General features: G+C 71.0%; 58 protein-coding genes, 3 tRNA genes and 1 pseudogene (1 of these 62 cut by a window edge). 33 read left to right on the forward strand and 29 right to left on the reverse strand.

The features are described 5' to 3' along the window. The first annotated feature begins 237 nt into the window (after window positions 1–237). The 12 genes and pseudogenes from dnaA to C0R66_RS00055 all read left to right on the forward strand — a co-directional run bounded on the left by dnaA (window position 238) and on the right by C0R66_RS00055 (window position 13,042). Window positions 238–1,683: a chromosomal replication initiator protein DnaA gene (gene dnaA / locus C0R66_RS00005; protein WP_101522946.1), complete on the forward strand. Its 1,446-nt coding sequence runs from the start codon at window positions 238–240 to the stop codon at window positions 1,681–1,683. 418 nt (window positions 1,684–2,101) lie between these two features. Then, window positions 2,102–3,225, forward strand: a pseudogene (gene dnaN / locus C0R66_RS00010) (DNA polymerase III subunit beta). Between the two features lie 41 nt (window positions 3,226–3,266). Then, entirely contained in the window at window positions 3,267–4,241 is a 975-nt protein-coding gene (gnd, locus tag C0R66_RS00015; protein ID WP_101522947.1) for a phosphogluconate dehydrogenase (NAD(+)-dependent, decarboxylating), read from the forward strand. A gap of 12 nt (window positions 4,242–4,253) precedes the next feature. Next, window positions 4,254–5,414 carry a DNA replication/repair protein RecF gene (gene recF / locus C0R66_RS00020; RefSeq protein ID WP_101522948.1) on the forward strand — a complete coding sequence of 387 codons (1,161 nt, stop codon included), beginning with the start codon at window positions 4,254–4,256 and terminating at the stop codon, window positions 5,412–5,414. Beyond that, window positions 5,407–5,967, forward strand: coding sequence for a DciA family protein (locus C0R66_RS00025; protein WP_240311753.1), 561 nt, complete (start codon window positions 5,407–5,409; stop codon window positions 5,965–5,967). The genes recF and C0R66_RS00025 overlap by 8 nt, the downstream gene beginning before the upstream one ends. A 336-nt stretch (window positions 5,968–6,303) precedes the next feature. Next, on the forward strand, window positions 6,304–8,376 hold the full coding sequence (gyrB, locus tag C0R66_RS00030) for a DNA topoisomerase (ATP-hydrolyzing) subunit B (RefSeq protein ID WP_101525942.1): 2,073 nt from the start codon (window positions 6,304–6,306) through the stop codon (window positions 8,374–8,376). A gap of 57 nt (window positions 8,377–8,433) precedes the next feature. Next, entirely contained in the window at window positions 8,434–11,214 is a 2,781-nt protein-coding gene (gene gyrA, locus C0R66_RS00035) for a DNA gyrase subunit A (RefSeq protein WP_101522950.1), read from the forward strand. Next, window positions 11,214–11,738: a DUF3566 domain-containing protein gene (locus C0R66_RS00040; protein ID WP_101522951.1), complete on the forward strand. Its 525-nt coding sequence runs from the start codon at window positions 11,214–11,216 to the stop codon at window positions 11,736–11,738. Before gyrA ends, C0R66_RS00040 begins: the two co-directional genes overlap by 1 nt. Before the next feature lie 84 nt (window positions 11,739–11,822). Further along, window positions 11,823–11,899: transfer RNA gene (locus tag C0R66_RS00045), tRNA-Ile, on the forward strand. Between the two features lie 34 nt (window positions 11,900–11,933). Then, window positions 11,934–12,059 carry a DLW-39 family protein gene (locus C0R66_RS19180; protein ID WP_240181612.1) on the forward strand — a complete coding sequence of 42 codons (126 nt, stop codon included), beginning with the start codon at window positions 11,934–11,936 and terminating at the stop codon, window positions 12,057–12,059. A 24-nt stretch (window positions 12,060–12,083) separates the two neighbouring features. Then, window positions 12,084–12,156: transfer RNA gene (locus C0R66_RS00050), tRNA-Ala, on the forward strand. Window positions 12,157–12,277: 121 nt separating this feature from the next. Further along, a complete protein-coding gene (locus C0R66_RS00055) occupies window positions 12,278–13,042 on the forward strand; it encodes a hypothetical protein (RefSeq protein ID WP_101522952.1) in 765 nt (254 codons plus the stop codon). Here C0R66_RS00055 and C0R66_RS00060 read toward each other — a convergent pair. Then, window positions 12,968–13,915 (reverse strand): NAD-dependent epimerase/dehydratase family protein, encoded by a 948-nt coding sequence (locus C0R66_RS00060; protein ID WP_101522953.1) that lies wholly within the window; start codon window positions 13,913–13,915, stop codon window positions 12,968–12,970. The genes C0R66_RS00055 and C0R66_RS00060 overlap by 75 nt on opposite strands. A gap of 101 nt (window positions 13,916–14,016) precedes the next feature. Between C0R66_RS00060 and C0R66_RS00065 the strand changes: the two genes are divergently transcribed. Genes C0R66_RS00065 through C0R66_RS00080 form a run of 4 tightly spaced genes read left to right on the forward strand, consistent with a single transcriptional unit; the run spans window position 14,017 to window position 17,121 of the window. Then, window positions 14,017–14,832 (forward strand): SURF1 family protein, encoded by an 816-nt coding sequence (locus tag C0R66_RS00065; RefSeq protein ID WP_101522954.1) that lies wholly within the window; start codon window positions 14,017–14,019, stop codon window positions 14,830–14,832. Then, a complete protein-coding gene (locus C0R66_RS00070; protein WP_101522955.1) occupies window positions 14,829–15,263 on the forward strand; it encodes a DUF3817 domain-containing protein in 435 nt (144 codons plus the stop codon). The genes C0R66_RS00065 and C0R66_RS00070 overlap by 4 nt, the downstream gene beginning before the upstream one ends. Continuing rightward, window positions 15,260–16,081, forward strand: a complete 822-nt coding sequence (locus C0R66_RS00075; protein ID WP_101522956.1) for a patatin-like phospholipase family protein — start codon at window positions 15,260–15,262, stop codon at window positions 16,079–16,081. The genes C0R66_RS00070 and C0R66_RS00075 overlap by 4 nt, the downstream gene beginning before the upstream one ends. Beyond that, on the forward strand, window positions 16,078–17,121 hold the full coding sequence (locus tag C0R66_RS00080) for a lysophospholipid acyltransferase family protein (protein ID WP_240311754.1): 1,044 nt from the start codon (window positions 16,078–16,080) through the stop codon (window positions 17,119–17,121). The genes C0R66_RS00075 and C0R66_RS00080 overlap by 4 nt, the downstream gene beginning before the upstream one ends. Before the next feature lie 43 nt (window positions 17,122–17,164). Here C0R66_RS00080 and C0R66_RS00085 read toward each other — a convergent pair whose 3' ends face one another. Further along, window positions 17,165–17,824, reverse strand: coding sequence for a hypothetical protein (locus tag C0R66_RS00085; protein WP_101522957.1), 660 nt, complete (start codon window positions 17,822–17,824; stop codon window positions 17,165–17,167). Window positions 17,825–17,973: 149 nt separating this feature from the next. On the opposite strand from C0R66_RS00085, the gene C0R66_RS00090 reads away from it, so the two are divergent. Together C0R66_RS00090 and C0R66_RS00095 are read left to right on the forward strand one after the other, a co-directional pair. After that, window positions 17,974–18,486 carry a peptidylprolyl isomerase gene (locus C0R66_RS00090; protein ID WP_101522958.1) on the forward strand — a complete coding sequence of 171 codons (513 nt, stop codon included), beginning with the start codon at window positions 17,974–17,976 and terminating at the stop codon, window positions 18,484–18,486. 16 nt (window positions 18,487–18,502) lie between these two features. Further along, complete coding sequence (locus C0R66_RS00095; protein ID WP_101522959.1) at window positions 18,503–19,441, forward strand: rhomboid family intramembrane serine protease; 939 nt, start codon at window positions 18,503–18,505, stop codon at window positions 19,439–19,441. A gap of 117 nt (window positions 19,442–19,558) precedes the next feature. Here C0R66_RS00095 and C0R66_RS00100 read toward each other — a convergent pair whose 3' ends face one another. After that, window positions 19,559–20,026, reverse strand: coding sequence for a cell division protein CrgA (locus tag C0R66_RS00100; RefSeq protein ID WP_241901516.1), 468 nt, complete (start codon window positions 20,024–20,026; stop codon window positions 19,559–19,561). A gap of 48 nt (window positions 20,027–20,074) precedes the next feature. On the opposite strand from C0R66_RS00100, the gene C0R66_RS00105 reads away from it, so the two are divergent. Next, on the forward strand, window positions 20,075–20,824 hold the full coding sequence (locus C0R66_RS00105; protein ID WP_101522961.1) for a DUF881 domain-containing protein: 750 nt from the start codon (window positions 20,075–20,077) through the stop codon (window positions 20,822–20,824). A 48-nt stretch (window positions 20,825–20,872) separates the two neighbouring features. Here C0R66_RS00105 and pknB read toward each other — a convergent pair whose 3' ends face one another. Genes pknB through C0R66_RS00140 form a run of 7 tightly spaced genes read right to left on the reverse strand, consistent with a single transcriptional unit; the run spans window position 20,873 to window position 29,708 of the window. Further along, the gene (gene pknB / locus C0R66_RS00110) at window positions 20,873–22,693 is read right to left on the reverse strand and encodes a Stk1 family PASTA domain-containing Ser/Thr kinase (protein ID WP_101522962.1); all 1,821 of its coding nucleotides are present in this window, start codon (window positions 22,691–22,693) and stop codon (window positions 20,873–20,875) included. A gap of 10 nt (window positions 22,694–22,703) precedes the next feature. Then, window positions 22,704–24,260: a protein kinase domain-containing protein gene (locus C0R66_RS00115; protein ID WP_101522963.1), complete on the reverse strand. Its 1,557-nt coding sequence runs from the start codon at window positions 24,258–24,260 to the stop codon at window positions 22,704–22,706. Then, complete coding sequence (locus C0R66_RS00120) at window positions 24,257–25,723, reverse strand: peptidoglycan D,D-transpeptidase FtsI family protein (protein WP_101522964.1); 1,467 nt, start codon at window positions 25,721–25,723, stop codon at window positions 24,257–24,259. The genes C0R66_RS00115 and C0R66_RS00120 overlap by 4 nt, the downstream gene beginning before the upstream one ends. Further along, window positions 25,720–27,126, reverse strand: coding sequence for an FtsW/RodA/SpoVE family cell cycle protein (locus C0R66_RS00125; protein WP_101522965.1), 1,407 nt, complete (start codon window positions 27,124–27,126; stop codon window positions 25,720–25,722). The genes C0R66_RS00120 and C0R66_RS00125 overlap by 4 nt, the downstream gene beginning before the upstream one ends. After that, a complete protein-coding gene (locus tag C0R66_RS00130) occupies window positions 27,126–28,499 on the reverse strand; it encodes a PP2C family protein-serine/threonine phosphatase (protein ID WP_241901517.1) in 1,374 nt (457 codons plus the stop codon). Before C0R66_RS00130 ends, C0R66_RS00125 begins: the two co-directional genes overlap by 1 nt. Window positions 28,500–28,509: 10 nt before the next feature. Beyond that, window positions 28,510–28,983: an FHA domain-containing protein FhaB/FipA gene (locus C0R66_RS00135; protein ID WP_101522966.1), complete on the reverse strand. Its 474-nt coding sequence runs from the start codon at window positions 28,981–28,983 to the stop codon at window positions 28,510–28,512. A gap of 5 nt (window positions 28,984–28,988) precedes the next feature. Further along, window positions 28,989–29,708 carry an FhaA domain-containing protein gene (locus C0R66_RS00140; RefSeq protein ID WP_101522967.1) on the reverse strand — a complete coding sequence of 240 codons (720 nt, stop codon included), beginning with the start codon at window positions 29,706–29,708 and terminating at the stop codon, window positions 28,989–28,991. 162 nt (window positions 29,709–29,870) lie between these two features. Here C0R66_RS00140 and C0R66_RS00145 point away from each other — a divergent pair. Next, window positions 29,871–29,957, forward strand: a tRNA-Leu gene (locus tag C0R66_RS00145). A gap of 56 nt (window positions 29,958–30,013) precedes the next feature. On the opposite strand, the gene C0R66_RS00150 is transcribed toward C0R66_RS00145, so the two are convergent. Next, window positions 30,014–30,625: a TetR/AcrR family transcriptional regulator gene (locus C0R66_RS00150; RefSeq protein WP_158647795.1), complete on the reverse strand. Its 612-nt coding sequence runs from the start codon at window positions 30,623–30,625 to the stop codon at window positions 30,014–30,016. A 124-nt stretch (window positions 30,626–30,749) separates the two neighbouring features. Between C0R66_RS00150 and C0R66_RS00155 the strand changes: the two genes are divergently transcribed. From C0R66_RS00155 to C0R66_RS00170, 4 genes are all read left to right on the forward strand, one after another. After that, window positions 30,750–31,481: a DUF981 family protein gene (locus tag C0R66_RS00155; protein ID WP_101522969.1), complete on the forward strand. Its 732-nt coding sequence runs from the start codon at window positions 30,750–30,752 to the stop codon at window positions 31,479–31,481. Window positions 31,482–31,613: 132 nt separating this feature from the next. Next, the gene (locus C0R66_RS00160; protein ID WP_101522970.1) at window positions 31,614–32,627 is read left to right on the forward strand and encodes a M48 family metallopeptidase; all 1,014 of its coding nucleotides are present in this window, start codon (window positions 31,614–31,616) and stop codon (window positions 32,625–32,627) included. Window positions 32,628–32,770: 143 nt separating this feature from the next. Next, window positions 32,771–33,922: an ice-binding family protein gene (locus tag C0R66_RS00165; RefSeq protein WP_101522971.1), complete on the forward strand. Its 1,152-nt coding sequence runs from the start codon at window positions 32,771–32,773 to the stop codon at window positions 33,920–33,922. A 10-nt stretch (window positions 33,923–33,932) separates the two neighbouring features. Beyond that, a complete protein-coding gene (locus C0R66_RS00170) occupies window positions 33,933–34,619 on the forward strand; it encodes a class F sortase (RefSeq protein ID WP_158647796.1) in 687 nt (228 codons plus the stop codon). 51 nt (window positions 34,620–34,670) lie between these two features. On the opposite strand, the gene C0R66_RS00175 is transcribed toward C0R66_RS00170, so the two are convergent. The 3 genes from C0R66_RS00175 to C0R66_RS00185 form a co-directional block, all read right to left on the reverse strand. Then, a complete protein-coding gene (locus tag C0R66_RS00175; protein WP_101522972.1) occupies window positions 34,671–35,396 on the reverse strand; it encodes a phosphatase PAP2 family protein in 726 nt (241 codons plus the stop codon). 256 nt (window positions 35,397–35,652) lie between these two features. Then, entirely contained in the window at window positions 35,653–36,021 is a 369-nt protein-coding gene (locus C0R66_RS19185) for a DUF2071 domain-containing protein (RefSeq protein ID WP_101522973.1), read from the reverse strand. A gap of 60 nt (window positions 36,022–36,081) precedes the next feature. Next, complete coding sequence (locus C0R66_RS00185) at window positions 36,082–36,993, reverse strand: glycosyltransferase family 87 protein (protein WP_101522974.1); 912 nt, start codon at window positions 36,991–36,993, stop codon at window positions 36,082–36,084. Between the two features lie 205 nt (window positions 36,994–37,198). Between C0R66_RS00185 and C0R66_RS00190 the strand changes: the two genes are divergently transcribed. Together C0R66_RS00190 and C0R66_RS00195 are read left to right on the forward strand one after the other, a co-directional pair. Continuing rightward, complete coding sequence (locus C0R66_RS00190; protein WP_101522975.1) at window positions 37,199–37,609, forward strand: nuclear transport factor 2 family protein; 411 nt, start codon at window positions 37,199–37,201, stop codon at window positions 37,607–37,609. Further along, window positions 37,606–38,097, forward strand: coding sequence for a glutathione peroxidase (locus tag C0R66_RS00195; protein ID WP_101522976.1), 492 nt, complete (start codon window positions 37,606–37,608; stop codon window positions 38,095–38,097). Before C0R66_RS00190 ends, C0R66_RS00195 begins: the two co-directional genes overlap by 4 nt. Before the next feature lie 24 nt (window positions 38,098–38,121). Here the strand turns inward: C0R66_RS00195 and C0R66_RS00200 are convergent, their stop codons facing one another. The 3 genes from C0R66_RS00200 to C0R66_RS00210 are packed head-to-tail and all read right to left on the reverse strand — an operon-like array spanning window position 38,122 to window position 40,044. After that, window positions 38,122–38,892, reverse strand: coding sequence for a YqjF family protein (locus C0R66_RS00200; protein ID WP_241901519.1), 771 nt, complete (start codon window positions 38,890–38,892; stop codon window positions 38,122–38,124). A gap of 9 nt (window positions 38,893–38,901) precedes the next feature. Then, window positions 38,902–39,588, reverse strand: coding sequence for a sulfotransferase family protein (locus tag C0R66_RS00205; protein ID WP_101522977.1), 687 nt, complete (start codon window positions 39,586–39,588; stop codon window positions 38,902–38,904). Window positions 39,589–39,624: 36 nt separating this feature from the next. Then, window positions 39,625–40,044 (reverse strand): BLUF domain-containing protein, encoded by a 420-nt coding sequence (locus C0R66_RS00210; RefSeq protein WP_101522978.1) that lies wholly within the window; start codon window positions 40,042–40,044, stop codon window positions 39,625–39,627. A gap of 147 nt (window positions 40,045–40,191) precedes the next feature. Between C0R66_RS00210 and C0R66_RS00215 the strand changes: the two genes are divergently transcribed. Then, entirely contained in the window at window positions 40,192–40,473 is a 282-nt protein-coding gene (locus tag C0R66_RS00215; protein ID WP_101522979.1) for a hypothetical protein, read from the forward strand. Here the strand turns inward: C0R66_RS00215 and C0R66_RS18475 are convergent. From C0R66_RS18475 to C0R66_RS18845, 3 genes are read right to left on the reverse strand one after another with little or no spacing between them, the layout of a single operon-like run. After that, entirely contained in the window at window positions 40,433–40,579 is a 147-nt protein-coding gene (locus C0R66_RS18475) for a hypothetical protein (RefSeq protein WP_158647798.1), read from the reverse strand. The genes C0R66_RS00215 and C0R66_RS18475 overlap by 41 nt on opposite strands. Beyond that, window positions 40,576–42,252 carry a bifunctional 3'-5' exonuclease/DNA polymerase gene (locus C0R66_RS00220; RefSeq protein ID WP_101522980.1) on the reverse strand — a complete coding sequence of 559 codons (1,677 nt, stop codon included), beginning with the start codon at window positions 42,250–42,252 and terminating at the stop codon, window positions 40,576–40,578. The genes C0R66_RS18475 and C0R66_RS00220 overlap by 4 nt, the downstream gene beginning before the upstream one ends. A 49-nt stretch (window positions 42,253–42,301) precedes the next feature. Then, window positions 42,302–43,384, reverse strand: a complete 1,083-nt coding sequence (locus tag C0R66_RS18845) for a GNAT family N-acetyltransferase (protein WP_199286745.1) — start codon at window positions 43,382–43,384, stop codon at window positions 42,302–42,304. Window positions 43,385–43,497: 113 nt separating this feature from the next. On the opposite strand from C0R66_RS18845, the gene C0R66_RS00230 reads away from it, so the two are divergent. The 3 genes from C0R66_RS00230 to C0R66_RS00240 are packed head-to-tail and all read left to right on the forward strand — an operon-like array spanning window position 43,498 to window position 46,096. Beyond that, a complete protein-coding gene (locus tag C0R66_RS00230) occupies window positions 43,498–43,857 on the forward strand; it encodes a YciI family protein (protein ID WP_199286746.1) in 360 nt (119 codons plus the stop codon). 32 nt (window positions 43,858–43,889) lie between these two features. Beyond that, window positions 43,890–45,230, forward strand: coding sequence for an RNA polymerase sigma factor (locus tag C0R66_RS00235; protein ID WP_101522982.1), 1,341 nt, complete (start codon window positions 43,890–43,892; stop codon window positions 45,228–45,230). Beyond that, window positions 45,227–46,096 carry an alpha/beta fold hydrolase gene (locus C0R66_RS00240; protein WP_241901520.1) on the forward strand — a complete coding sequence of 290 codons (870 nt, stop codon included), beginning with the start codon at window positions 45,227–45,229 and terminating at the stop codon, window positions 46,094–46,096. The genes C0R66_RS00235 and C0R66_RS00240 overlap by 4 nt, the downstream gene beginning before the upstream one ends. Before the next feature lies 1 nt (window position 46,097). On the opposite strand, the gene C0R66_RS00245 is transcribed toward C0R66_RS00240, so the two are convergent. From C0R66_RS00245 to C0R66_RS00260, 4 genes are all read right to left on the reverse strand, one after another. Next, window positions 46,098–46,439 (reverse strand): DUF2200 domain-containing protein, encoded by a 342-nt coding sequence (locus C0R66_RS00245; protein WP_101522983.1) that lies wholly within the window; start codon window positions 46,437–46,439, stop codon window positions 46,098–46,100. A 40-nt stretch (window positions 46,440–46,479) separates the two neighbouring features. Next, entirely contained in the window at window positions 46,480–47,445 is a 966-nt protein-coding gene (locus C0R66_RS00250; protein WP_199286747.1) for a zinc-binding dehydrogenase, read from the reverse strand. Between the two features lie 110 nt (window positions 47,446–47,555). Next, entirely contained in the window at window positions 47,556–48,245 is a 690-nt protein-coding gene (locus C0R66_RS00255; protein ID WP_101522984.1) for an NADPH-dependent F420 reductase, read from the reverse strand. 67 nt (window positions 48,246–48,312) lie between these two features. After that, on the reverse strand, window positions 48,313–49,236 hold the full coding sequence (locus tag C0R66_RS00260; protein WP_101522985.1) for a cation diffusion facilitator family transporter: 924 nt from the start codon (window positions 49,234–49,236) through the stop codon (window positions 48,313–48,315). Window positions 49,237–49,358: 122 nt separating this feature from the next. Here C0R66_RS00260 and C0R66_RS00265 point away from each other — a divergent pair, with 122 nt between their 5' ends. After that, on the forward strand, window positions 49,359–49,955 hold the full coding sequence (locus C0R66_RS00265) for a malonic semialdehyde reductase (protein WP_101522986.1): 597 nt from the start codon (window positions 49,359–49,361) through the stop codon (window positions 49,953–49,955). Between the two features lie 9 nt (window positions 49,956–49,964). Here the strand turns inward: C0R66_RS00265 and C0R66_RS00270 are convergent, their stop codons facing one another. Continuing rightward, complete coding sequence (locus C0R66_RS00270; RefSeq protein ID WP_101522987.1) at window positions 49,965–50,312, reverse strand: hypothetical protein; 348 nt, start codon at window positions 50,310–50,312, stop codon at window positions 49,965–49,967. Between the two features lie 10 nt (window positions 50,313–50,322). Next, a complete protein-coding gene (locus C0R66_RS00275; protein ID WP_101522988.1) occupies window positions 50,323–50,949 on the reverse strand; it encodes an FMN-binding negative transcriptional regulator in 627 nt (208 codons plus the stop codon). Window positions 50,950–50,978: 29 nt separating this feature from the next. Here C0R66_RS00275 and C0R66_RS00280 point away from each other — a divergent pair, with 29 nt between their 5' ends. Further along, window positions 50,979–51,509, forward strand: coding sequence for a metallophosphoesterase family protein (locus tag C0R66_RS00280; RefSeq protein ID WP_101522989.1), 531 nt, complete (start codon window positions 50,979–50,981; stop codon window positions 51,507–51,509). Here the strand turns inward: C0R66_RS00280 and C0R66_RS00285 are convergent. After that, window positions 51,506–51,991 (reverse strand): GNAT family N-acetyltransferase, encoded by a 486-nt coding sequence (locus C0R66_RS00285; protein ID WP_158647799.1) that lies wholly within the window; start codon window positions 51,989–51,991, stop codon window positions 51,506–51,508. The genes C0R66_RS00280 and C0R66_RS00285 overlap by 4 nt on opposite strands. A 31-nt stretch (window positions 51,992–52,022) precedes the next feature. Beyond that, window positions 52,023–52,346: a GNAT family N-acetyltransferase gene (locus C0R66_RS00290; RefSeq protein ID WP_101522991.1), complete on the reverse strand. Its 324-nt coding sequence runs from the start codon at window positions 52,344–52,346 to the stop codon at window positions 52,023–52,025. Window positions 52,347–52,399: 53 nt separating this feature from the next. Between C0R66_RS00290 and C0R66_RS00295 the strand changes: the two genes are divergently transcribed. Beyond that, window positions 52,400–53,779 carry an NAD-dependent malic enzyme gene (locus tag C0R66_RS00295; protein WP_101522992.1) on the forward strand — a complete coding sequence of 460 codons (1,380 nt, stop codon included), beginning with the start codon at window positions 52,400–52,402 and terminating at the stop codon, window positions 53,777–53,779. Between the two features lie 19 nt (window positions 53,780–53,798). On the opposite strand, the gene C0R66_RS00300 is transcribed toward C0R66_RS00295, so the two are convergent. Then, window positions 53,799–55,447, reverse strand: the 3' portion of a protein-coding gene (locus C0R66_RS00300; protein WP_101522993.1) for an MMPL family transporter. It continues 511 nt past the right edge of the window; 1,649 of the gene's 2,160 nt are visible here — the last part of the coding sequence; its start codon lies off the right edge, out of view; its stop codon occupies window positions 53,799–53,801.

Below are 55,447 nucleotides of genomic sequence, written 5' to 3' on the forward strand. Positions count from 1 at the left end.
TGTTACCTTGCGACGGCCAGAGGGTGTCGCGACCACCTCCACACGCGATGCCCAGACTCCCCCGGAGCCTGGGTGCGGACCCCGCGAAACCGGCTCTGACCAGCGGAAACAGTGCGGTGAGAGAAGTCGGGCCCCCTGGCCAGCACGAAGACCTCCCCAATAAGGGGCAAGATGCACAACCTGTGGATAAAGTTGTGGACTGACACTCGGCCACGACCGCCATGACGAGGGGAACACGTGGAGAACGACCCGGTCGACCTCAGCACGGTCTGGCGCAGCGTCGTCGACCAGCTCCAGCCCAACCAACGGGCCTGGCTGCGCGCGAGTGAGCCCGTCACCCTGCACGAGAGCACCGCGATCATCGCCGTGCCCAACGACTTCACCCGGGGTCAGCTCGAGGGACGCCTGCGCGCCCAGCTGGAGGACTCCCTCAGCGACCGCTTCCGCCGCGAGATCCGGATCGCCGTCACCGTGAACCCGGCGCTCGACGACCAGGTGGGGCCGCCGGTGCACACCCCGCCGGACGAGTCCATCAGGCCACAAACCGATATGTCGACAAATCGGTGGGACATCTCCAACGTCGTCGAGCTCCCGCAGCAGCACTTCGACTCCGACCGGCGGGACCACCCCAGCGGCACCAGCGCCATGGAGACGCGGCTCAACCCCAAGTACACCTTCGAGACCTTCGTCATCGGCTCGTCCAACCGGTTCCCCCACGCCGCGGCGGTGGCGGTGGCCGAAGCGCCGGGCAAGGCGTACAACCCGCTGCTGGTCTACGGGGAGTCCGGGCTGGGCAAGACGCACCTGCTGCACGCGATCGGCCACTACGTCCGCAGCCTCTACAGCGGCGCCAAGGTGCGCTACGTCTCCAGCGAGGAGTTCACCAACGAGTTCATCAACGCGATCCGCGACGACCGGCAGGACCGGTTCAAGCGGCGGTACCGCGACGTGGACGTGCTGCTGATCGACGACATCCAGTTCCTCGAGGGCAAGACGCAGACGCAGGAGGAGTTCTTCCACACCTTCAACACGCTGCACAACGCAAACAAGCAGATCGTGCTGACCTCCGACCGTCCCCCCAAGCTGCTCGAGGCGCTCGAGGACCGGCTCCGCAACCGGTTCGAGTGGGGCCTGATCACCGACGTCCAGGCTCCCGACCTCGAGACCCGCATCGCGATCCTGCGCAAGAAGGCCGCGATGGACCGGCTCACCGCACCGCCGGACGTGCTGGAGTTCATCGCCTCCAAGATCCAGACCAACATCCGCGAGCTCGAGGGTGCCCTCATCCGGGTGACGGCCTTCGCCAACCTCAACCGCCAGGAGGTCGACATGACCCTGGCCGAGATCGTGCTCAAGGACCTCATCCCCGAGGGCGGCGAGCCGGAGATCACCTCACCGCTGATCATCGCCCAGACCGCGGCGTACTTCGGGGTCAGCATCGACGACCTCACCGGCCCCAGCCGCGGACGGCACCTGGTGCTCGCCCGTCAGATCTCCATGTACCTGTGCCGCGAGCTCACCAGCATGTCGCTGCCGCAGATCGGCAAGGAGTTCGGCCGGGACCACACCACGGTGATGTACGCGGATCGCAAGATCAACCAGCTCCTCGCCGAGCGTCGGGCGGTCTTCAACCAGGTCAGCGAGCTCACCAACCGCATCAAGATGCAGGCCCGGGCGAGCTGAACGAGTGCGGATTCTTGTGGTTCGCACCCTGTTGAACCACCTGTGGTCAAAGGCCACGATTCCTCCACAGGCCTGTGCACTCACGGGGTGAGTGACCGAGAGTCCAACGCCGGCCCCACAGCCCGCACCAGTGCCTGCACACTCCCTCCACAGGCCAGAATTGCGAACAAATCCGCGCTGACCTGCGGAAACCTCAGTTATCCACAGTTTCCACAACCCCTATGACAACCACTCACCTATCCATGTCATCGATTCCTCACAACCATCACTTCGCCGCCAACCTGGGGATGACGCCCGAAATCCCGGCTCCGAGGTGCTACTGGCGGAGGGTCGTGCCGGACACCTCGGGGACACCGGGACCGGCGGCATGGCAGGATTCGGCTCCACGCAGTCGAATAACAAGATCCGGAGGAACGAAGTGAAGTTCCGCGTCGAACGCGACGTCTTCGCCGACGCCGTCGCCTGGGCTGCACGCAGCCTCCCTGTGCGCCCCAGTGCTCCCGTGCTCGCGGGCCTCCTGATCGAGGCGAGCGACGACGGCCTGGTCCTGTCGTCCTTCGACTACGAGACCTCCGCCCGGGCCGAGCTGCGTGCCGAGGTCTCCGACGACGGCCGGGTCCTGGTCAGCGGACGGCTGCTGGCCGACATCTGCCGCAGCCTCCCCCACAAGCCGGTCGACTGCGAGGTCACCGGCAACAAGCTGGAGATCAAGTGCGGCTCCGGTCGCTTCAGCCTCCAGACCATGCCCGTCGAGGACTACCCCACCCTGCCGGTGGTGCCCCGGCCAGCGGCGTGGTCAAGGGCGACGAGTTCGCCCGGGCGGTCTCCCAGGCCGTGACCGCCGCCGGCCGCGACGACATGCTCCCGGTCCTGACCGGCGTCCGGATCGAGATCGAGGGCGACTCGATGTCGCTGCTCGCCACCGACCGGTTCCGGCTCTCGCACCGTGAGCTGACCTGGCGCCCCAACGCCACCGACGCCTCGCTCGCCGCGCTGGTGCCGGCCAAGGTGCTCAGCGACACCGCCAAGACGCTGAGCGGGGACGTCACCATCTCGATCTCCGCAGCCGGCGGCGACGGCATCATCGGCTTCGAGGGCTCCGGCAGCGACGGCGTACGCCGCACCACGACCCGGCTGCTGGACGGGGAGTTCCCCAAGGTCCGCAGCCTGTTCCCCGCCGAGCACCTGACCGTGGCGACGGTCAACCGCCAGGAGCTGATCGACACCGTCAAGCGGGTCGCGCTGGTGGCCGAGCGCAACACCGCGGTGCAGATGAAGTTCTCCGACGGCGAGGTCGTGCTCGACTCCCAGTCCGGCGACGAGGCCCAGGCCACCGAGGCGATCGAGGCGGAGATCACCGGTGAGGAGGTCGTCACCGGCTTCAACCCGACGTACCTGCTCGACGGGCTCACCGCGCTGGACGGCGAGAAGGTCAACCTGTCCTTCACCCAGGCCACCAAGCCGGTGGTCATCTCCAGCACCGACGCCGGCAACGACAGCGCCTTCCGTTACCTGCTGATGCCGAGGAGACTCCTGTCGTAGGGGTCGACGGCGACCACCACCCACGAAGAGGAGCAGCGCGCATGGAGATCGGACTCGTCGGCCTCGGCAAGATGGGCGGCAACATGCGGGAGCGGCTCCGTCGTGGGGGCCACACCGTGATCGGCTACGACCGGGACCCGGGAGTCAGCGACGTGGCGTCGCTGGCCGAGCTGGTCGAGAAGCTGCCCTCCCCCAAGGTCGTGTGGGTGATGGTGCCCGCGGGCGGCCCCACCCGGGAGACCGTCGGGCAGCTGCGGGACCTCCTGGGCGCCGGCGACGTGGTCGTCGACGGCGGCAACTCGCGCTGGACCGACGACCTCGAGCACGCCGCCTCCCTGGCCGAGTGCGAGATCGGCTACGTCGACTGCGGCGTCTCCGGGGGCGTGTGGGGCCTGGAGAACGGCTACGCCCTGATGTACGGCGGATCTCCGGAGGACGTCGCCAAGGTGCAGCCGGCCTTCGACGCCCTCAAGCCCGAGGGCGAGTTCGGCGCGGTGCACGCGGGCAAGGTCGGTGCCGGCCACTTCTCCAAGATGGTCCACAACGGCATCGAGTACGCGATCATGCAGAGCTACGCCGAGGGCTGGGAGCTGCTGGAGAAGGTCGACATGGTCGACAACGTGACCGAGGTCTTCCGCTCCTGGCGCGAGGGCACCGTGATCCGCTCCTGGCTGCTCGACCTGCTGGTGGCCGCCCTCGACGAGCAGCCCGGCCTGGAGGGGATCCGCGGCTACGCCGAGGACTCCGGCGAGGGCCGCTGGACCGTCGAGGCCGGCATCGAGCACGCGGTGGCGACCCCCGCGATCACCGCCGCGCTCTACGCCCGGTTCGTCTCCCGCCAGGACGACAGCCCCGCGATGAAGGCGATCGCCGCGATGCGCAACCAGTTCGGTGGCCACGCCATGCAGACCGAGGCGCCCAAGGGCGGCGACGTCGAGGGCAAGCACGACCCCGAGGTCAGCGAGACCTCCGAGCAGGCCGGTGCCGGCAGCGCGACCGAGACCGGCGAGAGCTAGACAAGAGGTTTCGTGCACGTCTCGCACCTCGCGCTCCACGACTTCCGCTCGTACGCCGACATCGACGTCGAGCTGGCTCCGGGCGCCACGGCCTTCATCGGTCGCAACGGCCAGGGCAAGACCAACCTGGTGGAGGCCATCGACTACCTGTCCCGGCTCGGGTCCCACCGGGTGGCCAGCGACGCTCCCCTGGTCCGCTCCGGCAGCGACCAGGCGCTGGTGCGCGCCATCGTGGTCAAGGACGGGCGTGCCGCCACCCTCGAGGTCGAGCTCAACCCCGGGCGCGCCAACCGGGCCCGGATCAACAGGTCGCCCCTCCCCCGGCCGCGCGAGATCCTGGGCCTGGTGCGGACGGTGGTCTTCTCCCCCGACGACCTGACCCTGGTCAAGGGCGACCCGAGCGACCGGCGGCGCTTCCTCGACGACCTGCTGGTGCTGCGTACCCCGCGGCTGGCCGGGACCAGGGCGGAGTACGACCGGATCCTGCGTCAGCGCAACTCGCTGCTCAAGACCGCCGGGAGCGCGCGCCGCGGTGGACCCTCGGCGGAGGCTGCGCTCTCCACCCTGTCGGTGTGGGACACCCACCTGTCCCAGGTGGGCGCGGAGCTGCTGGCTCAGCGCATCGCCCTGGTGCAGGCGCTGGCGCCGTACGTCGGCAAGGCCTACGAGGCGGTCGCCCGCGGGGCGTCCCGCGACGACGCCGAGGTGGAGTACAAGCCCAGCTTCGACCTGGGCAGCCCGGCGGAGGCTGCGGCGCTGACCCGTCCCGACCTGGAGCAGGCACTGCTCGCCCAGCTGGAGCGACGCCGGCGCGACGAGCTGGACCGGGGCATCTCCCTGGTCGGGCCGCACCGCGACGAGCTGGTGCTGACGCTGGGCAACGGCGACCTGCGGCTGCCGGTCAAGGGGTACGCCTCGCACGGTGAGTCCTGGTCGTTCGCGCTGGCGCTCAAGCTGGCCTCCTACGACCTGCTGCGCAACGACGGCGACGACCCGATCCTGATCCTCGACGACGTCTTCGCCGAGCTCGACACCGGTCGCCGCCAGCAGCTGGCCGAGCTGGTGGCCGGCGCGGAGCAGGTGCTGGTGACGGCGGCGGTGGAGGCCGACGTCCCCGAGGCGCTGGCCGGGGTGCGGTTCCACGTGGCCGATGGCGAGGTACGCCGTGGCTGAGGAGGAGCGCCCCGACGACGCCGCCGCGCAGCGGCGCGACGACGGCCTGGACCTGGCCCGCGCCGCAGCCCGCGCCGCGGCCCGGATCCCGGGTCAGCCGGCGCGCCGCAAGGGCTCGGGGAAGGGGTCCGGCACCGGCAGCAACGGCGAGTTCCGGCGCCGGGTCCGCCCCCGCAGCTCCGGCGCCCACCCCGACGACCGGGACCCCCAGCTGCTGGGCAGCGCCCTGGACCGCTTGGTGACCAACCACGGGTGGGCCTTCGACCTGCAGGTGCAGGGGGTCTTCGCCCGGTGGTCGGAGCTGGTGGGCGCCGAGGTCGGGGCGCACTGCACCCCGGAGACCCTGACCGAGGGCAAGCTCGTGGTCCGCACCGACTCCACGGCCTGGGCGACCCAGCTGCGGATGCTGGCACCCACCGTCGTACGTCGGCTCAACGAGGAGCTGGGCGACGGGACCGTGGCGATCATCGAGGTCCTGGGGCCCAATCTCCCCTCGTGGAAGAAGGGGTTGCGCTCCACCCGCGGCCGGGGCCCGCGCGACACCTACGGCTGAGGCTGGGATCGGCGATATGCCGATCCGGGCCACCCCGGGACGTACAGGGAGTCATCGGGACCCCTGAAAAGGCCGCGAAATGCCTCCGGAGGGCCTCACGGGGGACGTTTGATCCCCAGATCACTCCCCTCAGGGGACGAGAAGCATGGTGTAGGGCCTCAGGACCGCTAAACTGGCCTCTGGGTCGCGTGCTCCACGAAGGTCGCGGCCCTCTCCGTGTCGAGGTGGCCCCCTGGGGGCTGTGGAAGAAGGCTTTGCGTGAGCGCTGAGAACCCCGTCGAAGACCAGAGCACCGCCCCCTCCCCCGACACCGGGAGCAGCAGCACCGACAGCGCGCTGGCCAACCACGTCTCTCCGGGCGAGTCCGGCAACGGAGGCTATGACGCCTCCGCGATCCAGGTCCTCGAGGGCCTCGAGGCGGTCCGCAAGCGCCCCGGCATGTACATCGGCTCCACCGGCGAGCGCGGTCTGCACCACCTCATCTGGGAGGTCGTGGACAACTCCGTCGACGAGTCGCTCGCCGGCTACTGCGACCGGATCGTGCTGACGCTGCAGGACGACGGCGGGGTCCGGGTCGAGGACAACGGGCGCGGCATCCCCACCGACATCCACCCGACCGAGGGCATTCCGGCGGTCACCATGGCGCTGACCATGCTGCACGCCGGCGGCAAGTTCGGCGGGGGCGGCTACAAGGTCTCCGGCGGTCTGCACGGGGTCGGCATCTCGGTGGTGAACGCGCTGTCGCGCAAGGTCATCGTTGAGGTCAAGAACCGCGGCCACCTGTGGCGCCAGACCTTCAGCATCGGCGTACCGGACGGCGACCTGGAGCAGGTCCGCCCCCTCGAGCCGGGCGAGCGCACCGGCACCACGATCACCTACTACGCCTCGGAGGAGATCTTCGAGACCACCGAGTACAACCTCGAGACGATCACCAACCGGATCCGCGAGATGGCCTTCCTCAACAAGGGGCTGGAGATCGTGATCCGGGACGAGCGCTCCTCCGCCGACGAGGTGGTCGACGCCGTCGAGGACGAGACCGTTCCCGAGGAGGTCGAGGGCACCGGGGACGACGCGATCACCCGCGGCGAGGGCGGCGGCATCGAGCGCACCTTCAAGTACGACCGCGGCCTGGTCGACTACGTCGCCTACCTCAACCGCCGCAAGGAGAAGGCCAACCCCACGATCATCTCCTTCGAGGCCGAGACGCCGGAGTCGAAGGAGAACCACATGAGCCTCGAGCTCGCGATGCAGTGGAACACCTCCTTCACCGAGTCGGTGCACACCTTCGCCAACACCATCAACACCCACGAGGGCGGCACCCACGAGGAGGGCTTCCGCGCGGCCCTCACCACCCTGGTCAACAACTGGGGCGAGGAGTGGGGCCTGATCAAGAAGAAGGAGGACCGGGTCTCCGGCGACGACATCCGCGAGGGCCTGACCGCCATCATCTCCATCAAGCTCGGCGAGCCGCAGTTCGAGGGCCAGACCAAGACCAAGCTCGGCAACACCGAGGCCAAGGGCTTCACCCAGCGCATCGTCAACGACCAGCTGGGCGCCTGGCTGGAGCAGAACCCCGCCGAGGGCAAGGAGATCGTGCGCAAGGCCCAGGCGGCCGCGCACGCCCGGATCGCCGCCCGCAAGGCCCGCGACCTGGCCCGCAACCGCAAGGGATTGCTCGGCGGCGGTGGTCTGCCCGGCAAGCTGGCCGACTGCCAGTCGACCAACCCGCGCGAGTGTGAGGTCTTCATCGTCGAGGGTGACTCCGCCGGCGGCTCGGCCAAGCAGGGACGCGACCCGCGGGTCCAGGCCATCCTGCCGATCCGCGGCAAGATCCTCAACGTCGAGAAGGCCCGCATCGACAAGGTGCTGGGCAACGCCGAGGTCCAGGCGATCATCTCGGCGCTGGGCACCGGGATCCACGAGGAGTTCAACCTCGAGAAGCTGCGATACCACAAGATCGTGCTGATGGCCGACGCCGACGTCGACGGCCACCACATCAACACGCTGCTGCTGACGCTGCTGTTCCGCTTCATGAAGCCGCTGATCGAGCACGGCTTCGTCTACATGGCCCAGCCGCCGCTGTACCGCCTGCGCTGGAACAAGCCGCACGCGCACGACTTCGTCTACAACGACGCCGAGCGCGACGCGGTGATGCGCGACGGGCTGGAGTCCGGCAAGAAGCTGCCCAAGGAGAACCCGGTGCAGCGCTACAAGGGTCTGGGCGAGATGAACGCCGACGAGCTGTGGGAGACCACGATGGACCCCACCCAGCGGCTGATGCTCCAGGTCACCCTGGACGACGCGGCCCAGGCCGACGAGATCTTCTCCATCCTGATGGGCGAGGACGTGGAGCAGCGTCGTTCCTTCATCCAGCGCAACGCCAAGGACGTCCGATTCCTCGATATCTAGGTCTCTAACAAGATTCCTAGATTCGAGTAGATCAACCGATCAAGAGAGACGAACTCAGTGACTGACACTCCCACGGGCGGCACCACCATCCACGGCGGCGGCGACGACAACGGCCGTATCCAGCCGATCGAGCTGCAGACCTCGATGCAGCGCTCCTACATCGACTACGCGATGGCGGTCATCGTCGGCCGGGCGCTCCCTGACGTGCGCGACGGGCTCAAGCCCGTGCACCGTCGAGTGCTCTACGCGATGTACGACGGGGGCTACCGCCCCGACCGCGGGTTCTCCAAGTGCTCCCGCGTCGTCGGGGACGTCATGGGTCAGTACCACCCGCACGGCGACACCGCGATCTACGACACCCTGGTGCGCCTGGCCCAGCCCTGGGTGATGCGTGCGCCGCTGGTCAACGGCCAGGGCAACTTCGGCTCCCCGGGCAACGACCCCGCGGCCGCCATGCGTTACACCGAGTGCCGGATGGCTCCCCTCGCCCTGGAGATGGTCCGGGACATCGAAGAGGACACCGTCAACTTCCAGCCCAACTACGACGGGCGCTCGCAGGAGCCGACGATCCTGCCGGCCCGCTTCCCCAACCTGCTGGTCAACGGCTCGGCGGGCATCGCGGTCGGCATGGCCACCAACATCCCGCCGCACAACCTGCGTGAGGTGGCCGAGGGCGCCATCTGGGCGCTCGAGCACCCCGAGGCCTCACGTGAGGAGCTCCAGGACGCCCTGATCGAGCGGATCAAGGGCCCGGACTTCCCGATGGGGGCGATGATCGTCGGTCGCGAGGGCATCGAGCAGACCTACCGCACCGGTCGGGGCTCGGTCACCCAGCGCGCGGTGATCGAGGTCGACGAGGACGCCAAGGGCCGCACCTCGCTGGTCATCACCCAGCTGCCCTACATGGTCAACCCCGACAACCTGGCGCTCAAGATCGCCGAGCTCGCCGACAACGGCCGGGTCCAGGGCATCTCCGACGTCAAGGACAACACCTCCTCGCGTACCGGCCAGCAGCTGGTCATCGTGCTCAAGCGCGACGCCGTGGCCCGGGTGGTGCTCAACAACCTGCTCAAGCACACCGAGCTCCAGTCCAACTTCAGCGCCAACATGCTGGCCCTGGTCGACGGGGTGCCGCGCACCTTGACGATCGACCAGTTCATCAGCAACTGGGTCACCCACCAGATCGAGGTCATCCAGCGCCGGACCCGCTTCCGGCTGCGCAAGGCCGAGGCGGACGCGCACATCTGGCGCGGGCTGGTCAAGGCACTGGACATGCTCGACGAGGTCATCGCCCTGATCCGCCGCTCCCCCGACGTCAACGAGGCCCGCACCGGCCTGATCGCCCTGCTCGACGTCGACGAGCTCCAGGCCGACGCCATCCTGGCGATGCAGCTGCGCCGACTCGCCGCCCTGGAGCGGCAGAAGATCATCGACCACCTGGCCGAGCTCGAGGTCATCATCGCCGACCTCAAGGACATCCTCGGCGACGAGGTGCGGCAGCGCCAGATCGTCATCGACGAGCTGACCGAGATCGTGGACAAGTACGGCCAGGAGCGGCGTACCCAGATCATCGCCGCCGATGGCGACCTCTCCATGGAGGACCTGATCCCGGACGAGGACCTGGTCGTCTCCATCACCCGCGGCGGCTACGCCAAGCGGACCAAGGCCGACCAGTACCGCACCCAGAAGCGCGGCGGCAAGGGCGTGCGCGGCGCGACGCTGCGCGGGGACGACGTGGTGGAGCACTTCATCTCCACGACCAACCACCACTGGCTGCTCTTCTTCACCACTGCCGGCCGGGTCTACCGGACCAAGGCCTACAACCTGCCCGAGGCGCAGCGCGACGCCAAGGGCGGCCACGTGGCCGGGCTGCTGTCGTTCCAGCCGGACGAGTCGATCGCCCAGGTGCTGGCCATCCGTGACTACGACCAGGCGCCGTACCTGGTGCTGGCCACCAGGCAGGGCCTGGTCAAGAAGACCCGCCTGGCCGACTACAACTCCCCGCGCCAGGCCGGCGTCATCGCGATCAACTTCCGCAGCGACGACGACGAGCTGATCGGCGCCGAGCTGGTCGGTCCCGACGACCACATCCTGCTGGTCTCCCGCAAGGGCCAGGCGGTGCGGTTCCGCGCCGACGACGCCCAGCTGCGTCCCATGGGGCGGGCCACCGGCGGCGTGACCGGCATGAAGTTCCGCGAGGGCGACTCGCTGCTCTCGATGTCGGTGATCCGGGCGGCGCAGGTCGCGGCCGAGGAGGCAGCGGAGGAGGCGGCCGAGGAGGCCGCCGAGGCTGGGGCGCCCAACCCGGCCGAGATCGGCCAGGAGGCTGGCGAGGAGGCCGGGCAGGAGGTCGCCGGACCGTACTTCGGGCTCAAGCCGCAGTACGTCTTCACGATCACCGACGGCGGCTTCGCCAAGCGCACCCCGATCACCGAGTACCGCCTGCAGTCGCGTGGCGGGATCGGCATCAAGGCGATGGCCCTGGCCAACACGGACCGCGGTCAGCTGGTCGGTGCGTTCATCGTCGAGGACGGTGACGAGATCCTCTCGATCACCGCGGCCGGCCAGGTCGTGCGCAGCCCGATCAACGAGAACTTCCGCCCGACGGGCCGCTCGACCATGGGGGTCAAGTTCGTCTCCCCCAAGGGCAAGGACTCCGTCGCTGTCGTCGCCCGCTCGATCGAAGCGCACGAGGATGCGACAATCGATGAGGACGAAGCGGCCCAGGACGAGAATGGGGACGCGATCGAGACCGTCGACCAGCCGGGTGAGGGCGTCGAGGACAGTGGCACCGAAGCCCCGGACAGTGACCCCGAAGCTGCGGAGAGTGATGACTGATGACCGAGAGGGCCGCCCCGCGCAACCGGGGTCCTGAGGACACCGTGGTGCGTCCGGCGCTGCCAGGACGGATCGGACAGAAGCTCTCCATGGCGGCGGAGGAGCATCGAGACACCGCCGCCATGCAGAGGTCCACCGCGGGCAAGAAGCAGCCGCGCAGGGCGCGGCTGCGGCTCACCAGGGTGGACCCCTGGTCGGTGATGAAGGCGTCGTTCCTGCTGTCGGTGGCGTTCGGCATCGTCACCTTCGTGGCCGTCTTCATGGTCTGGTCGGTGCTGGGGGCGGCGGGGGTGTGGGACTCCATCAACTCCACCGTGGCCAGCGTGGTCGAGAGCGACGACGCCAGCACGTTCGACGTCACCAACTACGTCGGGATGTCCCGGGTGCTCGGCTTCACGCTGCTGGTCTCGGTCATCGACGTGATCCTGCTGACCGCCATCGCCACGCTCGGGGCCTTCCTCTACAACATGGCTGCGGCCCTGCTCGGCGGCGTGGAAGTCACCCTCGCCGAGGACGCCAGGTAGGCGTTTTGTTCGCCAGGATCAGCATCAGGTAGTGTTCCCCGCGGTCGCGCTTCGTGCGCTGACCAACCCGGCTAGTCCGGGGGAGGGCCTATAGCTCAGACGGTTAGAGCGCTTCCCTGATAAGGAAGAGGTCACAGGTTCAAGTCCTGTTAGGCCCACCACCGAAGTATGTCTGCCACGAGGTAAGGGATTTCCATGAAGAAGCTTCTGCTGCTCGCCCTTGCCGCCGCCGGCGCCGCCCTCGCCAAGAAGAAGATGGACGAGGGCAAGGCCGAGCAGGCCCTGTGGGCAGAGGCCACCGACAAGGTCGGCAAGGCCTGACCACCACCTGACCATCGTGGTCGCGGGGCCTTGGCGCAATTGGTAGCGCACCTGCTTTGCAAGCAGGGGGTTAGGGGTTCGAGTCCCCTAGGCTCCACTGAAAGGCCTGGGGGCTCCACCCCGGGTCTTTCTTCAATTTCGGGGCCTTACCGGTCCCCCCGCCGTGGCCTTTATGGCGCTACTCTCCCCCTCACTGCGGCAGGGAAGACGGTGGGCGGATGCCAGGTGCTGCGTTCAAGGCGGTGCAGGCCCTCTGCCTGGCCGGAGCACTGGCGATGCTGCTCCGGCCGCACTCCATCCAGCCCTGGTGGCTGCCCCTGCTCGTGGCGATGAGGATGGCGGCGGTGGTGCTCGGGCTCCGGCGGGAGTGGGAGGCGGGCAGCCAGGTGGCCGTCCTGGTCGGCAGCGTCACCGCTGCGGCGTACGGCGCGGTGGGTGCCAAGCACTGGCGCCCGGTGATCGGCTTCGGGTGGCCCCACGAGGGAACGATCGAGAGCTACGAGCGGCTGGCGCTCGTGGGTGGGGTGCTGGCCGGGCTCGCGGGGCTGCTGGCGCTGGTGCGGCTGCAGCAGCTCGGGGTGCTTGTGATCGACGGTCGCCGGATCCGGGGCGGCCTGATGATCGGCGGAGCGCTGGGGGTCCTGGTGATCCTGGTGACAGCGGCCGGCTCCCGGGACGATCGCGACCTGCGCTCGCTGCTGGCCTTCGCCCTGCTCTACGGCGTGCCCTGGGGTGGTGCGGTGGTCTTGTCCGCCCTGCTGCCGGAGCGCCTGGCGGCCGTGGCGCTGGGGAGCGCCGCGGTGGTCGCCGCACTGACCGTCACGGACACGATGGAGCAGCTCGGGCGCAGACCGTTCAGCCAGGTGGCGGCGGCGCTCGCCCTGGTGATGCTGGTGGCCTGCCTCGCTCTACGTCAGCAGGGCCAGCGCGGCCCGGAAGTCGGGGACCTCGAACTGCCAGTCGAGCCCGGCGAGCACCTCTGAGGTGCAGTGCCTCCCGGTCAGGCCCAGCGCCGGGTCGGTGCGCAGCACCCGGGAGCCCAGCCGCACCGCGACCGCCGGGGCGGGCAGGCCGAAGGGTCGTTGGTAGTGAGCGCGCAGGGCCGCCATCATCTCCGCGTTGCGCACCGGACGGTCGTGAGAGGCCACCAGAACCCCGGACGGGATCTCCTTGCCAGGCTCGAGGCCCAGGCAGGCGCGGACCACGCGCAGCCAGTCAGCCAGGTGGATCCAGCTGATCCACTGCCGACCGTGCCCCAGCCGTCCTCCCAAGCCTGCCCGGGTGACACCCGAGAGCCGGTGGAGCAGCGGAGAATCGTCCTGGAGCACCAGCGAGGTGCGGAGCACGATGCGATGGTTGGTGACGGCCTCAGCGCTGGCCTCCTCCCAGACACGGGCAACTCCGGTCATCTGGGGGAGTCCCGTCGCGGGAAGGGGCGTCGACTCGGTGATGCGCCGCTCCCCGCCGTCGGACCAGATCGCGGTGGTGGACGCCTGCACCCAGTGCCGCAGGGGTGCTGCGAGACCCTGGCTGGCTCGCACCAGGGCCAGGGTGGGCGCCACGCGCGATTCACGCAGCAGGCGAAGGTTCTCCGGCGTCGCCGGGCGGTCCACCAGGGCACCGGCCAGGTTCACCACGGCCGTCCTGCCGGGATCTCCGAGCTCACTGACCCATTCACCCAGGCTCTCCCCGTCCCAGCTCACCTGGCGGTAGGGCGACGACGCGTCCGGGGACCGGGTCAGCACGACGATCTCGTGCCCGCGACCCTCCAGGTCGGCGGCGAGCGCCGTGCCCAAGACCCCGGACCCCCCGGCGAGCACGATCTTGAGCGGGTCGGACGCAGGCGCATCAGTCATGCGGGGAGGCTATTGGACGCGAGGCTGGCTGCCGTGCCGCCGCGGCGTGGCCGGTCGCCGTCGGCTCGCCGGTCTCACCGACCGGCAACTAGGCTGGCGGCGTGTCGATCCACCCTCTGCTGCGCCCCTTCTCCCTCGGGATGCACCTGGTGGCGGTGGTGCTGGTCGCAATCGCGATGCTGCTCGGTGTCTGGCAGGTCCAGGTCTGGCAGGACGAGCGCTCCGACGCCGCCGCCGGGCGCGCAGAGCTCGACCCGGTGCCCCTGGCCGAGTCCCTGGGCCCCGACGACCCGTTCCCCAGCTCCTCGGTGGGCAAGCCGGTCCGGATGAGCGGGACCTGGGTGCCGGAGGGCACCGTGCTGGTCTCCGACCGCTTGCAGGGCAACCGGGAGGGCTACTGGGTGGTGACGCCGCTCGCGGTCGCCCAGGACGACGCCGCGGTGGCGGGGCCGGACGACCCGGCGCTGCTCGTGGTGCGCGGCTGGACCGCCGGGCTGGACGACGTACCGGCGCCGCCGCAGGGCGAGGCCGAGATCGTGGGCTGGCTGCAGCCGCCCGAGGGCAGCACCGGCGCCACCGACGAGGACCGCAGCGACGACGTGATCCCGCAGGTGCGCATCGCCGACGCCATCCAGCACGTCGACCAGGACCTCTACGGCGCCTACCTGGTGGTCGACCCCGACTCCGCCGAGCTGCGCAACCCCGGGACCGCTGGACTCGCACCCGCCGACCTCGACGAACTGCCCGAGGTGGGCCGGGGCACGGGCATCCGGAACCTGTTGTACGGCGTCGAGTGGTGGGTCTTCGCCGGGTTCGCGGCGTTCATCTGGTGGCGCTGGTGCGCCGACGAGGTGCGGGCCGCCAGGGCTGCGGCGATGGGTGAGCAGTTGAGCGAGCGGGATACCGTCGAGGTGTGAAGAAGGCTCTCACCCGCTACCGCGTCTCCGCCAGCATCGTCGGCGTCCTGCTGATCGTCCTGTGCCTGGTCGGAGTCCCGCTCTCGAACTTCGACGGCACCCCGATGTGGGCCGGTGACAAGATCCCGACCCCGAACTGGTTCGACGACGGCAGCTCTGCCGACCAGCTCGGGGAGTTCATCACCGGCGTGCTCGGCACCGCCCACGGCTGGCTCTACATGATCTTCCTGGTGATGGCGTTCTCCCTGGCCCGCAAGGCGAAGTGGCCCATGGGCTTCACCGTGGTCACCCTGCTGTGCGGCACCATCCCGGTGCTCTCCTTCTGGGCCGAGCACCGCGCCACCGCCCGGGTGCGCGCCCAGATGGCCGCCGAGGAACGGGGCGTGGCAGACGACGCAGAGCGTGCCGAGGTGGGACCCTCTCCCACGTGACGACCGCGTTCGTGCTGGGCGGCGGCGGCGTGCTGGGCGCCGCTGAGGTGGGGATGCTCCGCGCCCTCCTCGAGCACGGCGTCCGACCCGACCTGGTGCTGGGCACCAGCATCGGTGCCATCAACGGCGCCCTGGTCGCCCAGGACCCCACGCCCGGTGTGGTGGACCGGCTCACCGCCCTGTGGGTCTCGGCGGCGCAGACCCGCGACGTGTACGGCGACCGCCCGTTGCGCTCGGTCCGCCGGGCGCTCAGCACCGGCACCCACGTCTACTCCTCCCGCCCGCTGAAGCAGCGGCTCGTCGACGAGCTGGGCGAGACCACCTTCGCCGACCTGCCGGTGCGCTTCCAGGTGTGCGCGGCGAGCATCGAACGTGCAGCCGAGCACTGGTTCGACGCCGGCCCCGTCGTCGACGCAGTGGTCGCGAGCGCCGCCGTACCGGGATTGCTGCCGCCGGCCAAGGTCGGAGACGAGCACTACCTGGACGGCGGCATCGTCAACTCGGTCCCGCTGGGCCGGGCGGTGGCCCTGGGCGCCTCCAAGATCTACGTGTTGCAGGTGGGCCGGATCGACCGGCCGCTGAAGGTGCCGACCCAGCCGTGGCAGGTGGCGCGGGTCTCGTTCGAGATCGCCCGGCGGCACCGCTTCGTCCGCGAGATGGCGGAGCTGCCCGAGGGCGTGGAGGCCCACGTGCTGCCCGCCGCCGGTACCTCGGACCGGGACGACTCGATCTTCGCCTTCCGTGACTTCGCCAGCGTGGAGGCCCGGATCAGCGCCACCTACGACGCCGCTCGGGCCTACCTGGACCAGCACCCGTGAGCGACGGCGTGCGGTGGGTCCTCCAACGGTTCGTGGTGGCCCCGCTGCTGGTCGGCGTGACCGTGGCGCTCTGGCTCACGCTGCCGTTGTGGCTGATCGCGGTGGCCGCGCTCTCTCCGCTGCTCCCGGGACGGTTGCGGCTGCTCCGCACGGCCTGGGTCGCCCTGCTCTACCTGAGCGCTGAGTCCCTGCTGCTCGCCGTGCTGCTGGCGCTGTGGCTGGCCAGCGGCTTCGGCTGGCGGATCAGGTCGGCGTACTTCGCCGGGATCCACTACGAGCTCGTGGAGGGCACGCTGGTGCTCTTCTTCCGCGAGGCACGCCGGGTGCTGCGCCTGCAGATCACCACCGACGGGCCGGCGCCGCAGCGCTATCCCGACCACCCGGTGCTGGTGTGCTGCCGGCACGCGGGCCCCGGCGACTCCTTCATCCTGATGTACGCCCTGCTGCACTGGTACAACCGGGAGCCCCGGGTGGTGCTCAAGGACACCCTGGCCTGGGACCCGGCGATCTCGGTGCTGCTGCGCCGGCTGCCCGCCCGGTTCATCTCGCCCAACCCCGAGCGGGGTGAGGACCTGGAGGGCCACATCGCCGCGCTGGCCCAGGGCCTGGACCCCAACGACGCGTTCGTGATCTTCCCCGAGGGCGGCAACTTCACCCCGGCCCGCCGGGAGCGGGCGATCGGCCGGCTCCGCAAGCTGGGCCTGGAGCGGATGGCCCAGCGCGCCGAGGGCATGATCCACGTGCTGGCGCCGCGGCCCGGCGGGTTCCTGGCGGCTCTGGAGGCGGCCCCGGACGCGAACGTGCTGATGGTGGCCCACACCGGCCTGGACCACATGCTCACCGTGGCCGACGTGTGGCGCGAGCTGCCGATGGACAAGCAGATCACCATGCGCTGGTGGGAGGTGCCCCGGGCCGAGATCCCCGAGGGTCGCGAGGCCCAGATCGAGTGGCTCTTCACCTGGTGGGAGCGGGTCGACGCCTGGATAGCAGAGAACCGGCCGGAGGATGCTCCCCCGACCGGTTCCGTGGCTCCCGCCTGAGCGGCGGGCCGAGTCTGCGACGCCCGTGACGCGGGCGTGGGTGCTACTTGGTGTTGTCGCCGCCGGTGGTCGCGTCGTTGATGTCGACGACCGTGGCGGGGGCGTCAGGCGTGCTGGCCTGGTGCGGCTCCTCCGAGGCGTCCGCGAGCGCCTCGCCCGGGGTCGCGCCACCGGCGTCGGTGACCGAGGAGGTGGGCGAGGAGGTGGGCGCGGTGGTGGGCGCGGCCGGCGGCGGGGTGGGGACGTAGGAGTTCTGCCAGTTGTCCGCCTGCCCACCCTTGAGCTTCTTGAACACCAGACCGCCGACGGCGAGCAGGAGCGAGACCAGCGCCAGCTTCTTGAGCTTGCCGCCCTTCTTCTTGGGCGGCTCCTGGCCCCGGAGCTCGGCAGCCTTGGCGGTGGCGAAGTCCCGGGCGGTGCCGGCCTTCTCGGTCGCGAGCTCGGCGGCCTTGCCGGCGGCGACGCCGGCGACGACCGAGGCCTTGGCCGCTGCGGAGGACGCCTTCTCCGCGGCGAGGGCGGCCTTGTCAGCGGCCACGACCTTGCCCTGGGAGATCAGTGGAGCGGCCTGGACCCGGGCCTCGTGGGCGGAGCTGCGGGCGGTCTCCAGTGCTGCTTCGAGCTGCGGCCGGACCTGCTCGGCCACGTCCTGGGCCGCGTCCTGGGCCTTCTCCAGGAACGTCTTCTGCCTACGGATGCGCATGTGGTCAACCTTTCGCTCGTGGAGTTCCATCTCACCACGGGCGGACCGGAGGTCACCAGTGTGCCCAGGTTGCGGTGAGATGGTTTGCAGCTCGTGGGAAGATCGCGAGCAGCAACACCCTGTGTACCCACCTTCAACGAGAGGCAGTCATGGCTGACCCGCAGGCCACCCTGAAGACCAACAAGGGTGACATCGTCATCAACCTCTTCCCCAACCACGCGCCGGAGACGGTCGAGAACTTCGTCGGCCTGGCCGAGGGGACCAAGGACTACAAGGACGACGCCGGCCGTTCGGGCGAGCGCTTCTACGACGGTCTCACCTTCCACCGCGTGATCCCGGGCTTCATGATCCAGGGCGGTTGCCCGCTCGGCACCGGCACCGGCGGCCCGGGCTACAAGTTCAAGGACGAGATCCACCCCGAGCTCGTCTTCGACAAGCCCTACCTGCTCGCCATGGCCAACGCCGGCCCGGGCACCAACGGCTCGCAGTTCTTCATCACCGTCGGCGCGACCCCGTGGCTGAACACCAAGCACACGATCTTCGGCGAGGTGGCGGACCAGGCCTCGCGCGACGTCGTCGACGCCATCGCCTCGACGCCGACCGGTGCGATGGACCGCCCCAAGGAGCCGGTCGTCATCGAGACGGTCGAGATCACCCGCTGATCAGCAGCGACCACGGGTGAGCGACCCCAACGGTCCTGCTGCCGGGGTGCCCACGTGCTATCGGCACCCCGGCCGCGAGACCTACATCAAGTGCCAGCGTTGCGAGCGCCCCATCTGCCCAGACTGCATGCGCGACGCCGCCGTGGGCTTCCAGTGCCCTGACTGCGTCGCCCAGGGTGCGAAGACCACCCGCAGCGGCCGGGCGGCGTACGGCGGCAAGCGCTCGGAGAACCCGCAGCTCACCACCCTGGTCCTGATCGGGATCAACGTCGCGGTCTGGCTGGCGGTGACCGTGAGCGGCGGCCGCGAGTCCCTGCTGGCGTGGAAGCTCATGCTCTCGCCGACCGGCCGGTGCCTGGGCGAGGACTACGCGACGTACTACCCGGGGCTGGACTCCGCGGCAAACTGCGCCGCCATCCCGTCGGCGACCCGGGTCCCGGGCCTGGCGGACGGGGCGTGGTGGCAGGCCATCACGCACGGCTTCGTGCACGTCGACATCTGGCACATCGCGCTGAACGCCGTGGGCCTGTGGGTCCTCGGACCCGCGGTGGAGGCGGCCTTCGGCCGGCTCCGGTTCCTGGCCATCTACCTGCTGGCCACGCTGGCGGCCGGGGCGACGATCTTCCTGCTGGCCGACCCCACCGGACGCACCCTGGGTGCCTCCGGCGGCGTCTTCGGCCTGATGGGCGCGCTGATCGTGGTCTCCCTGAAGGTGCACGGCGACATCCGCAGCGTGATGACGCTGCTGGCGGTCAACCTTGCCTTCACCTTCGCCTTCCCCGGCATCTCCTGGCAGGGGCACCTCGGTGGCCTGCTCGGGGGCGCGGCAGCGGCCGCGATCCTCATCCTCGCGCCGCGTGGGGACCGCCGAGGGCTGTGGCAGTGGTCCGGTCTGGCGGTGCTGACGGTCGCCCTGGTGGCGGTCCTGGTGCTGCGCGCGGGGGCCCTGTCCTGAGCCGAGTTACACGCCTGTAGTTATGCACAGGTTTCTCCCCAGCTGTGCACAAGCAAAGAGGACCGCGCCCGACGTCGGGTGCGGTCCTCTTCTCGTTGCGGATGCAGTGGTGGGGGCTCACTCCCACCGGGTGGCGTAGGTGAATCCCACGGCCATGAACGCGATCCCGACCATCAGGTTGTAGTTGCCCAGATCGTTGAAGACCCACAGGTCGGTGAGCTTGTCGCCGCTGAAGATGTAGAAGGTGCAGATCCACACCAGGCCCAGCAGGAAGCAGCCGAGCATGCCGACGACCACGCCGTTGCCGCGCCCCAGCGGCGTGGACGGGTGGGCGGCCAGGGCCAGCCCCAGCATGATGAGCCCGAAGCCGATCAGGTAGTTCCACTTCTCCAGGTCGCCCATGAAGGCCAGCCCGCCGGGCTCCGGAGCCGGCGCGACGGTCGGGTCGACGCGTACCGCGGTGTAGTAGTAGGCCACCCACGCGATCCCCAGCACCACCAGCACGAGACACAGGACGAATCGCCAGGGCAGGCTCCGCCCATCCTTGGGGTTGTCGGTCTCCCGGTTGACGTTGGTCTTGGACACCTGGGTGCTCCCTCTGGATCGTTGGTCGGCGGAGCTAGCGTAGTGGTCATGACGACCGGCCCCCATGACTCCCCCTCTCCTCGCAGGTGGCGTCTGGGGACCCCGGCCGTGTTCGTGCTGTGCGGGATCCTGTTCGTGGTGAGCGCGGCCAACAGCGAGGGCACCGACCTTCGCCCCAACCGCTACACCGACCTCGCCTCGATCGTGGAGGCCGAGTCCGACGAGGCCAACGTGCTCACCGCCCGGGCCGCGGCGCTCAACCGCGAGGTCGAGCAGCTGACCAAGGGTCTCGACGACCGAGCGGTCAACCGCTACAACCGCGAGATCGAGGTCATGCAGGACCCGGCCGGCCTCACCCCGCGCTCCGGTCCCGCCGTCACCGTCACTCTCACCGACTCCCCGCTGGAGGTCGCCGAGGAGTACTCGGGGGACCCCAACGACCTCGTGGTGCACCAGCAGGACATCCAGGCCGTGGTCAACGCCATGTGGCGCGGCGGGGCCAAGGCAGTCACCGTGCAGGGCCAGCGCCTGGTCTCCACCACCGGCATCAAGTGCAGCGGCAACACCGTCCAGCTCCAGGGCGTGCCCTACTCCCCGCCGTACGTCATCCGGGGGATCGGCGACCCCGGGGTCCTGCTTTCCGCGATCTCCGGGGACGAAACCCTGGAGATCTACCGCGAGGTGGCGCTGGACCCCGAAATCGCGGTGGGCTGGGACGTCGACGTGGAGGAGTTCGCCACCGCCCCGCCGTACGACGGCCTGCTGGACCTCGACTACGCCGTGCCGATCGACGGCTGACCCGCTCCCTGTTCTGGCGAGCTGTCCTGGAGAGCCGGTCGAGCCGGGTCAGCCGATCGGCGTCGTGGGGACGTCAGTCGGCACCGGAACGGCGGTGTCGGTCGGCACCCCCGGCGTGGGGGTGGGCGTCGGCGTGGGGGTGGGCGTCGGGGTCGGGGCCGGCTCCTCGTAGCTGGAGACGAAGATCGTGATGGTGGTGCCCTGCGGCGCCTCCTTGCCCGACTCCGGGCTCTGGCGCACCACGGTGCCCTTCGGCTCGGTGGTCTCGGACCACGGCACGATGTCCGGGGTGAACCCGGCCTCGGTGATCGCCTTCTCCGCGGCCTGCTGGTTCATGCCCACCACCTCGGGCACCGTCTCCGGGCCGTCGGAGACCACCAGGGTCACCACCGTGCCCTCGGGGACGTTCTGACCGGCGCCCGGAGTGGTCTCGATGACCTGGTCCTTGGGGGCGTCGGACTCCTGGGTGGTGAACTTGACCTTCAGCTTGCGTGACTTCAGCACGTCGCGGGCGGCCGACCGGTCCTGTCCCACGAGGTAGGGCACCTCGACCATCGGGGCGCCCGTGGAGACCACCATGCTGATCGTCGAGCCCGGGTCGACGTAGAGGCCGTTGGGCTCCTGGCTGATCACCGTGTCCGCAGGGGCGTCCGCGGACGGCTCGTAGTCGACGCGGCCCACCCGGAGCCCTTCGTCCACGATCGCCGCGCGGGCCTCGTCCTCGGTCATCCCGATCAGGTCGGGCACCCGGGTCTGCTCCGGGGCGTCGTCGAAGAGCGGGCCCTGGAGCAGGAACACGCCCACGATGATGGCCAGCGCGGCCAGGGCGATCACCACGATCCCGGTGTTGCGCCCGCGGTGTCCGTCGCGGCCCTCGCCCGGCGGGGTGGCTGCCGGTGCCAGCGTCTCGGGTGCAGGCAGGGCGGTGGGCTGGGTCGAGGTCACCGGCTGCACCGTGGTGGCGGCCGTCGCCGGGACGCTCGGCGGCGGGGCGACGTGCACCTCCTGCCCGGCCAGGTAGCGCTCGATGTCGGCGCGCATCGCGGCGGCGCTCTGGTAGCGGTCCTCCACCCGCTTGGCGAGCGCCTTCATCACGATGGCGTCGACCTCGGGCGGGATGTCCTCGTCGTAGTCCGACGGGGGAGCCGCCTGCTCGCGCACGTGCTGGTAGGCGACCGAGACAGGGCTGTCGCCGATGAACGGCGGCCGGCCGGTGAGCAGCTCGTAGAGCAGGCAGCCGGTGGAGTAGACGTCGGAGCGGGAGTCCACGGTCTCGCCGCGGGCCTGCTCGGGGGAGAGGTACTGCGCGGTGCCGACCACGGCGGCCGTCTGCGTCATCGCGTTCGCCGCGTCCGAGACCGCACGGGCGATGCCGAAGTCCATCACCTTGATGTCGCCCTGGGGGGTGAGCATCACATTGGCGGGCTTGATGTCGCGGTGGATGATGCCGGCGCGGTGGCTGTAGTCCAGGGCGGCGAGCACTCCGCTGGTCATCTCCAGGGCACGCTCGGGCAGGATCTTGCGGCCCTCCCGGAGGATGTCGCGCAGCGTCCGCCCCGCGACGTACTCCATGACGATGTAGGGCTGGGCCACCCCGTCCTCACCGTGCTCGCCCTCGCTCCACTCCTCGCCGGTGTCGTAGACCGACACGATGGCGGGGTGGTTGAGGGAGGCCGAGGACTGCGCCTCGCGGCGGAACCGGGCCTGGAAGGTGGAGTCGCTGGCCAGGTCGGTGCGCAGCCGCTTGACCGCCACCGTGCGGCCCAGGCGGGTGTCGATGCCCTTGCGCACCTCGGCCATGCCACCTCGACCCAGCAGCTCGCCGAGCTCATAGCGGCCACCGACCACGGTCGACTGGCTGTTGCTCATCGTGGGCCTCTCACGGGACAGGAGTGCTGGTGTCGGTGGGCGTCGGCTCCGGAGTCGGGGTGGGAGTGGGAGTCGGCGTGGGAGTGGGCGTGGGGGTCGGCGTCGGCGTCGGGGTGGGCGTCGGCGTCGGGGTGGGGGTCGGCGTGGGCGTCGGGGTCGGGGTGGGGGTCGGCTCCTCGGTCTGGCGGGGCGCCGGACCCCAGTAGGAGACCGTGACCCGGTCGCCGCGCTCCAAGGTGCCGGTCGGGTCCACCGAGGTCACCCGGTTGCGGGTCTCGTCGCCGGGATTGTCCACCTCGTTGCGGACCACGCGCAGCCCCAGGCCGGCCAGCTCGCGCGAGACCTCGCGCACGTCGCGACCGACGTAGTCCGAGCCGTCGACCTCGACCGTCTCCGGCTCCGCGCTCGCGGAGTCGCTCGGGCGTTGGCTCCGGGTCGGGGTCGGCGTCGGCGACTCCGGGTCGTCGTCGCCGTCGCTGGACTGCCACCAGGCGACACCACCGGCGATCAGGGCGAGCAGCACCAGCCCCGCCACCAGCAGCGGCCAGGACCGCGAGGAGCTGGCAGCCGTCGGCGTGGCCTGGGTGCTGAGCGCCCCGGTCGCCGGAGTCGCCGGAGTCACGGGCTGCTCCGAGGTGGTGGGCAGCACCGAGGTCGCGAGCCCCGGGTCGGAGGCGATGACGGTGGTCGCCCCCCCCAGCGGCACCTGGTCGGCGTACGCCTCGGGGTTGCGCAGGGCGGCCGCGAAGGCGGTGCCGTCCGCGAACCGGGCGGCAGGGTCCTTGGCCATCGCCCGCCGTACGACGTGCGCCAGGGCGGGAGGGACGCTCTCGGGCAGCTCGGGGACCGGCTGGCGCACGTGCGCCAGGGCCGTGGCCACCGGACTGTCCGCCTCGAACGGCCGGTGCCCGGCCAGGCACTCGAAGGCCACCACACCCAGGGAGTAGACGTCGGAGGCGAAGGTCGCGGTCCGACCCTCGGCCTGCTCGGGGGAGAGGTACTGCGGGGTGCCCATGACCTGCCCGGTCTGGGTCAGCGCCAGCCCCTCGGCCGCCCGGGCGATCCCGAAGTCGGTCACCTTGATCCGACGCTCGGGGGTCACCAGCAGGTTGGCCGGCTTGACGTCGCGGTGCACGATCCCGGCCCGGTGGGCGGTGCCGAGCGCGTCGGCGACCTGGGCCATCAGGTCCCGCACCGCGTCGGGGTCCATCGGCTCGCCCGAGCGCAGCAGCGCGGACAGCGGCTGGCCCTCGACGAGCTCCATCACCAGGTAGGGCTGCGGTGTCCCGGAGCCGTCCCGCGCCGCGGCCTCGCCGAAGTCGAAGACCGCCGCGATGCCGGGGTGGCTCAGGGAGGCCGCGTGCCGGGCCTCGGTCTCGAAGCGGGCGCGGAACGTGGCGTCGTCGGCGTACTCGGCCTTGAGCAGCTTGACCGCGACCACCCGTTCCAGCACGGTGTCGGTGGCGCGCCAGACTTCGCCCATCCCGCCGGTGGCGATGCGGGAGTCCAGCCGGTAGCGGCCCGCGCCGTCGACGTACCGGGGCGCGGTCTCGTGGGAGTCGCTCATCGGGTCATCACCGCCTCCATCACTGCCTTGGCAATCGGGCCAGCCAGCCGGCCACCGGCGATCTCGCCGCGGGCGATCCCGGCCTTCTGGATCATCACCGCGACCGCCACCTGGGGGTCGTCGGCGGGGGCGAAGGAGGTGAACCAGGCGTACGGCGGCACGTCGTCGATGCCGCTCTGGGCGGTGCCGGTCTTGGCGGCCACCTTGACGCCGGGGATCGCGGCCGCAGAGGCCGTGCCGTTGTCGACCGTGGAGACCAGCAGGTCGGTCAGCTCCTTGGCGGTGGTCGAGGAGACGGCCTGGCTGAGCTCCTCGGGGTCGGCCTTGTCGAGGACCTGGAGGCTGGGGGAGCTGATGGAGTCGACCAGGTAGGGCTTCATCACCGAGCCGCCGTTGCCGATCCCCGCGGCCACCATGGCCATCTGCAGTGGGGTCGCGGAGACCTCGAACTGCCCGATCCCGCTCTGCCCGGTCTGGGCGGCGTCCATGTCCTCGGGGAAGACCGAGGTCACCTGGCGCAGCTCCTCGAAGTACTGGCTGTTGAAGCCGAACCGCTCGGCCCGCTCCAGCATGGCGTCCGCACCGACCTCGACCGCCAGGGCGGCGAAGGTCGTGTTGCAGGAGTTCTCCATCGCCTGGGCGAAGGGGATGCGACCGCTGCCGCAGGCCCGTCCCTCGTTGTCGATCCTGCCGGACTCGCCCGAGGTCAGCGGCAGCTGGTAGCTCGAGCCGCCGGGCACCAGCGAGCTGGCGTCGTAGTTGCCGCTCTCGATGGCCGCGGCCGCGGTGACCAGCTTGAAGGTCGACCCCGGGGGGAGCCGCATGCCCACGGCCCGGTTGATCAGCGGCTCGCTGTCCAGGTCCTCGAGCTCGCGCTGGGCCTTGACGACCTCGCCGAACCGGTGGCTGGCCAGCCGGTTGGGGTCGTAGGAGGGCAGCGAGACCATGGCCAGCACCTTGCCGGTGGACGGCTCCAGGGCCACCACCGCGCCCTCGACCGGCCCGGGCAGCGAGGAGAGCCCGTCGTACGCCGCCTGCTGGGCGGCCGCGTCGATCGTCAGCTGCACGCTGCCGCCCTTGGGCGGGTCGTTGCTGAGCATGTCGATCACCCGGGTCACGAACAGCCGTGAGTCCTCCCCGGACAGCACCGGGTTCTGCGAGCGCTCCAGCCCGGTCTGGGTGAAGTAGGTGAACGCGCCGGTGAGGGGGGCGTAGAGGAACGGCAGCGGGTACTCGCGCTGGAACTCGTACTGGTCGTCGGTCTTCACGCTCTGGGCGATCGGCTGACGGCCCACCAGGATCGGACCGCGCTCCTGGGAGAACGCCGCCGCGACGACCCGGCGGTTGTTGGGGTCCTCGGCCAGCTCGCCGGCCTTGACGTACTGCAGGTAGGAGACGTTCAGCAGCAGTGCGAGGAACAGCAGCATGCAGAAGATCGAGATGGTCCGGATGGGCTTGTTCATCGCAGCTTCACCACCTGGGTGGCGTCGTCGACGTCCACCGGCTCGTCGGGCGTCAGGTCCGGGGGTGGCCGCCGGGCCTGGTCGGAGATGCGGGCGATCAGCGCGATGATCACCCAGTTGGCCACCAGCGAGGAGCCGCCGTAGGACAGGAACGGGGTGGTGAGTCCGGTCAGCGGGATCAGGCTGGTGACGCCGCCGATGACCACGAAGACCTGGAGGGCGAAGATGCCGGCCAGCCCGGTGGCGACCAGCTTGCCGTAGCCGTCGCGGCAGATCAGGGCGGTGCGCAGCGCCCGCTCCACGATCAGGCCGTAGATCAGGATCACCGCGATCACACCGGTCAGGCCGAGCTCCTCGCCGATCGCGGCCATGATGAAGTCGGACTCAGCCAGCGGGACCCGCTCCGGGGAGCCGCCGCCGAAGCCGCGGCCGATCAGGCCGCCCCAGCCCATGCCGAACATGGTCTCCACGATCTGGAAGCTCTTGGCGCCGTTCTCGTCGGAGTAGAAGTCCATCGGGTGCAGCCAGGTGTCGAAGCGGACCCGCACGTGGCCGAAGAGCTGGTAGCCCAGGAACGCCCCGGCGGAGAACAGCAGAGCGCCCACGACCAGCCAGCCGGGCCGCTCGGTGGCGACGTAGAGCATGATCAGGAACAGGCCGAAGAACAGCAGGCTGGAGCCGAGGTCGCGCTGGAAGACCAGGACGCCGAGGCTGATCAGCCACATCGCCAGGATCGGGCCCAGGTCGCGGCCTCGGGGCAGGTCGATGAAGAGCACCCGGCGGCCGGCCAGGGCCAGCGCGTCACGGTGCAGCACCAGGTAGCCGGCGATGGCCAGCACCAGCAGCACCTTGGCGACCTCGCCGGGCTGGAAGCTCAACGGGCCGACGCGGATCCAGATCTGGGCGCCGTAGATCCGGGTGCCGAGCCCGGGCACCAGGGGCAGCAGCAGCAGCACCACCGCGGCGAGGCCGCTGGTGTAGGTGAAGCGCTGCAGGACCCGGTGGTCGCGCAGCAGCACCAGGGTGGCGATGAACAGGCCCACGCCCAGGGTCATCCAGATCAGCTGCTGCTGGGCGAAGTCGTGCGCCTCGCCGGCCGCCTCCTTGGCCAGGTCCAGCCGGTAGATCACGGCCAGGCCGAGCCCGTTGAGCGCCGCGACCAGCGGCAGCAGCACCGGGTCGGCGTACGGCGCGGTGAACCGCAGGGTCAGGTGGGTGGCGAGCACCAGGGCGGTGAGCCACCCCCCGTAGCCGATCAGGTTGACCGGCACCTCGCCGTCGACACCCAGTCCGACTGCGGCGTAGGCGCCGATGCCCACCACCAGCGCCAGGAACAGCAGGAAGAGCTCCGCGCCCCGCCGACGGCGGTGCACGAAACCCATCAGAGCTCCGGTCTGGCTCATCAGCCGGCGACCTGCTGGGCCGCGAGGTTGTCCACGGTCTCCTCGGCCTTGGCCAGGTCGTCGGCCTCGATGCCCTCGCGGACCTCGCCCGCGTCGTAGTCCGAGAGCCGGTCCAGGGAGATGTCGGTGGTCTCGTAGGGCCGGGAGAGCTCCAGCCCCGGTACGTCGGCGTTGAGGCCGCGGAAGATCGTGACCACCCCGTCGTGCTCGCCCACGTAGAACTGCTGCTGGGTCCAGTGCCAGGCCACCGCGAGCGCCATCCACAGGGTGCCCAGGATGGTCATCGCCACCAGGCTTCGCCGGGCCCAGAAGAAGCGCTGCGGCGGACGCGGCGCGTAGCGCGCGGTCTCGGTGTCGATGGGGTCCGACGGGATGGCGAAGTCGACGTCGCCGGGCAGGTCGGTGGGCGCGCCCTGCTCGTGGGGCGCGTTGCCGCGGGCGCGGAACAGCCCGGTGGAGTGCCCGCGGTTGCCGCGCGGCAGCTCGGCGGCGGCGCCGACCAGGAGCGGCTCCAGGTCGGTGGTCGCGGGGTCGGTGCCGGCGACCACGTCGGCGACCACGCAGGTGACGTTGTCGGTGCTCCCGGCCTCGAGGCTGGCACGGACCAGCTCGACGGCGGCGTAGTCGGGGGTGCCGCGGCCCAGGATGTCGCGCAGCCGGGCGTCGGGCAGCACCCCGCAGGCGCCGTCGCTGCACAGCAGCAGCCGGTCACCCTCCTGCACGACGACGACGAAGAGGTCGGGCGCGGGGTCGTGCACCCCGTCGAGGGCCTTGAGGATCAGGTTGCGGTGCGGGTGGACCCGCGCCTCCTCCTCGGTGATCCGGCCCTCGTCGATGAGCCCCTGCACGAAGGTGTGGTCGTGGGTGAGCTGGCTGATCTCGCCCGAGCGCCAGAGATAGGCGCGGCTGTCCCCGACGTGCGCGATCCCCAGGGCGTGGCCGTCGAAGAGCGCCAGGGTGGCCGTGGTGCTGGTGCCGCTGATGGAGGGGTCCTCCTCCACCAGCTCGCCGATCCGGTCGTGGGCGCGGTGCACGCTGCCCGCGACCCGGGCCAGCAGGTCGTCGGCGGAGAGGTCACCGGGGGGCTCGTCGAGCCGGCGGATGACCGAGACCGCGGTGCTGGAGGCGATGTCGCCGCGGGCGGCGCCGCCCACCCCGTCGCACACCGTCAGCAGCCAGGGGCCGGCGTACCCGCTGTCCTGGTTGTCCTTGCGGACCCGGCCGACGTCGGAGACGGCGGAGTAGTTGAGCTTCATCGCGGGCGCTCCCGCGGTCCGGGACCGCTCGGCGGTGTCGGACTGCTCCTCGACGTGCGTGCCCGCGGCGACGTGGCGCCGGTCGCGGATCACGGTGTCGTTCTCGGGGTCGGTCACGTGGGACGGCCTACTTCCGGAGCTCGAGGATCGTCTTGCCGATGCGCACCTGGGTGCCCAGGGTCAGCGTCGTGGGCTGCGTCAGTCGCGAGGAGCCGATGTAGGTGCCGTTCGTGGAGCCGAGGTCCTCGACGTACCACTGGTCGCCGGACGCGGCGACCCGGGCGTGCCGGGTGGAGACGTAGTCGTCGTCGAGCCGGATCGCGGCGTCCGAGCCCCGGCCGATGAGCAGTGGTGCGTCCGCGAGCTCGGCGCGCTCGCCGGCGTTCGCACCCTCCACGACCAGCAGGTGGGTGGGGGCGCCACGCCGCCGGTTGGGCTTGGGCTGCTTGCTGGCCTTGTCGGGCTTGGCACCGCCCCGGGCGCCTTCGGGGACGCGCGCCCCGAACATGTCCGAGCGGACCACGGAGATGGCGGAGAGCACGAAGATCCACAGCACCGCGAGGTAGGCGAACCGGATCAGGAAGAGGGTCAGCTCGGACATGGCGGTCAGCCCCTGCCGTGGTCGTCGTCGACGAGGAGCACGGTCAGCTCGGTGTTGCCGACCTTGACCACGGTGCCGTCCTTGAGGGGGGCGCGCTCGACCTTGCGGCCGTCGACCAGCATCCCGTTGGTGGAGCCCAGGTCGACCACGGACAGGTCGAGGTCGCCGTCGTGACGGTCGGAGACCACGAACTCCACGTGCCGCCGACTCACGCCCGGGTCGTTGATCCGGATGTCGGACTCGGTGCCGCGTCCGACCACCACGCCGGGCGGCATCAGGGGGTGCCGGGTGCGGTTGATCTCCAACATCGCCCGCGGGGTGCGGTGCCGGGTGCGGTGGTCGTCGCCGCTCACCGAGGCCTCGGCCCGGCTGCGGATCCGGAAGCGCCCGGTGGTGAGGTCACCGGCGGCCTCGAAGCTGATGTGGACCGGACCGGGGAAGACGTAGCCCTGGCTCTCGGCGTGGTCCTGGAGCTGGTCGGCCAGGTCCCGGGCCATCGCGTTGTCATAGGGGGAGAGGCGCTCGAGATCGGTCTCGGAGAGCTCGACGTCGAAGTCGTTGGGCACCAGGCGCCGGTCGCGGCTCAGGATCTGGGCGTTGTTGTCGACCTCCCGCTGCAGCGCGGCGGAGATCTCGACCGGCTGCACCGCGCTGCGGAACGCTCGCGCGAAAACGCCGGAGACCACCTGCTCGAGGCGCTGCTCGAAGCGCTGCAGACCGCGCACGTGCTCACTCTCCTGGTTGGACGGCGTAGAGGACTGTCCGTGATCGTATCCGTCGCACGGCTCATACCCCCTGTACCCACGTCGGCCCGCCGTCGGACATCTCCTCTCCGGACGCCGGTTTGGGGGTTGCGTCATCGCTGGGCTAACCTGAGCCCGCTTCAAGCGCGAGTGGCGGAATAGGCAGACGCGCACGGTTCAGGTCCGTGTGTCCGAAAGGACGTGGGGGTTCAACTCCCCCCTCGCGCACCACCACAGGCAAGGCCCCGGATCTCTGATCCGGGGCCTTCGTCGTGATGCGGGTCCCGCTACGTCTTGCTCGCGTCCCGGACCAGCTCCAGGAGCCGGGCCACGGCCGTCACGGCGTCGGCGACGGGGTCCTCGTGCCCCACGGCGGCGCCGTAGAGGAGTGCGGCGTCGAGCATCGGGGCGACCAGGCCGAAGTCGGGGCTCTGGGCCACCGCGCCCCAGCCGCTGCGCTCCAGGGCGGTGCGCAGCGCGTCCAGCAGTGCCGGACGAGACGCGGCCATGATGGGACGAAGCTCGGGATCGGCCGTCGCCTCGAGCATCGGCTGCAGCCGCCGGGAGACCACCGTCCGGTCCAGGGCCGGCGCGAAGAGCACCTCCAGGAGCAGCTCCGCGGTGCGGCGGGCGGAGCGCTCGCGCCGGGGCAGCGACTCCGCGCGCTCCCGGGCCGCGGTGCAGCGCAGCTCCTCGGCGGCGCGGACCGCGACGCCGTACAGCTCCTGGCGGGTCGGGAAGTAGTAGGTCGCCGAGCCGGCCGGGACCCCGGCGGCGGCCGCCACCCTGCGGTGGGTGATCGCCTCGGGGCCCTCGTCGATCAGCAACCGCGCGGCGGCGTCCGCCATCGCGCGCTGCCGGGTGGAGCTGCGGTCCTGCACGGTACGGCGGCCGGCCATCGGCTGCTCCTCCTGTTTCCCTGGTTCCCGGGAATACCTATACATGTGTGTAGGTTTCTTCCCCGGTGCGGACCGGCTCCCGGTCCCCACGTCTGTTCACGAGCTATCTACGAGGTCGACACACATGATCACTCTCGCGGCCCAAGAGGGCCTCACGATCGACTGGGCGAACATGCCCACCTACAACACGATCATGGCCGTCGCCGTCGGCGCCGGTCTGATCGGCCTGGTCCAGCTGGGTCGCCAGCTGCGGACCGACCCGACGAAGGTCAGCACCGAGGGATGGGCCGTCACCTTCGGGCTGCTGGGCGCCATCCTGGCCGCCACCGGCCTGCACATGACGCTGACCTGGCCGCTGGCGGCCGGCGGCTTCCCGTTCGACAACATCATCTTCGGCGAGACCAGCCTCGGCTTCGGCGCGCTGCTGCTCGGCACCTCCTTCTACCTGTGGAAGCGCGGTGCGGCCGCGCTGGCCACGAGCCGTCCGGTGGAGACCCTGGCCCGGGTCGCCCAGCCGGTCACCGTCTTCGTCGGAGGCCTCGGCCTGAGCCTGCTGGCGATCGCCGTCGCCGGTGTGAAGTACGAGCTGTTCGCGGCCCCGCCGCAGGAGCCCATCTCCGGTGAGTTCGCCGAGTACCCGCTCGTCGAGGCCATCTTCATGTCCGGCCTGATCGCCCTCGTCGGGCTCGGTGCCCTGGCCTTCGCCTTCCTGGTCAACCGGGTGGTCAACGGCCGGTCCACCGCAGTCTGGGCCCGGGTCACCGGGTGGCTCTGGGCCGTCTCCGGCGTGCTGTTCCTGCTGTTCGGCGCGATGAACTTCTTCACCCACATCGGGCTCATCGTCAACACCATGTGACCTCGGTGTCGCACCACGAGCCCGGTCCCCCCGCTGAGGGGGGCCGGGCTCCGGTGTCTGTGAGGAGTGCGGAGGCCGCGCAGATGCCCGAACGCGCGGACACCAGCCGTGTGGTGCGCGAGGATCCCCGTCATGACTCAGAACGCCACCCGCCCCCGGACGCCACTGCCCGGGATCAGCTCCCGCGCCTGGGAGCACCCGGCGGACCAGGGCGCCCTGGTGGCGCTGCGCAAGCTCAAGGGGTTCGACTCGTTGATCAAGGCCATGTCCGGCCTGATCAACGAGCGGACCGTCCGGCTGATGCTGCTGGGCTCGTCGGTCCGGGTCGACGAGCGGCAGTTCCCGGTCCTGAACCGGCTGCTCAACGACGTGGGGACGACCCTCGACGCCGACTCCCTGCCCGAGCTCTACGTGCGGGCGTCTCCCACGTTCAACGCGCACGCGATCGGGATGGAGAAGCCCGTCATCGTCGTTGACTCCGGCCTGGTGCACCTGCTGGACGAGGACGAGATGCGGTTCGTGCTGGGTCACGAGCTCGGACACGTCCTCAGCGGCCACGCCGTCTACCAGACCCTGCTGCAGCGGCTGCTGGCGATGACCGGGGTCTTCGCGGCCGTGCCCGGAGGGGCGTTGGGCATGCGAGGCATCCTGGCTGCGCTGATGGAGTGGTCCCGCAAGGCCGAGCTCTCCGCCGACCGCGCGGGGCTGCTCGCCGCCCAGGACCCCGCCGCCGCCACTCGCGTGCACATGAAGCTGGCCTCCGGCGGCACCCTGGAGCACCTGGACGCGACCTCCTTCTTCGCCCAGGCCAGCGAGTACGCCGAGACCGAGGACCTGCGGGACTCGGTCCTCAAGGTCTTCCTGGTCGAGGGGCGCTCGCACCCGTTCGCGGTGGTCCGTGCCGCCGAGCTGCGCCGCTGGACCGAGTCCGGCGCCTACGCCGAGATCCGCACGGGCAGCTATCCCCGGCGTGAGGACGACGCCGAGGCCAAGGTCAGCGACGCCGCCCGCATGGCCGCCGCCAGCTACGGCGAGACGTTCCGGCGCAGCCAGGACGCACTGGGCCGGCTGCTGCACGAGACCGCGGGCCTGATGGGCTCGGCGAAGACGTGGCTCGACGAGCGGTTCGGCCCCCGCACCGGCTGATCCCGACACGTCTCTTCCGTGCGTCCATGAGGCGACTGGGTCCTCGATGAACGACACTGTGCACCACTGGCCTATGCCAACCGATCAGAACCGCCCCGCGTGAGTGGGTCGCCCTACGCGGATGACTCCGCACGTGGAGAGACATGAGCCAGCCCTGCCCGACCCAGCCTGCCCGCAGCACCCGACGCCTCACCTCAGGGCTGGGGCTCGCTGCGGCGGGCTTCCTGGTGGCCGGCCTGGCCGCCACCGGAGTGGCCCCCGCCCACGCCTCTGAGGCGCCGATCGACCTCGGCGCGGCCTCGAGCTTCTCGGTCCTCGCGGGCTCGGCCGTCACCAACACCGGCCCGTCCACCATCGGCGGAGACCTCGGCCTGACCCCAGGCTCCGCCGTCACCGGTTTCCCGCCAGGCACCGTCCTGGGTGCCGTGCACGTCTCCGACGCGGCCGCGATCACGGCGCAGAGCGGCCTCGCGGCCGCCTACGACGACGCCGCCCGCCGGGCTGCCACCGCCGCCATCGCCGCCGAGCTGGCGGGGCAGACGCTGAAGCCCGGTGTCTACGCCGCACCCACCCTGGAGCTGACCGGCACGGTGACGCTGGACGCCCAGGGGGACACGAACGCCGTCTTCCTCCTGCGCTCCGCCTCGACCCTGACGACAGCATCGGACAGCAAGGTCTCGCTCATCAACGGCGCATCGCCGTGCAACGTGTTCTGGCAGGTCGGGAGCTCTGCGACGCTCGACACCAGGACGGACTTCGCGGGAACGGTCATGGCGCTCACCTCGGCCACCCTCAACACCGGTGCCCGGGTCGACGGGCGGGTACTGGCGCGCAACGGCGCGGTCACCCTCGACACGAACGCCCTGACCGCGCTCAACTGTGCGCGCCCCGTGGCTCCGACCTCGAGCCCGAGCGTGAGCCCGAGCCCGAGCCCGAGCCCGACCCTGGCCCCGAGCCCGACGGGCCCGATCACGCCGTCCGGCGGCCCGGCAGCGACCGCCTCCCCGACCGCCCCCGGGACACCGACCGGCATCCCGACCGGCACCGGGACACCGACTGCCACTCCGACCGGCCCGACCGGGAGCGACACCCCGATCCCGTCGGTCCCGGTCGGCACCCCCACCGTCCCGTCCGGTGCACCCCCGGTCCCGGTCGGCCACCCGCCGACGGGCCTCGGGGGCGCTGAGCAGCAGGGCACCACGGGAGCGAGCCTCCTGTTCCTCCTCGCCGGGCTCGCCGCGGCGGGTGCCCTCGCCGTACCTGCCTTGGGGGGCCGTTCCTCCCGTCGCCGTTGAGCGGGCGCGCGTGAGCGGCTCAGCGAGCACGTCCACCGGTAGCAGGAAGCTCCCGCGGCGCCGATGGGTGCTGACGATCTCCCTCGCCGTGCTGGCCTCGGCGCTGATCGTCGGGGGACTGCTCGCCCGCGGCCCCGAGGCCCGGCCTCCTGCGGCGCCTGCGGACAGTGCACCCGGGGCACCCGTGGGCGCGAGGCCCGACGCCTCGCCGACCGCGGTGTCGTTGCCGAGCGTCCCCGTCTCCATCACGATCCCGTCGATCGGCGCGTCCTCCGACCTGGTCGGCCTCGGGATGGAGCAGGACCGCACCGTCGAGGTGCCACGCGACGCCGACCAGGCTGGTTGGTACGAGCTCGGGACCAGCCCAGGCCAGCCCGGGTCGGCGGTGATCCTGGGGCACGTGGACTCGACACGGGGACCGGCGGTCTTCCACCGCCTCCGCGAGCTGGTTCCCGGCGCACACGTCCGGGTGGTCCTTGCCGACGGTGCCGTCGAGACGTTCGCCGTGAGCCGACTCGAGACGGTCCGGAACGATGACTTCCCCGCGCAGCGGGTCTATGCCGGGACCCCGGACCGGCCCACCCTCACCCTCGTGACGTGTGGCGGCGAGTACGACGCGGCCAGGGGTGGCTACCAGGCGAACGTCATCGCCTACGCCGAGCACGTGAGCACGGACCGGTCCCTCACGCTGCGCTAGCTCGCCGTGGCGGGATCCGAGAGCACCGTTCCAGGCTCGGGGATGGTGCTTTCACGTACCGCCGCGGTGGGTACGGCGCAGCACGGCGTCGGCGGCGACCAGCAGCAGGACCCCGGCCACCGCGTCGAGCCACCAGTGGTTGGCGGTGACCACCACGATGAACGTGGTCAGTGCGGCGTGCAGGGCCGCGCAGACGGCGAGCCAGCGCGGTCCGGTGCGGGCGACGACGTAGGCGATGAGAACCGCCCAGCCGACGTGCAGGCTCGGCATGGCCGCGAACTGGTTGGCCAGATCGGCACTGGCGCCGTCGTACGGCGACGGGCCGTAGCGCGCCATCGTGTCCAGGAACCCCCAGTCGGGGAACATCCGCGGGGGCGCGAGCGGGAAGAGCATGTGGATGACCAGCGCGGCGCCGGTCTGTCCGATGGCCAGGTTCCGCGCCCACAGGTACTCCGCCCGGGGACGACAGAGGAACCCCCAGAGGAGGAAGAGCGCCATCAGCGGGAAGTGGACGCTGGTGTAGTAGACGTTCGCCGCCCGGAACAGGGGCTCTGAATGGACCGCGGCCTGGATCGCGGCCTCGGACGGAAGGCGCAGCACGGCCTCCAGCCGGCGTACCAGGTCGCCGTGCTGCAGCGCCTCCTGCTCCTGACCGGTGATGAGGGAGCGGCCGAGCTTGTAGAGGCAGAACAGGACCGCGATCAGCACCAGCTCCGAGACAGCACGGCCGACGGCGCGTGCCGCCGCCGGGCGCGGCGCCCGTACCTGGGTGCTCATCCGAGCATATTAAGTCACGCGCCTTAACGCTTCTGATGGCTAGGGGTAGCCTTGCCACCCGTCCTGGAAGGAAGCGATGCCGCGTCCCGGTGCCCGGCGCCTGCTCGATGCCGCCGAACGTCTGCGGTGGTCGAGGGCCGGGCACGTCTGACCACGCACCTGCTGAGCACCGCCTGCGCATGTCCGCGGTTGGGGTGCCGGATGGCGTGCGCGGCAGCCTCTTCTGCGTACATGCGCACATGCGCAGTTCGGGCGGCTACCTCGCGAGCAGGCGTGGACGGTCGCTGTGCCGAGGCCGGGCCGCGTCCGTGGGCAACTCGAACTCGGTGCGCACCCCGGGGCTGAACGCCACGTGGTCCGGCGGGCGGGTGGTCAGGCCGGGCAGCCCGACCGAGGCCAGCAGGTCGTCGTCGAGGGTGAGCACCTCGGCGTGGTGCACCGGCCAGGGCTCGTGCTGGTGGGGGATGTAGAGGGTCCGGCCCAGGTGGCGCACGTGCAGTCCCGAGCGGCCGCTGAGGAAGTCGTCCAGCTCGGCCGCGGTCGACGCCGGCAGGCAGCGACCGTCGACCAGGCCGGCATGGTCTCGCCCAGAGGAGACGTGCGGGCCCTCAGGTGGGGTCGTGATCTTCTGGGTGTGGCGGCACGCTGCGAGGCAGCATCCGACACCGAGGACACCTGACGGTTGTCAGCGTCCCCAGGCACCTGGGTGCCCAGCATCCCTTTCCGCAGGTCGTCCACCTCGGTCGTCCTCCTCCGCGCGAAAGCGCACCAGGCGGGGTATTGCCGTCAGGATCGCGAAGTCCTTGTTCTTGAACTCGAAGTGCGGGACGGCGAGAAGCATGGAGACCGACACGGTCCACCGCTGGTCGTGACGTGCTCTGAGGTAGACGACGGCGAGGGCCACGCCCAGCCGTGCGGCCCGGGACACCTCATCGCCGGAGCCGCTGTTGTCGCGCAGGAACTGGAGCCACTCCACCCAGAGCTGCGGTTGTGCCAGAGCCGAGGCCCCAGCCAGCACCGTGGTGCAGGCGACGATCCAGCCGACCGCGCGCCACTCACCTCGGGCCGCGAACCACACCAGTCCCACGAGCCCGATGGTGATCTTGGTGAGGAAGGCGAACGCCCAGAGCCCGGGTCTCTTGAATCCCAGGCACACCATCACCCCGAGCAGTCCGTAGATGTTGCCGAAGAGGATCTCGGGGAGGCACAGGAGCAGTACCGGGACCCTCCATCGGAGCGGCAGGGGACGTGTCAGCCAGAGGAGGCAGGCGATCTCCACCGCCATCCATATGGTGAGGAACGCGGGCCAGGGCAGGAGTCCGATCGGGGTGATCAGCTGCAGGAAAAGCGGTGAGTACAGGTAGGCGTCCTGGGCTCCGGGAGCGGCGCCGTAGGGCTCGTCGGCACGGGTGGCGAGCCAGTAGGCGTGAGCGTCGTAGCCGAGCCCGCCGTGCGGCAGGTAGGCGAGGACGGGGATGGAGGCTGCGAGGAGCGAGCCCACCCACAGTCCGAGCAGGCATCCCAGCACCAGGGCGCCCCGCAGGCTCCGGGGCTCCTGGGGTGAACGGGACCGCGAGCGTCGCGAGGCCCTGTTCATCACGCAGCAATCATCCGACCTCGGGTCAGTGTGGGGCGGGGTTTCGGAGAACCGAGGTCGGGCCGGTGGTCTTCGCCGCACGCCGACTCCGCGAACGTCATCGCGAACGTCATCGCGAACCACGAGCACGTGAGCCTGAGCCCGCTAGGTTGTCGCTCATGCGAGCGAACCCGGTGCGGTGCCAGTCAGTGTGCGGAGCAGGTCGATGAAGGCGTTCAAGACGGCCGTCGAGGCCCGCGACATTGAGGCGATGACGGCTCTGCTGGCCGAGGACGTGGTCTTCCGCAGCCCGGTGGCCCACAAGCCCTACCCGGGCAAGGCGATCACCGCCTCGATCCTGACGGAGGTGATCGAGGTCTTCACCGACTTCCGCTACGTCACCGAGATCGGCGAGGAGGGCGGGCGCGACCACGCCCTGGTCTTCGAGGCGAACGTCGGCGACCGGGCGCTGACCGGCTGCGACTTCATCCACCTCGATGATGGCGGCCTGATCGACGACTTCATGGTGATGGTCCGGCCGCTGTCCGGCGCCCAGGCACTGGCCGCCGAGATGGGCGCGCGGTTCGACCGGATCGTTGCCCGGGTCACCAGCGCTACTGAAGACTCGGCGTCATGACCTCCATCTTCGAGTTCGAGGCGCCTGCGATCACCGGCGACCCCACCCCCTTGGCGACGTACGACGGGGACGTGCTGCTGGTGGTCAACACCGCCTCGCAGTGCGGCTTCACCCCGCAGTACGAAGGACTGCAGGAGCTGGAGACCAAGTACGCCGACTCCGGCTTCCACGTGCTGGGCTTCCCGTGCGACCAGTTCGGCGGTCAGGAGCCCGGGCAGGAGGAGGAGATCGCCGCCTTCTGCACCGGCAGCTTCGGCGTCACCTTCCCGATGTTCGCCAAGGTCGAGGTCAACGGCAAGGCTGCCCACCCGCTCTTCGAGTGGCTGCGCCGCGAGAAGGGCGGGGTGCTCAGCAACCGGATCAAGTGGAACTTCACCAAGTTCCTGGTCGGCCGCGACGGTCAGGTGATCAAGCGCTACGCGCCGACGGTGAAGCCGGCGGACATCGCCGCCGACATCGAGACCGCGCTGGCGGCGCCGCGAGCCTGAGGCTGCCGGGCGGGCGAGTGAGGCCTACCGCTGCCGAGGCCGGGCCGCGTCCGTGGGGAAGCCGAACTCGGTGTGCACGCCGGGGCTGAACGCCACGTGGTCCGGCGGGCGGGTGGCCAGCTCTGGCAGTCCCACCGACGCCAGCAGGTCGTCGTCCAGGGTGAGCACCTCGGCGTCGTGCACCGGCCACGGCTCGTGACGGTTGGGGATGTAGAGGGTTCGGCCCCAGCGGCGCACGTGCAGTCCCCAGCGCGCGCTCAGGAAGAGGTCCAGCTCCGTGCTCTCGCGCCTGGCCCCGGCCCGGACCAGGATGCGGCTCTCGGTGCGGGCGCCCGGTCGCCGCAGGCGCGCGTCGTAGGTGTGCACGTCCCCGCTCGCCTGGTAGCGCATCCGCGCCAGGCGGTACGGCAGGCCGAACGCCGTGCGGGCGCCGGCGACGACCGCCGCCCGGTCGGCGTCCAGGCTGAGGAACACGATGCCGCGGCGCCCGGTCTCGTCGACGGAGTAGAGCCGCACGTTGGTCTCCAGGAAGAAGCCGAACCACGGGACCGCCGGGCCACTGGAGAGGCCGGATCCGACGGTCCGGAACGGGATCAGCCCGACGTAGGTGACCCCGTCGAGGGTGTCGGGACGTACGCCGGGCGGCATCCGGTGGGCGACCTCCTGCGGGTCGACCGCCCAGTGCAGGAAGGTGAGGTCCAGCCAGCTCTGGTTGAGCATCACCGGGCCGGCTAGGTCGGGGGCGTCAGAGGTGACCGGCTCCGGGGCGAAGGGCTGCGTGGCGGCGTGTCTCACGCCGCCAGCCTAGATCGACCGGGGGAGGGTCGGCCGGGTCGAAGGTCCCTGCTCGCGGCGGGCCGTTGCGGCCCGTCGGCGCGCTTCGGCACGCAGCAGGTAGTCGGCGGTGCTGTTCTCGTGCGGGAACGGCTCGTCCGGCAACGGTACGTCGAGCGCCCGGCAGAGCGGCTCCCACCCCTCGCCCGGCTGCCACTCGACGAGCCGCTCGGGTGCGATCTCCGCGCGCACCCGCGCCAGGTGCCGCTCGTAGTCCGCCATCATCTCGGCGGGATCGTCCAGGTCGGTGAGGACACCGGTGAAGATGGAGCCGAACAGCGCCACCAAGGGATCGGTCTTCTCCCCGCCGGCCAAGGTGTCGCGGGTACGGGCCAGGACGGTGGGCTCCATGCTCCGGAGCCAGACCTGGGGGCTCTCCCGGCGCGAGAGCAGCACCGGCGCCTGGGGATAGGCCGCGGCCAGGTCGCGCCAGCAGGTCGAGAACGGAGTGTCGACACCGGCGGCGTACCCGGCCAGGAACTCCTCCCACGCCGGTGGCTCCCCGCGGATCGCCGCCACCCAGGTGGGCGCGTGCTCGGGGTGCGCCAGGGCCTCGCTCATGTGGTAGACCGGCGCGTCGAGCAGGAGTCCGAGCGCCCGGCGCAGCGAGGTCGTCCCGGTTCGGGGCAGCCCGGCACCGATCAGTCGCAGGGTCACGTCTCCGCCTCCTCGCTCGGGCAGCCGCGGGCGAGCTCAGCCCATGGTACGGCGGAACACCCGGTGGAAGATCCCCGCACGGCCGAGCTCCACGCGGCTCTCGGGGCTGATGGTCCGGCCCGCGAGGTAGTCGTTGAACCCGGGCAGCTCGGCGGCCTGCTCGGGGCTGATCGACTTGAAGCCCATGGACCAGTCGGGGAAGATGCGCTCGGTGATCTCGTCCCGCAGCGCGACGTCCAGGTTGCGGTGACGCCGGTCCCGCTGGATTCGCCCGTAGGTCTCCTCCACCGCGTCCTCGGGACCCTCCAGGGTCTGGATGAAGTGCCCGCCGGCGTACAGCAGCACGCCGGTCAGGTCGGCCGCGTGGTTGTTCTCGCGCGTGGCGGAGAGCAGCTCGGTCAGCTCGGTCTCGTCGTAGGGGGACGTGGCGGTGCTGATGTAGGTAAGCGAGATCATCTGGACCCTTGCGAAGTGGCTGGATGGCTTGCGGCGCCCGGGGGCATCACCGGGAAGTATGCGTCGTCGAAGCCTGCGAGGGAGTGAAATTGGCGCGGTAGCGCCGTCATAGTCACCCGGATCAGCGCCGCGGGGCAGGATGACCTGATGACCGTGTACCTCGCCTGGACCTCCGAGACCCCGGAGGATCTGGACGGTCCCTGGCAGGAGGCGAGGCAGATCGCTCCGGGACTCCTCGCCCTGGAGAGCACCGAGACGCTGTCGGTGGTCTACCACGCGCTGAAGTGGGCGCTGTCCGACGAAGGCTCGCTCATCGTGGTCCCGGTCGACCGCGCGCCCAAGTCGCGGGGCATGGCTCCGGGCACCACCAGCTGGCTGCGTGAGCGGACTACTCCTGGCCGTCGGGACGACCCTCGTCGGGAGCGTTGAGCGAAGGCTCCGCGTCCTGGTCGCCTCCCTCGGCACCGGACTGCTCCTCGATGGTGGGAGTCTTCTCCTCGGGCTGGTCGCCGGACTCGTTCTCGTGTGTGGTCATGAGTCGCCCGTACCCGCCTGCTGCTCATCCAATCTCGGGCCGCCGGGCTTCCCCGCGTCGGCGTAGGAGCGCACGATCGAGACGTTGAGCGGGAAGTCGATGGGCAGAGACCGGAACAGCAGCCCGGATGCCGTCGCGGCCGCCGCGGTGGCGTGCTCGGCGACCGCCTCGGCGAGCGCGGCCGGTGCGTGCACGACCACCTCGTCGTGCAGGAAGAAGACCAGGTGCGGCCGCGCGTCCAGCGGCCCGGTCCCACCCAGCCGCCACAGCCGGTTGCGCAGGTCGGCGATCCAGCACAGCGCCCACTCCGCGCCGGTCCCCTGGACCACGAAGTTGCGGGTGAACCGGCCGTAGGCCCGCCGGAATCGGGCCTGGCTGTCGGGATCGATCGGCGGGTCGTCAGGGTCGCGGTCCCACACCTCACCCAGCCGGGGCGACCCCCGGCCGAGCAGGGTGCGCACCCCCAGGCCCCGCTCACCGGCTCGCGCCGCCTCCTCGACCAGGCCGAACGCGCCCGGATAGCGCCTGGTGAGACCGGTCACCATCCGGCCGCTCTCGCCACTGGTCGCGCCGTACATCGCCCCCAGCAGACCCAGCTTGGCCTCCTGCCGGGTCGCGACCGCGCCGTCCTCGACCATCCCCTGGTATAGGTCGGTGCCACGGGCGGACCGGGCGAGCGCCCGGTCGCCGCTCATCCCGGCCAGCACCCGCGGCTCGAGCTGGGCGACGTCGGCGACCACGAAGACCCAGCCCTCGTCGGCGACCGCAGCCGGACGCACCTGCACGGGGAACGACAGCGCGCCGCCGCCGTTGGAGGACCACCGTCCGGTCGAGGAGCCCGCCGGCTGGTACGACGGCCGGAACCTGCCGCCGCTGACCCACTGGTCGATCCACGCCCAGCCGTTGGTCGAGAAGAGGTGCGCCAGCCGCTTGTAGCGCAGCAGCGGCTCGATGCCCGGATGGTCCAGGCGACGCAGCGAGTGGGCGCGGGTGTCGGTGACCTCCAGGCCACAGCGGCGCAGCGCGGCCAGCAGCTCGGGCCGCGAGTCGGGGTTGAGGCCCGGGGCCCCGAAGGAGCGGCGTACCTCGGCGACCAGCTCCTCCAGCAGCTGCGGTCGGGCCCCGCGCGGAGGTCGCGGACCGAGCAGGTCGGTGAGCAGCCGCTCGTGCACGTCGACCCGCCACGGCACGCCGGCGTGCGTCATCTCGGCCGCGACCAGCGCCCCGGAGGACTCCGCCGCGAGCAGCAGGCCGAGCCGCCCAGCCTCCGGCGACGCCGCGACGGTGGTCAGCTGCCGGGCGTCCTCGAGGTCGGCGCGCAGGTGCTCGGCGGTGTCGTCGATGGAGAAAAGCGCCGGGTCCGACGGCGTGCTCGGCCCCAGGACCTCCCAGTGCGCCGACTGCTCACCGGCCAGCAGCGAGGCGTCCGCCGCCGGGGCTCGCCGCAGCAGGTGGTGGCCCAGCCGCAGGTCGTGGCAGCGCTCGATCCGCACCCCGGCGGCCAGCAGGGGCGGGTACCAGCGGGCGGTGTCGTCCCACACCCAGCGAGGGGCCTCGGCCTCCCGCCCCGCGACGTACGCCGGGAGCTCGGCCGCGGCGATCTCGTGGGCCGCGTCGCCCTCGACGACCAGCACCCGCTCGCCCGGCAGGCGGGAGAGCGAGATCCGTGGCACCGGGACAGTGTGACCCTCCCGGGCCGCGCTCGGACCATCAGGAGTCCGGTCAGCGCGCCCTCGAGCGTCCCCCGGCGAGGATCCCGCTGATCACCTCGGTCTTGGCGTCCGCGTAGGCGTTCGTGTCCGGCCAGTCCCGAGCCGCCAGCGCGCGCTTCGTCCGCTCGTACAGGGCCCGGTCGGCCTCGTCGCTGCGCAGCCGCTCGCGCAGCACGAGGTAGTCCTCGATGCCGCCGTGGCCGACCTCCAGGACGTGCACGTGGACGTCCCGGGTGGGGGGCCGCACCAGCCGGTGTCCCGGCTCCCGGGTCCGCAGCTGGTAGCCGGCGGCGAGCAGCTGGTCGAGGTAGTCCTCCTCGGCGGTGATGTCGGGCACCACCAGCAGGATGTCGATGATCGGCTTGGCGGCCAGCCCCGGCACGGAGGTGGAGCCGATGTGCTCGACCTGCACAGCGGCGGCACCGACGGCTTCTCGGATCCGGGCCTCGTGCTCGCCGAAGGTCACCGGCCAGGTGTCGTCGTACGGCGCCACGACGATCTCGCGCTTCTCCACCCCGCCGACCAGCTCGACATCGGTGACGTCGGGACGCCGCGGACGGAGCGTTATCCAGTAGCGCCGCTTGCCCTCCAGCACGTCCTCCAGCACGCCGCCGTGCTTCTCGATGGTCCGCGCGGAGCCGACGTTGGGCTCGTCGCAGGTGAGGAGCACCCGGTCCAGCCCCAGCTCCCGGGCCCGGTCCAGCGCCAGGCCCAGCGCACGGGTGGCGTGCCCCCTGCGGCGGTACGACGGCCGGACGCTGTAGCCGATGTGACCCCCGGCGCGGCGCAGGAAGTCGGTGTCGATCGAGTGCCGCACGGCGACGAAGCCGATCATCTCCTCGCCGTCCATCACCCAGTAGTAGTCACTCGGCACGAGCCCGTCCGGCAGCCTGCTGGCCGGGTCGGACTCGTAGGCGACGCGTGCCAGCAGGGCCTCGAAGGAGTCCCGGTCCGGACCGAGCCCGGAGACCGCCCAGTCGCCGGACCCGTCGCGAGAGCCCTCGGCGAAGTCGCGGACGCAGGCCAGCCATGCCTCGTACAGGTCGGGGGAGGGCCGGACCAGCCTGGTCATCGGATGCGCGCTGCTCGTCACGTGAGAAAACTACTTGCTGGACCGATGTCGGATCCGGGTGCCACCGTGCGACGTACTGCAGACAAGGTGCGCGAGCACAGCACGAGGGACAGGGAGCTCAGGACATGCGCTACATGGGACTGGTTCAGATGGACCCCAGCAAGGACAACCCGCCCGAGGCCCTGGTCAAGGCGATGGGCGAGCACATCGAGGCCGCGATCGCCGCTGGCGTCTTCCTCGACGGGGGAGGCCTCGACGGCGGTGCGCAGTGCACCGAGGTGCGGCTCGCGCAGGGCCAGGTCACCACGGTGGACGGGCCCTACGCCGAGGCGAAGGAGGTGGTGGGCGGCTACTCGGTGCTGGAGTTCCGCTCCCACGAGGAGGCGGTGGAGGAGGCCCGCCGGCTGGTCGAGCTGCACCACCAGCACTGGCCCGGCTGGGAGGGCTCGGTGATCGTCCGCCGCATCTGGGACGGGCCACCGCCGCAGGCCTGACGTCGGGGCACGCAGCCCCCTAGGCTCGGACCATGGCGAGCGACGCGCCCCGCGAGGCCCAGGCGGAGGTCCAGGCCGAGGTCCAGGCCCGGGTCACGGCCGTCTGGCGGCGCGAGTCCACCCGGCTGGTCGCGGCGCTGCTGCGCCTGACCCGCGACCTCGAGCTGGCCGAGGACCTGGCCCAGGACGCGCTGGTGGCGGCCCTGGAGCAGTGGCCGGGCGACGGCATCCCGGCCAACCCCGGCGCCTGGCTGATGCAGGTGGCCAAGCGGCGGGCGATCGACACCTTCCGCCGCAACGCGACGCTGCGCGACCGGACGGCCGAGCTCGCCCGCTCCCTTCCCACCGGCGAGGAGGCTCAGGTGCCCGACCTCGATGCCACGCTCGACCACGTCGAGGACGACGTGCTGCGGCTGATCCTGCTGACCTGCCACCCGCTGCTGTCGCCGGAGAGCCGGGCCGCGCTCACGCTGCGCCTGGTCGCGGGACTCACCACGGCCGAGATCGCGCGGGCGTTCCTGGCGCGCGAGTCCGCGGTCGGGCAGCGGATCACCCGGGCCAAGAAGACGCTCGCCGAGCACCGGGTCGACCTCGAGGTGCCCGTCGGCCAGGAGCGGACCGCGCGGCTGGACGACGTGATGTCGGTGGTCTACCTGATCTTCAACGAGGGCTACACCGCCACCAGCGGCGAGGACTGGACGCGCCCGGACCTGTGCCACGAGGGGATCCGGCTGGCCCGGATGCTCGCCGTCCTCGAGCCCCGGCACCCCGACACGCACGGGCTGCAGGCGCTGCTGGAGCTGCAGGCCTCGCGGCTCCCCGCTCGCCTCGACGCCGACGGAGCGCCGGTGCTGCTGGAGGCGCAGGACCGCGTCCGGTGGGACCAGCTGCTGCTGCGTCACGGGCTGGCTGCCCTGGACCGCGCCACCGCCGTCGCCCGGGAGCGCGAGGAGTCGATCGGTCCGATCACCGCCCAGGCCCACATCGCCGCCTGCCACGCCCGGGCGCGCACCGCCGAGGAGACCGACTGGCCGCGGATCGCCCGCTGGTACGACGCCCTGTCGGCGGCCGCGCCCGGACCCGTCGTGGAGGTCAACCGGGCGGTGGCCCACGGCCGCGCCCACGGCCCGGACGCCGGCCTGGCCGTGCTGGACGCGCTCGCTCCCGGAGCGCTCGCCGGGTCGCACCTGCTGCCCAGCGTGCGGGGCGACCTGCTGGCCCGCGCCGGCCGGCACCGAGAGGCTGCCGGGGCGTTCTCCGCGGCTATCTCGCTCACCGCCAACGAGGGCGAGCGGAGCGTCCTGAGGCGTCGGCGCGCAGAAAGTCTGGCGGCCGATGTCGGAAACGCCCCCTCCCGTACGACGTCCCGATGAGCGAGCCGACCACGGCTCAGCACCAGACCAGGGAGACCGAGATGACCACGAAGACCGCCACCGCCAGCCACTTCGCCAGGTCCGCCGACGGCACCCGCATCGCCTACGAGGCGCACGGCAGGGGCCCCGCGCTGGTGCTCGTCGACGGGGCGTTGTGCCAGCGGACCCTGGGCCCCTCGCGCGACCTGACCTCCGCCCTGGAGGGTTCGTTCACGGTGCACTCCTACGACCGCCGCGGGCGCGGGGAGAGCGGTGCCGGCAAGACGGCGTACCACCCGGACCGGGAGGTGGAGGACCTCGTCGCCGTGCTCGAGGCGGCGGGTGGTCACGCCCACGTGCTCGGTACCTCCTCGGGTGCGGCGCTGGCGCTGGCGGCGGCCGCGCAGGGGGCGCCGATCGACCGGCTCGTGGCCTACGAGGCGCCCTTCGTCGTGGACGGCGAGCGCGAGCCCGTCGATGCCGACATGCCCGCCCGTACCCGGGAGCTGGTGGCCGCCGGCCGCCGCGGCGAGGCGGTCAAGCTGTTCATGCGCACGGTCGGCATGCCCGCGCCGATGGTCGCGGTGATGCCGCTCTTCCCGATGTGGAAGAAGCTGGTCACCGCCGCGCACACGCTGGCGCACGACTGGGACCTGTGCATCGAGGAGCAGCAGGGACGTCCGCTCCGCGCCGGGCTGTACGCCGGCTCGACCGTGCCGACGCTGGTGCTCGCCGGCGGCAAGTCGCCGGCGTACATGAAGAACGCGCAGCAGGCGATCGCGGACGCGGTGCCGCGCGGTCGTTACCTCGAGGTGGCGGGGCAGACCCACATGGTGAAGGGCAAAGCACTGGCCCCGGTGGTGACCGAGCACCTGCTGGCCACCTGAGTCAGGCGCGCAGGATCTTCTCCATCGCCTTGCCCTGGGCTAGCTCGTCGACCAGCTTGTCGAGGTAGCGGATGTTGCGCATCAGCGGGTCCTCCACCTCCTGGACCTTGACCCCGCAGACGCTGCCGGTGATCAGGGAGACGTGGGGGTTGACGGAGGCCTCGGCGAAGAACTGCTCGAAGGTCGTCCCCGCGGCCAGGTGGTCGGCCAGCGCGGTGGCGTCGAACCCGGTGAGCCACGCGATCACCTGGTCCAGCTCGGCCTTGGTCCGGCCCTTCTTCTCCACCTTGTTGACGTAGTGGGGATAGACGGACGCGACGCTGGCGTTGAAGATGCGACTCACCTGGTCAGGCTAGTGCCAGTTCACCTGGGTGTGAGCGGACTCAGTGGTCATAGACGGCGATCAGCCGACCGACCACTCCGCCCTCTCGAAGACGCGCCAGCCCCTCAGGAATCTCCAGCGGTGTGATCCGATTGAGCGGTGGGTTGAGCTCACCACTGCGCATCAGCTCGTAGAGCTCGCCCAGGTCCTGCTGGGTACCCGAGACCGATCCCTTGAGCGTGAGCTGCTTGAGAACGAGTGCCTGCGTGTTCACTGTCGCCTCGTAGCGTCCGAGGCCGACCTGAACCAGCGTTCCACCATCAGCCAGGGTGTCGACCGCCTGTGCCGTCGTGCTGCCGAACCCCGCGTAGTCCACGATCAGCTGCAGGTCCTTGTCGGCGAACTCGGTGATCGATTCAGCGACGCCGGCCAACCCCAGCTCGTCCGCCTGCTCGCGGGTGGACGGGTTCACCTCGGCGGCGTACACCTCGGCTCCCTTCAGTACGGCGACTCGGGCGCCGATGTAGCCGAGCCCACCCAAGCCGATCACGCCGACCCGCATGCCCTCCTGCACCCCGCCGACGCTGACCATGGCGTGGTACGACGTGAGCCCGGCGTCGGTTGCCATCGCGCCCAGCTCGAAGGAGAGCTCATCTGGCAGCCTGACGAGGTTGGCCGCGGTCGCCCGGACCTTGGGGCCGTAGCCGCCGTCCCACGCGCCGTACCCGATGGCGTCACCATCGGGCATCAACGGCGCAAGGCCGACCCGATCGCCGACTTTCCAGTCCTCCATCCCGGGTCCAACCTCGCTGATCACCCCGGCGTTCTCGTGTCCGAGGGTCATCGGGATGCGTGGGAACGACCTCATCCATTGCGGGTCGTCCAGTGCGCCGACGTCGGAGTGACAAAGGCCGGCCGCCCTGACATCGACAACGACCTCTCCGGGGCCGGCGTGCGGGGCCTCGACCTCTTCGAGCGTCAGAGGCTGCCCTGTTCCGTGGAATCGCCACGACTGTATCGGGATCACTCGTCCTCTACTGGTGTCGCACTAGGCAAATCCGGGACGATGCGACACCGGGGACCGCCCAGATTCTGCAGAGTCGGGAGTCGAGGACTCCGATGCCAAATTACCGCGCCTCACATGTCGCGGTAGCGCCGAGCTTCCTGCAGCTTCTCCTGCAGCATGTCGGCGGACACCGGGCGAGCCGACCAGGTGGGGTAGGCAGTACCCGGCACGGCGTACGGCTGCACGTAGGCCGGGGTGTCGCGCTGGAACCGCCACCCCTCCGCCAGCGGACCGACGTCCAGGGCGTCGTACCCGATCGAGTCGAGGAATCGTGCCACCGCGCCCTTCGCCGCCTCGTCGTCCCCGGCGATGGGGAGCACGGAACGTTCCGGGTGCCCGGTGGGACGGTGCAGCACAGCGAGATGGTCCACGTAGATGTTGTTGAAGGCCTTCACCACATGCGAGTCGGGCAGATGGAGCTGCAGCAGCTCGCTGGTCGTCGTCGACTCGTCATCGAGCTCAGCGACGTGGCCGTCGCGATCGGGGTAGTAGTTGATGGTGTCGATGACCACCTTGCCTCGAAGCGGCGCGACCGGGATGTCGCGGTAGGCCTTGAGGGGCACGGTGGCGACGACGAGGTCACCTGCCTCGGCGGCCTCGGTCGGCGTGCTCGCCCTGGCCCTCGGCCCGAGCTCGGACACCAGCTCGGACAGGGTGTCAGGACCGCGTCTGTTGCTGAGCACGACGTCGTGGCCTGCGCCTACCGAGAGTCGGGCCACGGTGCTGCCGATGTTTCCACTGCCGATGAGTCCGATGATCATGTCCGTCTGAACCAGTGCGACGGCCCAGAGATTCCGCGGGGGGTCGGACTCCGAGGGGTGCCCAGGCTCAGGCGTGCATGGAGCGCTCGTGCGCCGAGTGCGAGACGGCCTCGAACTGGATGGTCGAGTGCACGACGTCGAACTCGTCGGCCATGCACCGCTGGATCTCATCGAGCATTCCTGCCAGGTGGCCGTCGTGGAAGCAGGAGTCGTCGACGACGACGTGCGCGGTGAAGACCGGCAGCGCGGTGGCGACCTGGGTGGCGTGCAGGTCGTGCACCCCCTGGACATGCGGCATGGCGCACAGCCGGGAGCGAACCAGGGTCAGGTCGAGGTCCTTCGGGGTCGACTCCAGCAGCACGTGGACCGTCTCGCGCAGCAGCCGCAGCGTCCTGGGGATGATCAGCACCCCGATCACGAGCGAGGCGACGGCGTCGGCACGCAACCACCCGGTGGTGGCGATGACTCCGGCGGCCACCAGGACCGCGACCGAGCCGAGAGCGTCGTTGACCACCTCCAGGAACGCCGCCCGCATGTTGAGGTTGTCGCCCCGGCTGGTGGCCAGGATCGCCATCCCGATCAGGTTCCCGACCAGGCCGATGACACCGAAGACGAGCATCGCCCCCGAGGTGACCTCCGGCGGCGAGACGAGTCGTCGTACCCCCTCGACGAGCACGTAGAGCCCGACGGCGAGCAGCACCCCGGCCTGGGCGGCGGCACCGAGCACCTCGGCGCGGCGATAGCCCCAGGTGCGCTCCGGAGTGGCCGGGCGCCGGGTCAGGATGGCGGCCACCAGCCCCAGGGTCAGGCCGGCGACGTCGGTCAGCATGTGTGCGGCGTCGGCCAGGAGGGCGAGGCTGCCGGAGATGACGGCACCGACGACCTCGACCACGAGGACGGCGACGGTGATGGCGAGGACCGCGGCCAGCTTGCCCCGGTGGTCGATCAGCCCCGAGTGCCCGTGGTCGTGCCCGTGCGCGTGGCTACTCACCGCTGCGCCCCTGCTCGAGCTTGGTCATACGCCCGATGCTAGACCGGCCGTGACCGGCGCAAGGTGACCAGTCTCACGTCGTATCCGGGACGCCAGCGGCCTGCGAGATTGTTGAAAGACACATGACTAATGACCTCGTGCTCTCCCCTGAAGCCCAGGACCTGCTGTTCCGCGAAGCCCGGACGGCCAACGCCTTCACCGACGAGCCCGTCACCGACGAGCAGGTCGCCGCGATCTACGACCTGGTGAAGTACGGCCCCACCGCGATGAACATCCAGCCGCTCCGCGTGGTGCTGGTCCGCGAGGGCGAGGAGCGGGAGCGCCTGCTGAAGCACATGGCCGAGGGCAACCGCGAGAAGACCGCCGCGGCACCGCTGGTCGCGGTGCTCGCCGCCGACACCGACTTCCACGAGCTCCTGCACCGCACGTTCCCGATCTTCCCCGGCGCCAAGGAGGCGTTCGCCGACGACGACGCGCGCGAGCAGGCCGCCCGCTTCAACGCGACCCTGCAGATCGGCTACTTCCTGATCGGTGTCCGGGCCGCCGGCCTCGCGGCCGGACCGATGGGCGGCTTCGACGCGGCCGCGCTGGACGAGGACCTCTTCGCCGGTACGGCGCTGAAGTCGCTGCTGGTGGTCAACATCGGCCACCCGGCTGAGAACGCCTGGTTCGACCGGCTGCCCCGCCTCGAGCACGACGAGGTCGTGCGCGAGGCCTGAGCCACCGCCTCAGCGCGCCAGACCGACGCCCGTCCAGGCCTCGTCCCCACTCACGTCCGCGATGACGTCGAGCCACCCCGGGACGGGGCCTGGCGGCGTCTCGGCGTCGTCGATCTCGGCCAGCAGCGTGCCGTCCTCGAGCTCGTCGACCGCCACCACCACACCGTCGCGGGACACCAGGTGCCGCCGCTTGCGCACGACCGTGCCGTCGGCCGCACGCACCTCCCGGAGCCGCATCCGGGTCCCGGTGACATACCTGTCCTCGATCTCCCGCACGCTGGTCACCGGGCCGGGGAGCGTCCTGACCAGGTAGCGGCGCTCCCGCTCGATGACGGCGTACTTCCGCGAGACGGGCATGACCCGGAGGCTAGCTGCGCCGCAGGTCCTCACGCATCTGCGCAGCCAGCGCCCGACCGGTCAGGCCCGGCTCCCCCTCCAGCCCCGCCACCACCCCGGCGCGGTCCGCCTCGGACCGGTTCTGGCTGCGCTTGGCCTTGGCCTCGACGGTCTCGATCTCCAGCTCCACGCCCACGATCGCCTTGAGCTGCTGGGCGATGTACGACTCCGGGGCGTCGCCCACCTGCCACGGGTCGGCGCGGTGCTCCTCGTGCCGGACGGTGAGATCGGTGACCGCGGCACGGAGCCAGTCGGGGTCGCGGTGCACGGTGGCGCGGCCGCGGAAGTGGATCGCGGAGTAGTTCCAGGTGGGCACCACCCGGCCGTGCTCGGCCTTGGTGGCATACCAGCTGGGGGAGACGTACCCCTCCGGCCCGGTCACCACGGCGAGGGCCGGGCTCCCCGGCTCGATCGTGCGCCAGTGGGGGTTGGCGAACGCCAGGTGGAAGACCAGCCGGTCGCCGGACCAGATGACGGGCAGCCGGGTGGCCTGCGGGAGGCCGTCGGCGTCGACCGTGATGAGCTCGGCGGACCCCACCGCCTCCACCAGTGGGCGCAGCTCGGCCTCGGGCATGACGTTGAACCGGGGGACGTACACGGGACTGATCCTTCCTGTTGACTGGACCCATGGCGACCCAGCTGCTCCTGTTGGCGGACACCCACCTGCCCAGACGCGCCCGTGACCTGCCCGAGCAGGTGTGGCACGAGGTGGAGAGCGCTGACGTGGTGATCCACGCCGGCGACTGGGTCTGCGAGGAGCTGCTCGACGAGCTGGAGAGCCGCTCGCGGCGACTGGTGGGCGTGTGGGGCAACAACGACCACGGCGCGCTCCGCGAGCGCCTGCCCGAGGTGGCGCGCGCGGAGATCGAGGGCATCCGGCTCGGTGTGGTGCACGAGACGGGCGACGCCAAGGGGCGCGAGGAGCGCTGCAGTGCCCGCTACCCCGACCTCGACGTGCTGGTCTTCGGGCACAGCCACATCCCCTGGGACACCACCACCGCGACCGGCCTGCGGCTGCTCAACCCGGGCTCGCCCACGGACCGGCGGCGCCAGCCGTTCTGCACCTACCTGAGCGCCACCGCGGACGCGGGCGAGCTGCGGGACCTGACCCTGCACACCCTTCCCCCGCGCGGCACCGGCGACGCTGCGGCGCGCTAGTCGCGGGGGTCGGTGCGCAGGATGCTGTAGAGGTAGCCGTCGCGGAACGCCCCGTCCCGCCACTGGGCGCCCCGGACCACGCCCTCGGCGGCGAACCCGGCCTTGGCCAGCGAACGCTGCTCGGCGATGTTCTCCACGTCCGTGTGCGCCTCGACCCGGTTGACGTTCGTGTGCCGGAAGAAGAGGTCGACCAGGGCCGCCTGGGCCTGCGTGCCGACGCCCCGACCGCGCGCCTCGGGGCGCAGCCACACCCCGATCATCGGGTTGTGGGAGCCCGCGTTGGGTCCCCAGTGCACGTAGTGCCAGCTGAGGTCGCCGAGCACCGACCCGTCGTCGTCCACGATCACCAGGCCGCCGGAGCCGTCCAGGTCGCTCCCCGGCACCTCGCGGCGCTGCTTCGGGCCCCAGTCGTCGTACGGCGAGTCGCCGCCGGGCAGCAGCGGGAGGTCGTCAGCGGTGTACGGGCGGAGCGAGATCGGCACCCCGGCACCGTATCCGCTCGGCGAGCCGGGATCAGGCGAGGTTGAACTCCGCGCGCCGGTCCACCGGCACCAGGTCGACGTACTCGGGGTTGCGGGCGATGTACTTGGCGTAGAACCCGCAGTGCGGCAGCACCTCAAGACCGCGCTCGCGGGACTCGTCCAGCGAGCGGGCCGCCAGCTCCTGGGCCAGGCCCTTGCCGCTGAACTTCTCGAACACCTCGGTGTGGGTGAAGTCGATGACCCCGTCACCCAGCTCGTACTCGGCGAACCCGGCCAGCTCGCCGTCGGTGTGGATCTCGTAGCGGGAGTCGTCGGTGTTGTCGGTGACCTGGGCATCCTGGGTGGCGTCGCTCATGCCCACACCGTAGTGACTTGCTGGTAACCACGATCGGGGTGGAAGGTCGGCCCATGGCCGCCACCGCTTCGTCGTACTCGATCACCATGCGCCTGCACACCGCGCCGGACCACGGAGTGGTCGGCACAGTCGCCACCACCATCTCCCAGCACAACGGAATCGTCACCGGGATCGACGTGGCCGAGTCCCGCCATGACCGCCTGGTGGTGGACGTGACCTGCTCGGCGGCCGACGAGCCCCACTCCCGCGAGCTCGCGGCCGCGGTGGGCGCCATCGACGGCGTCGAGGTGCACAAGGTCAGCGACCGCACCTTCCTGCTGCACCTCGGCGGCAAGATCGAGGTCACCAGCAAGGTGCCGCTGCGCAGCCGGGACGACCTGTCGATGGCCTACACCCCGGGGGTGGGCCGGGTGAGCTCCGCGATCGCCAACAACCCCGAGGACGTCTGGAGCCTGACGGTCAAGGGCAACTCGGTGGCCGTGGTCACCGACGGCTCGGCGGTGCTGGGGCTGGGAAACATCGGGCCGGGGGCGGCGCTGCCGGTGATGGAGGGCAAGGCGGCGCTGTTCAAGAAGTTCGCCGACATCGACGCCTGGCCGATCTGCCTGGCCAGCCAGGACACCGAGGAGATCGTCCGCGCGGTCGAGATGATCGCGCCCGGCTTCGGCGGCATCAACCTCGAGGACATCGCCGCGCCGCGCTGCTTCGAGATCGAGGCCCGGCTGCGGGAGTCCCTCGACATCCCGGTCTTCCACGACGACCAGCACGGCACCGCGATCGTGGTGCTGGCCGCGCTGACCAACGCCCTGCGGGTGGTCGGCAAGACGCTGCCCGAGGCCCGGATCGTGGTCGCCGGCGGCGGCGCGGCCGGTACGGCGATCGTCACGCTGCTGCTCGCCGACGGTGCCTCAGACGTGGTGGTGTGGGACCGGGTGGGCTGCCTGCGCGGCGACGACGAGTCGCTCCCTCCGGCCATGGCCTCGCTCGCCCGGCGTACCAACCCGCGCGGCGTCAAGGGTGACCTCCGCACCGCGCTCGCCGGTGCCGACGTCTTCGTCGGGGTCAGCGGACCCGGCGTGCTCCAGGCCGAGTGGATCCAGGAGATGGCCCCCGACCCGGTCGTGTTCGCCCTGGCCAACCCGGACCCGGAGATCGACCCCGCCGAGGCCGACCGGTACGCCGCCGTGGTGGCCAGCGGCCGCTCGGACTATCCCAACCAGATCAACAACGTGCTGGCCTTCCCGGGCGTCTTCCGGGGACTGCTCGACGCCCGGGCCGCGGAGATCACCACCGAGATGCTGTTGCGGGCGGCACACGCCATCGCCGAGGTCGTCACCGACGAGGAGCTGAACCCCAACTTCATCATCCCCACGGTCTTCCACCCCGACGTGCCGAAGGCGGTCGCGCGGGCGATCCAGGGCCTGGAGGCGTGAGGCCGCCGCGGCGCTGACCTCAGCTGCGGCGCCGGTCCACCTTGCGCGGCCACCAGAACGTGTCGCCGAGCGTCAGCGCGAGCGCCGGCACCAGCACGGTCCGCACCACCAGGGTGTCGAGCAGCACGCCGACGAAGATGATCGCGCCGAGCTGGGCCAGCACCACCAGCGGCAGCACACCGAGGACGGCGAAGACCGCGGCGAGCAGGATGCCGGCGCTGGTGATCACGCCGCCGGTGGCGGTCAGGGCGCGCAGCATGCCCTCCTTGGTGCCGTGCTCGGCCGCCTCCTCCCTGGCCCGGGTGACCAGGAAGATGTTGTAGTCCACACCGAGCGCCACCAGGAACAGGAACGCCAGCAGCGGTACGCCGACGTCCATCGCGGCGAACCCGAAGACGCCGGTGAAGATCCACCACGAGGTGCCCATCGCGGCGGCGTAGGTGCCCACGACGGTGGCGACCAGGAGGATCGGGGCGACCAGCGAGCGCAGCAGCAGGAGCAGCGCCCCCAGCACCAGCAGCAGGATCACGGGCAGGATCACCCAGCGGTCCTGCACCGAGGCCTCGGACTCGTCCAGCGCCTCTGCGTCCCCGCCGCCGACGTAGGTGTCGTCGAAGTCCGCCACGGCGTCGCGCACCTCGGCCACGGTCTCCTTGGCGTCGTCGCTGCCGGGCGCGGACTCCAGCACGGCGTCGATCTGCGCGATCCCATCGCCCTCGGTGGTGACCCGGGCCGAGGCAATGCCGTCGACCTGCTCGACCGTGCTCAGCACGTCGTCCGCGGAGTCGCGGGTGAGCACCTGCACCGGGTCGGTGGTGCCGGCCGGGAAGGACTCGCCCAGCCGGTCCGCGGCGCTGATCGCCTCCGGGGTCTCCAGGAACTGGTCGGAGGGGCGGAGCCCGGTGTTGATCTGGAACAGCCCGATCATCATCACGCCGAGCAGCAGCACGGTGCCGACGACGAACGCCTGCGGGCGGCGGGCCACGCGGTCGCCGACCTTGCGCCAGAACGAGTGCCCCTCGACGATCGGGGCCTCGCCGTTGTGCGGCACCCGCGGCCAGAAGATCCACCGGCCGAAGACGACCAGGGCCGCGGGCAGCACCACCATCACGAACGACGCCGCGATGGCGATGCCGATGGCGCACGCCAGGCCCAGGCCGCGGGTGGTCGGGAACGCCGAGAGCAGCAGGGTCATCAGGCCCAGGAAGACGGTGGTGGCGCTGGCGAAGACGGCCTCGGCGGTGCGGGTCAGCGCGCGCGCCATCGCCTCGTTGCGGGACTCGTGGGTCCTGAGCTCGTCGCGGTAGCGGGAGATCAGCAGCAACGCGTAGTTGGTGCCGGCGCCGAAGACCAGCACGCTCAGGATCCCCACCGTGGACTCGTCCCAGGTGACGTAGTCGATCCGCTGCAGCACCTGGGTGGCGACGATGGCCGAGAGCCGGTCGGCCAGCCCCACCACGGTGAGCGGGATGAGCCAGAGCACGGGGCTGCGGTAGGTCGCGATGAGCAGGATGGCGACCACCGAGGCGGTGGCGAGCAGCAGTCGCAGGTTGGCGCCGTCGAAGACCGCCGCGACGTCGGCCTGGATGCCGGCCGGGCCGGTGACCTGCACCTTGACCCCGTCGGGGACGTCGGCCTCGAGCGTCTCGCGGAGCTCGGTCACCAGGT

The sequence above is a fragment of the Nocardioides houyundeii genome (assembly GCF_002865585.1).
GTDB lineage: Bacteria > Actinomycetota > Actinomycetes > Propionibacteriales > Nocardioidaceae > Nocardioides > Nocardioides houyundeii.

Coding starts and splice junctions, on each gene's coding strand:
- C0R66_RS00115 (WP_101522963.1), bottom strand. CDS start 24,260: ATGAGCGACTCCCACGAGACCGCGCCCCGGTACGTCGACGGCGCGGGC.
- C0R66_RS00165 (WP_101522971.1), top strand. CDS start 32,771: ATGAGCCAGCCCTGCCCGACCCAGCCTGCCCGCAGCACCCGACGCCTC.
- C0R66_RS00240 (WP_241901520.1), top strand. CDS start 45,227: ATGAGCGAGCCGACCACGGCTCAGCACCAGACCAGGGAGACCGAGATG.
- C0R66_RS00135 (WP_101522966.1), bottom strand. CDS start 28,983: ATGTCCGAGCTGACCCTCTTCCTGATCCGGTTCGCCTACCTCGCGGTG.
- C0R66_RS18475 (WP_158647798.1), bottom strand. CDS start 40,579: ATGACCACACACGAGAACGAGTCCGGCGACCAGCCCGAGGAGAAGACT.
- C0R66_RS00210 (WP_101522978.1), bottom strand. CDS start 40,044: ATGATCTCGCTTACCTACATCAGCACCGCCACGTCCCCCTACGACGAG.
- C0R66_RS00105 (WP_101522961.1), top strand. CDS start 20,075: ATGACGACCGGCCCCCATGACTCCCCCTCTCCTCGCAGGTGGCGTCTG.
- C0R66_RS00055 (WP_101522952.1), top strand. CDS start 12,278: ATGCCAGGTGCTGCGTTCAAGGCGGTGCAGGCCCTCTGCCTGGCCGGA.
- C0R66_RS00155 (WP_101522969.1), top strand. CDS start 30,750: ATGATCACTCTCGCGGCCCAAGAGGGCCTCACGATCGACTGGGCGAAC.
- C0R66_RS00150 (WP_158647795.1), bottom strand. CDS start 30,625: ATGGCCGGCCGCCGTACCGTGCAGGACCGCAGCTCCACCCGGCAGCGC.
- gnd (WP_101522947.1), top strand. CDS start 3,267: ATGGAGATCGGACTCGTCGGCCTCGGCAAGATGGGCGGCAACATGCGG.
- C0R66_RS00235 (WP_101522982.1), top strand. CDS start 43,890: ATGGCGAGCGACGCGCCCCGCGAGGCCCAGGCGGAGGTCCAGGCCGAG.
- C0R66_RS00280 (WP_101522989.1), top strand. CDS start 50,979: ATGGCGACCCAGCTGCTCCTGTTGGCGGACACCCACCTGCCCAGACGC.
- C0R66_RS00120 (WP_101522964.1), bottom strand. CDS start 25,723: ATGAACAAGCCCATCCGGACCATCTCGATCTTCTGCATGCTGCTGTTC.
- C0R66_RS00265 (WP_101522986.1), top strand. CDS start 49,359: ATGACTAATGACCTCGTGCTCTCCCCTGAAGCCCAGGACCTGCTGTTC.
- C0R66_RS00085 (WP_101522957.1), bottom strand. CDS start 17,824: ATGCGCATCCGTAGGCAGAAGACGTTCCTGGAGAAGGCCCAGGACGCG.
- C0R66_RS00185 (WP_101522974.1), bottom strand. CDS start 36,993: ATGAACAGGGCCTCGCGACGCTCGCGGTCCCGTTCACCCCAGGAGCCC.
- C0R66_RS00190 (WP_101522975.1), top strand. CDS start 37,199: ATGAAGGCGTTCAAGACGGCCGTCGAGGCCCGCGACATTGAGGCGATG.
- C0R66_RS00290 (WP_101522991.1), bottom strand. CDS start 52,346: ATGAGCGACGCCACCCAGGATGCCCAGGTCACCGACAACACCGACGAC.
- pknB (WP_101522962.1), bottom strand. CDS start 22,693: ATGAGCAACAGCCAGTCGACCGTGGTCGGTGGCCGCTATGAGCTCGGC.
- C0R66_RS00195 (WP_101522976.1), top strand. CDS start 37,606: ATGACCTCCATCTTCGAGTTCGAGGCGCCTGCGATCACCGGCGACCCC.
- C0R66_RS00090 (WP_101522958.1), top strand. CDS start 17,974: ATGGCTGACCCGCAGGCCACCCTGAAGACCAACAAGGGTGACATCGTC.
- C0R66_RS00270 (WP_101522987.1), bottom strand. CDS start 50,312: ATGCCCGTCTCGCGGAAGTACGCCGTCATCGAGCGGGAGCGCCGCTAC.
- C0R66_RS00160 (WP_101522970.1), top strand. CDS start 31,614: ATGACTCAGAACGCCACCCGCCCCCGGACGCCACTGCCCGGGATCAGC.
- C0R66_RS19180 (WP_240181612.1), top strand. CDS start 11,934: ATGAAGAAGCTTCTGCTGCTCGCCCTTGCCGCCGCCGGCGCCGCCCTC.
- C0R66_RS00060 (WP_101522953.1), bottom strand. CDS start 13,915: ATGACTGATGCGCCTGCGTCCGACCCGCTCAAGATCGTGCTCGCCGGG.
- C0R66_RS00255 (WP_101522984.1), bottom strand. CDS start 48,245: ATGATCATCGGACTCATCGGCAGTGGAAACATCGGCAGCACCGTGGCC.
- C0R66_RS00125 (WP_101522965.1), bottom strand. CDS start 27,126: ATGAGCCAGACCGGAGCTCTGATGGGTTTCGTGCACCGCCGTCGGCGG.
- C0R66_RS00175 (WP_101522972.1), bottom strand. CDS start 35,396: ATGAGCACCCAGGTACGGGCGCCGCGCCCGGCGGCGGCACGCGCCGTC.
- C0R66_RS00040 (WP_101522951.1), top strand. CDS start 11,214: ATGACCGAGAGGGCCGCCCCGCGCAACCGGGGTCCTGAGGACACCGTG.
- C0R66_RS00230 (WP_199286746.1), top strand. CDS start 43,498: ATGGGACTGGTTCAGATGGACCCCAGCAAGGACAACCCGCCCGAGGCC.
- C0R66_RS00215 (WP_101522979.1), top strand. CDS start 40,192: ATGACCGTGTACCTCGCCTGGACCTCCGAGACCCCGGAGGATCTGGAC.
- C0R66_RS00295 (WP_101522992.1), top strand. CDS start 52,400: ATGGCCGCCACCGCTTCGTCGTACTCGATCACCATGCGCCTGCACACC.